General features: G+C 59.9%; 49 protein-coding genes and 7 pseudogenes (1 of these 56 running past the window's edge). 25 read left to right on the top strand and 31 right to left on the bottom strand.

Features of this window, described 5'->3' with window-relative positions:
- The 4 genes and pseudogenes from BN1800_RS16765 to BN1800_RS16780 all read left to right on the top strand — a co-directional run.
- Positions 1-219 (top strand): annotated as a pseudogene (locus BN1800_RS16765) (MBL fold metallo-hydrolase); the annotation flags it as partial.
- A gap of 148 nt (positions 220-367) precedes the next feature.
- Positions 368-1120 carry an SDR family oxidoreductase gene (locus BN1800_RS16770; protein WP_086999529.1) on the top strand — a complete coding sequence of 251 codons (753 nt, stop codon included), beginning with the start codon at positions 368-370 and terminating at the stop codon, positions 1118-1120.
- A gap of 62 nt (positions 1121-1182) precedes the next feature.
- Positions 1183-1608 carry a cupin domain-containing protein gene (locus BN1800_RS16775; protein ID WP_086999531.1) on the top strand — a complete coding sequence of 142 codons (426 nt, stop codon included), beginning with the start codon at positions 1183-1185 and terminating at the stop codon, positions 1606-1608.
- A 70-nt stretch (positions 1609-1678) separates the two neighbouring features.
- A pseudogene (locus BN1800_RS16780) lies at positions 1679-2708 on the top strand (mechanosensitive ion channel family protein).
- A gap of 602 nt (positions 2709-3310) precedes the next feature.
- Here BN1800_RS16780 and BN1800_RS16785 read toward each other — a convergent pair.
- The 3 genes from BN1800_RS16785 to BN1800_RS16800 form a co-directional block, all read right to left on the bottom strand.
- Positions 3311-4516, bottom strand: a complete 1206-nt coding sequence (locus BN1800_RS16785) for an NAD(P)/FAD-dependent oxidoreductase (protein WP_086999533.1) — start codon at positions 4514-4516, stop codon at positions 3311-3313.
- A 114-nt stretch (positions 4517-4630) separates the two neighbouring features.
- Complete coding sequence (locus tag BN1800_RS16790) at positions 4631-5461, bottom strand: alpha/beta fold hydrolase (protein WP_086999535.1); 831 nt, start codon at positions 5459-5461, stop codon at positions 4631-4633.
- Between the two features lie 433 nt (positions 5462-5894).
- Positions 5895-6845: a helix-turn-helix domain-containing protein gene (locus BN1800_RS16800; protein WP_086999537.1), complete on the bottom strand. Its 951-nt coding sequence runs from the start codon at positions 6843-6845 to the stop codon at positions 5895-5897.
- Between the two features lie 818 nt (positions 6846-7663).
- On the opposite strand from BN1800_RS16800, the gene BN1800_RS16805 reads away from it, so the two are divergent.
- The gene (locus tag BN1800_RS16805; protein WP_027513532.1) at positions 7664-7867 is read left to right on the top strand and encodes a response regulator transcription factor; all 204 of its coding nucleotides are present in this window, start codon (positions 7664-7666) and stop codon (positions 7865-7867) included.
- 85 nt (positions 7868-7952) lie between these two features.
- Positions 7953-9098 carry an ROK family transcriptional regulator gene (locus BN1800_RS16810; RefSeq protein ID WP_244564534.1) on the top strand — a complete coding sequence of 382 codons (1146 nt, stop codon included), beginning with the start codon at positions 7953-7955 and terminating at the stop codon, positions 9096-9098.
- Between the two features lie 57 nt (positions 9099-9155).
- Here the strand turns inward: BN1800_RS16810 and BN1800_RS16815 are convergent, their stop codons facing one another.
- The 8 genes and pseudogenes from BN1800_RS16815 to BN1800_RS16845 form a co-directional block, all read right to left on the bottom strand.
- Positions 9156-10325: an ROK family transcriptional regulator gene (locus BN1800_RS16815; RefSeq protein ID WP_086999541.1), complete on the bottom strand. Its 1170-nt coding sequence runs from the start codon at positions 10323-10325 to the stop codon at positions 9156-9158.
- Positions 10326-10476: 151 nt separating this feature from the next.
- A pseudogene (locus BN1800_RS16820) lies at positions 10477-13576 on the bottom strand (alpha-mannosidase).
- A gap of 28 nt (positions 13577-13604) precedes the next feature.
- Positions 13605-14390 (bottom strand): carbohydrate ABC transporter permease, encoded by a 786-nt coding sequence (locus BN1800_RS16825; RefSeq protein ID WP_051336833.1) that lies wholly within the window; start codon positions 14388-14390, stop codon positions 13605-13607.
- Positions 14391-14443: 53 nt separating this feature from the next.
- Positions 14444-15376, bottom strand: a complete 933-nt coding sequence (locus tag BN1800_RS16830; RefSeq protein ID WP_027513527.1) for a carbohydrate ABC transporter permease — start codon at positions 15374-15376, stop codon at positions 14444-14446.
- An 89-nt stretch (positions 15377-15465) separates the two neighbouring features.
- The gene (locus BN1800_RS16835) at positions 15466-16749 is read right to left on the bottom strand and encodes an extracellular solute-binding protein (RefSeq protein ID WP_425299034.1); all 1284 of its coding nucleotides are present in this window, start codon (positions 16747-16749) and stop codon (positions 15466-15468) included.
- 235 nt (positions 16750-16984) lie between these two features.
- Entirely contained in the window at positions 16985-17329 is a 345-nt protein-coding gene (locus BN1800_RS16840; RefSeq protein ID WP_086999545.1) for a hypothetical protein, read from the bottom strand.
- The gene (locus BN1800_RS41420) at positions 17326-17475 is read right to left on the bottom strand and encodes a hypothetical protein (protein WP_179213808.1); all 150 of its coding nucleotides are present in this window, start codon (positions 17473-17475) and stop codon (positions 17326-17328) included. The genes BN1800_RS16840 and BN1800_RS41420 overlap by 4 nt, the downstream gene beginning before the upstream one ends.
- A gap of 5 nt (positions 17476-17480) precedes the next feature.
- The gene (locus BN1800_RS16845) at positions 17481-18356 is read right to left on the bottom strand and encodes an AraC family transcriptional regulator (protein WP_179213809.1); all 876 of its coding nucleotides are present in this window, start codon (positions 18354-18356) and stop codon (positions 17481-17483) included.
- A gap of 212 nt (positions 18357-18568) precedes the next feature.
- Here BN1800_RS16845 and melA (BN1800_RS16850) point away from each other — a divergent pair, with 212 nt between their 5' ends.
- From melA (BN1800_RS16850) to BN1800_RS16880, 7 genes are all read left to right on the top strand, one after another.
- Complete coding sequence (melA, locus tag BN1800_RS16850; RefSeq protein WP_086999547.1) at positions 18569-20035, top strand: alpha-glucosidase/alpha-galactosidase; 1467 nt, start codon at positions 18569-18571, stop codon at positions 20033-20035.
- A gap of 118 nt (positions 20036-20153) precedes the next feature.
- Positions 20154-22241 (top strand): ABC transporter substrate-binding protein, encoded by a 2088-nt coding sequence (locus BN1800_RS16855; protein ID WP_086999549.1) that lies wholly within the window; start codon positions 20154-20156, stop codon positions 22239-22241.
- A 116-nt stretch (positions 22242-22357) separates the two neighbouring features.
- Positions 22358-23365 carry an ABC transporter permease gene (locus BN1800_RS16860; protein ID WP_086999551.1) on the top strand — a complete coding sequence of 336 codons (1008 nt, stop codon included), beginning with the start codon at positions 22358-22360 and terminating at the stop codon, positions 23363-23365.
- A 1-nt stretch (position 23366) separates the two neighbouring features.
- Positions 23367-24500: an ABC transporter permease gene (locus BN1800_RS16865; RefSeq protein WP_086999553.1), complete on the top strand. Its 1134-nt coding sequence runs from the start codon at positions 23367-23369 to the stop codon at positions 24498-24500.
- A gap of 10 nt (positions 24501-24510) precedes the next feature.
- Positions 24511-26178, top strand: coding sequence for an ABC transporter ATP-binding protein (locus BN1800_RS16870; RefSeq protein ID WP_086999823.1), 1668 nt, complete (start codon positions 24511-24513; stop codon positions 26176-26178).
- A 22-nt stretch (positions 26179-26200) separates the two neighbouring features.
- Positions 26201-27571, top strand: coding sequence for an alpha-glucosidase/alpha-galactosidase (gene melA / locus BN1800_RS16875; protein ID WP_086999555.1), 1371 nt, complete (start codon positions 26201-26203; stop codon positions 27569-27571).
- 204 nt (positions 27572-27775) lie between these two features.
- Complete coding sequence (locus tag BN1800_RS16880; protein ID WP_027511051.1) at positions 27776-27982, top strand: cold-shock protein; 207 nt, start codon at positions 27776-27778, stop codon at positions 27980-27982.
- 52 nt (positions 27983-28034) lie between these two features.
- Here BN1800_RS16880 and BN1800_RS16885 read toward each other — a convergent pair whose 3' ends face one another.
- The 10 genes and pseudogenes from BN1800_RS16885 to BN1800_RS16930 all read right to left on the bottom strand — a co-directional run bounded on the left by BN1800_RS16885 (position 28035) and on the right by BN1800_RS16930 (position 36217).
- Positions 28035-28376 carry a type II toxin-antitoxin system RelE/ParE family toxin gene (locus BN1800_RS16885; RefSeq protein WP_244564535.1) on the bottom strand — a complete coding sequence of 114 codons (342 nt, stop codon included), beginning with the start codon at positions 28374-28376 and terminating at the stop codon, positions 28035-28037.
- A 4-nt stretch (positions 28377-28380) separates the two neighbouring features.
- A complete protein-coding gene (locus BN1800_RS16890; RefSeq protein WP_086999557.1) occupies positions 28381-28848 on the bottom strand; it encodes a hypothetical protein in 468 nt (155 codons plus the stop codon).
- A 142-nt stretch (positions 28849-28990) separates the two neighbouring features.
- Positions 28991-29167 (bottom strand): annotated as a pseudogene (locus tag BN1800_RS16895) (ATP-binding protein); the annotation flags it as partial.
- Positions 29157-29558: pseudogene (locus BN1800_RS16900) on the bottom strand (IS21 family transposase); the annotation flags it as partial. The pseudogenes BN1800_RS16895 and BN1800_RS16900, both read right to left, overlap by 11 nt.
- Before the next feature lie 143 nt (positions 29559-29701).
- Positions 29702-30427, bottom strand: coding sequence for a ribonuclease activity regulator RraA (locus BN1800_RS16905; protein ID WP_086999559.1), 726 nt, complete (start codon positions 30425-30427; stop codon positions 29702-29704).
- 18 nt (positions 30428-30445) lie between these two features.
- Entirely contained in the window at positions 30446-32182 is a 1737-nt protein-coding gene (gene araD / locus BN1800_RS16910) for an L-arabinonate dehydratase (protein WP_086999561.1), read from the bottom strand.
- Between the two features lie 38 nt (positions 32183-32220).
- Positions 32221-33123 carry a dihydrodipicolinate synthase family protein gene (locus BN1800_RS16915; RefSeq protein WP_086999563.1) on the bottom strand — a complete coding sequence of 301 codons (903 nt, stop codon included), beginning with the start codon at positions 33121-33123 and terminating at the stop codon, positions 32221-32223.
- 37 nt (positions 33124-33160) lie between these two features.
- Positions 33161-34660, bottom strand: a complete 1500-nt coding sequence (locus BN1800_RS16920) for a tripartite tricarboxylate transporter permease (RefSeq protein ID WP_086999565.1) — start codon at positions 34658-34660, stop codon at positions 33161-33163.
- Between the two features lie 42 nt (positions 34661-34702).
- Entirely contained in the window at positions 34703-35173 is a 471-nt protein-coding gene (locus BN1800_RS16925) for a tripartite tricarboxylate transporter TctB family protein (RefSeq protein ID WP_086999567.1), read from the bottom strand.
- 63 nt (positions 35174-35236) lie between these two features.
- Entirely contained in the window at positions 35237-36217 is a 981-nt protein-coding gene (locus tag BN1800_RS16930) for a Bug family tripartite tricarboxylate transporter substrate binding protein (RefSeq protein WP_086999825.1), read from the bottom strand.
- A 230-nt stretch (positions 36218-36447) separates the two neighbouring features.
- On the opposite strand from BN1800_RS16930, the gene BN1800_RS16935 reads away from it, so the two are divergent.
- The 5 genes from BN1800_RS16935 to BN1800_RS16955 all read left to right on the top strand — a co-directional run bounded on the left by BN1800_RS16935 (position 36448) and on the right by BN1800_RS16955 (position 42234).
- Positions 36448-37473 carry a LacI family DNA-binding transcriptional regulator gene (locus BN1800_RS16935; protein WP_244564536.1) on the top strand — a complete coding sequence of 342 codons (1026 nt, stop codon included), beginning with the start codon at positions 36448-36450 and terminating at the stop codon, positions 37471-37473.
- A 557-nt stretch (positions 37474-38030) separates the two neighbouring features.
- The gene (locus tag BN1800_RS16940; RefSeq protein WP_086999570.1) at positions 38031-38984 is read left to right on the top strand and encodes a sugar ABC transporter substrate-binding protein; all 954 of its coding nucleotides are present in this window, start codon (positions 38031-38033) and stop codon (positions 38982-38984) included.
- Positions 38985-39057: 73 nt separating this feature from the next.
- Positions 39058-40170: an ABC transporter permease gene (locus tag BN1800_RS16945; RefSeq protein WP_086999572.1), complete on the top strand. Its 1113-nt coding sequence runs from the start codon at positions 39058-39060 to the stop codon at positions 40168-40170.
- Entirely contained in the window at positions 40170-40949 is a 780-nt protein-coding gene (locus BN1800_RS16950; protein WP_086999574.1) for an ATP-binding cassette domain-containing protein, read from the top strand. The genes BN1800_RS16945 and BN1800_RS16950 overlap by 1 nt, the downstream gene beginning before the upstream one ends.
- 193 nt (positions 40950-41142) lie before the next feature.
- On the top strand, positions 41143-42234 hold the full coding sequence (locus BN1800_RS16955; protein ID WP_086999576.1) for a Gfo/Idh/MocA family protein: 1092 nt from the start codon (positions 41143-41145) through the stop codon (positions 42232-42234).
- Positions 42235-42722: 488 nt separating this feature from the next.
- Here BN1800_RS16955 and BN1800_RS16960 read toward each other — a convergent pair whose 3' ends face one another.
- The 7 genes from BN1800_RS16960 to BN1800_RS16990 are packed head-to-tail and all read right to left on the bottom strand — an operon-like array spanning position 42723 to position 48330.
- On the bottom strand, positions 42723-43793 hold the full coding sequence (locus BN1800_RS16960) for an alcohol dehydrogenase catalytic domain-containing protein (protein WP_086999578.1): 1071 nt from the start codon (positions 43791-43793) through the stop codon (positions 42723-42725).
- On the bottom strand, positions 43790-45040 hold the full coding sequence (locus tag BN1800_RS16965) for an MFS transporter (RefSeq protein WP_086999580.1): 1251 nt from the start codon (positions 45038-45040) through the stop codon (positions 43790-43792). Before BN1800_RS16965 ends, BN1800_RS16960 begins: the two co-directional genes overlap by 4 nt.
- Positions 45012-45812 (bottom strand): SDR family NAD(P)-dependent oxidoreductase, encoded by an 801-nt coding sequence (locus tag BN1800_RS16970; RefSeq protein ID WP_086999582.1) that lies wholly within the window; start codon positions 45810-45812, stop codon positions 45012-45014. The genes BN1800_RS16965 and BN1800_RS16970 overlap by 29 nt, the downstream gene beginning before the upstream one ends.
- A 24-nt stretch (positions 45813-45836) precedes the next feature.
- Positions 45837-46622 (bottom strand): SDR family NAD(P)-dependent oxidoreductase, encoded by a 786-nt coding sequence (locus BN1800_RS16975; protein WP_086999584.1) that lies wholly within the window; start codon positions 46620-46622, stop codon positions 45837-45839.
- 4 nt (positions 46623-46626) lie between these two features.
- Complete coding sequence (locus BN1800_RS16980) at positions 46627-47703, bottom strand: maleylacetate reductase (protein WP_086999586.1); 1077 nt, start codon at positions 47701-47703, stop codon at positions 46627-46629.
- A 4-nt stretch (positions 47704-47707) separates the two neighbouring features.
- Positions 47708-47995 (bottom strand): YciI family protein, encoded by a 288-nt coding sequence (locus tag BN1800_RS16985; protein WP_086999828.1) that lies wholly within the window; start codon positions 47993-47995, stop codon positions 47708-47710.
- 2 nt (positions 47996-47997) lie between these two features.
- Positions 47998-48330 carry a Dabb family protein gene (locus tag BN1800_RS16990; RefSeq protein ID WP_244564537.1) on the bottom strand — a complete coding sequence of 111 codons (333 nt, stop codon included), beginning with the start codon at positions 48328-48330 and terminating at the stop codon, positions 47998-48000.
- A gap of 46 nt (positions 48331-48376) precedes the next feature.
- Between BN1800_RS16990 and BN1800_RS16995 the strand changes: the two genes are divergently transcribed.
- The 4 genes from BN1800_RS16995 to BN1800_RS17010 all read left to right on the top strand — a co-directional run bounded on the left by BN1800_RS16995 (position 48377) and on the right by BN1800_RS17010 (position 51722).
- Complete coding sequence (locus BN1800_RS16995; RefSeq protein WP_210191279.1) at positions 48377-49378, top strand: LysR family transcriptional regulator; 1002 nt, start codon at positions 48377-48379, stop codon at positions 49376-49378.
- A gap of 132 nt (positions 49379-49510) precedes the next feature.
- Positions 49511-50371, top strand: coding sequence for a sugar phosphate isomerase/epimerase family protein (locus tag BN1800_RS17000; protein WP_210191280.1), 861 nt, complete (start codon positions 49511-49513; stop codon positions 50369-50371).
- 173 nt (positions 50372-50544) lie between these two features.
- On the top strand, positions 50545-51384 hold the full coding sequence (locus BN1800_RS17005) for an intradiol ring-cleavage dioxygenase (protein ID WP_086999591.1): 840 nt from the start codon (positions 50545-50547) through the stop codon (positions 51382-51384).
- A gap of 53 nt (positions 51385-51437) precedes the next feature.
- Positions 51438-51722 (top strand): hypothetical protein, encoded by a 285-nt coding sequence (locus BN1800_RS17010; RefSeq protein WP_143533999.1) that lies wholly within the window; start codon positions 51438-51440, stop codon positions 51720-51722.
- A gap of 157 nt (positions 51723-51879) precedes the next feature.
- Here the strand turns inward: BN1800_RS17010 and BN1800_RS17015 are convergent, their stop codons facing one another.
- The gene (locus BN1800_RS17015; protein ID WP_342210308.1) at positions 51880-52968 is read right to left on the bottom strand and encodes an MBL fold metallo-hydrolase; all 1089 of its coding nucleotides are present in this window, start codon (positions 52966-52968) and stop codon (positions 51880-51882) included.
- 48 nt (positions 52969-53016) lie between these two features.
- A pseudogene (locus tag BN1800_RS17020) lies at positions 53017-53259 on the bottom strand (xanthine dehydrogenase family protein molybdopterin-binding subunit); the annotation flags it as partial.
- A 270-nt stretch (positions 53260-53529) separates the two neighbouring features.
- On the opposite strand from BN1800_RS17020, the gene BN1800_RS17025 reads away from it, so the two are divergent.
- The 3 genes from BN1800_RS17025 to BN1800_RS17035 all read left to right on the top strand — a co-directional run bounded on the left by BN1800_RS17025 (position 53530) and on the right by BN1800_RS17035 (position 57389).
- The gene (locus tag BN1800_RS17025) at positions 53530-54474 is read left to right on the top strand and encodes an AraC family transcriptional regulator (RefSeq protein ID WP_040116284.1); all 945 of its coding nucleotides are present in this window, start codon (positions 53530-53532) and stop codon (positions 54472-54474) included.
- A gap of 233 nt (positions 54475-54707) precedes the next feature.
- A complete protein-coding gene (locus tag BN1800_RS17030; protein ID WP_086999599.1) occupies positions 54708-55166 on the top strand; it encodes a (2Fe-2S)-binding protein in 459 nt (152 codons plus the stop codon).
- Between the two features lie 3 nt (positions 55167-55169).
- Positions 55170-57389, top strand: coding sequence for a xanthine dehydrogenase family protein molybdopterin-binding subunit (locus BN1800_RS17035; protein ID WP_086999602.1), 2220 nt, complete (start codon positions 55170-55172; stop codon positions 57387-57389).
- 249 nt (positions 57390-57638) lie between these two features.
- Here BN1800_RS17035 and BN1800_RS17040 read toward each other — a convergent pair.
- Positions 57639-57671: pseudogene (locus BN1800_RS17040) on the bottom strand (GNAT family N-acetyltransferase) (its annotated part continues 195 nt past the right edge of the window); the annotation flags it as partial.

The raw sequence follows: 57671 nt of genomic DNA on the forward strand, positions 1-57671 counted from the left end.
GGCGACGCCGTGTTCGCGGTCGGCTTCGATCACCCCGACTGGCACAACGGTTTCGAACATGACCCCGAGGAGGCTGCCCGCGTTCGGGTCCGGCTTTTGCAGGAGCTGGCAGCGAGCGGCGAACTGCTGGTGGCAACTCATATGCCGTTTCCCTCTGTTGGCCATGTCGCAGTCGACGGCAACGCCTTTCGTTGGGTACCGGTCTTCTGGGACTACTGATCGCATGTTGAATTAAGGCCGAACCAGAGCGTGCATCCTTGAAGGCCGTGTCCAGCTCGGCCTTCAAGTCCGAGCTTCAACCAGCCCTTCACCAATCCACCTATTGAACCACGCGCACCGCATGGGCGCGCAGCAAATGGAGCATCTTATGAAAATCGTAATTATCGGCGGAACCGGCCTGATCGGTTCCAAGACTGCAGAGCGCTTGCGCAAGAAGGGGCATGAGGTCATTGCTGCTGCCCCGAAAACCGGCGTCAATACCCTCACCGGAGAGGGCTTGGCGGAAGCGCTGAAGAATACTGAGGTGGTGATAGACCTCGCGAACTCGCCATCCTTCGAGGATAAGGCCGTGCTCGAATTCTTTCAGACCGCGGGCAGGAACCTGATGGCAGCGGAAATCGAGGCCGGCGTGAAACACCACGTCGCGCTTTCCATCGTCGGCACGGATCGGTTGCCGGATAGCGGCTATCTTCGAGCCAAGGTCGCCCAGGAAAAGATCATCCGGGCAGCCGGCGTTCCCTATACGATCGTGCGTTCCACACAGTTCATGGAATTTCTCGGCGGCATCGCCCAGGGGGGCACGGTTGGCGACACGGCCCGCTTGTCGACGGGTTCCCTGCAGCCGATCGCGTCCGACGACGTCGCCGATTTCGTAACGGACGCGGCCCTTGCCGCGCCGACGAACGGCATCGTCGAAATCTGCGGCCCCGAGCGCGCGCGACTCTGCGATTTCGCCGCGCGATACCTCAAGGCGATCGGAGATTCCCGCACCGTTATCGCGGATCCGGATGCCCGCTATTTCGGGACCAAACTGGAAGACGGTTCACTCGTTTCCGACAATCAACCACGCATCGGCCGCATCGGTTTCGATGATTGGTTTGCGACAGCACCCAGAAGATAACGACTTGCATATGGTCCGCCTCAGAGGCGGGCCGGTGCCTCAGTCACGAAAGGACGATAGACATGATCAAGTCATTGCATTTTGCCGTTGCGTTGACGGCTCTCCTATCAGGTTCGGCTCTTGCACATGATACGCCGGGTGGTGGCGAGGGCGCGAAGGTTGCGCTGGTCTATGAGCATGAACTGCCGAACGTTCCAGGAAAGAGCATGAAGGGCGTTCTCGTTGAATACGCTCCCGGCGGCTTCTCGGAGGGCCATACGCATCCAGCCTCCGCCTTCATTTACGCGACCGTCCTCGAAGGCGCGATCCGCAGTCAGGTCAATGATGGCCCCGTCACAGTGTATAAGGCCGGTGAAAGCTTTTCGGAATTGCCGGGCGATCGCCACGGTGTCAGCGAAAACGCCAGCAAGACCAAACCGGCAAGGCTGCTTGCAGTCTTCGTCGTCGATAGCGCCCAGCAAGAACTGACATTCCCGATCAAGAAATAGGCTATCAGGCCGGGCCTGCAGTGCCGGGCCCGGCCACCCCTTGACGCAACCATAATCGGTGATTCCTGCCATGTTTGGTGATGACAATTTCGTGCCGCTTATTCTGGTCAACCTTCTGGGAATTGCCGGCATCGTCGTGTGGCACATCCAGGGCGGCAACCGTCCGACGGGCCGCTTGATCGTCCAGATCCTGTTCTTTACGGGCATGAGCCTCGTGCTCTATATGGCGGGCATCGCTCCGCACCAACCCGACGGTATCTATACGCAAAGTTTTGGCGCGCTGCTTTCCAAATCGGCCAGAATCCTCTGGTGGACCCATCTCGCCTGGACGATCATCGGCTTCATCCAGATTTATGTCAGATTGAACCGCAAGCCACGGGAAGCACATCTCATCCAGGATATGGCCATTGCGGTCATCTATCTAGGCGTGGCGCTTTCCGTCATCGGTTTCGTCTTCGGCATGCCGGTCGGCACCTTGGTTGCGACCTCGGGCGTCATAGCCGTCATCTTCGGTCTTGCGTTACAGAACACGCTCGGCGATGTCTTTTCCGGCATCGCGCTGACACTCGGAAGGGCCCATGCATTAGGCGACTGGGTCCAGTTGACCGACGGCACTGAGGGCCGCGTCATCGAAACCAACTGGCGCTCCACCAACCTGCTGACCGTTACGCACAATGTCGTCGTGCTACCGAACAGCATCCTGGCAAAGCATGGGCGTGACAAATCTCAGCCGCCCTGACGAGACGCACCAGATCACGTTGCGTGTGCGCATCGCTGCAACGCAAAGACCACGCCTGGTCGAGGAAGTCATGCGGTCTGTGCTGCAAGCCAGCATCCTAATCATCAAGAACCCGCCGCCGGTCGTTGCCATCAAAGCCATCGACGCGATTGCGATCGAAGTCGAGCTGCAGTTTCGCGTCGACAGCGTCGCCATCCGAACGCCCGCCAAGAACGAGATCGTCGACTTGCTTCATGACCAATGCGGAGCAAGTGGGCTTTCGTTGGCCATGCCTGCCGAAGGCCTCGCGTTCGTACCGGCACTGATCGGCAACCAGTACCCTGCCGTGAGTAACGACACGCATTCATCCCGGCCGGTCTAGGATACCGTCTCATAAGATCGTAGCCAGAGCTGGACGGATGCGAGATAATCGCGCATTTGCCGTATCTAGTTGCGATGGCAATTAAGAATTTGAATATTTCGAAGATCATTCATCAGGTTGCGTTATTCATAAGACCGCGAGCTGAAGATCGCCCTGATGTCCGATGGCTGCCGCGGCAGAGCGAGGGCCGCGAACCGATAACGGACGCTTTATGGATGCGATGTTCTGGATGGGCCGTAAGGGTGCGCGCAGGCGCGACCTGCCAGAGCGATTGGCGATTGTCACACGGTCAAGCGGCACCACTATGGACTGGGTGGAGCGGGGCGTGCTGCAGGACCACTTTGACAGCCTCAGCCATGATGGTGATTTCGAATGGTTGTGCGTGAATGCCACAATCATTCGCGCTCATCAGCATGCCAGGCGCATGCAGGCAAAAGGGCCTGATGCCGAAGGTCTGGGACCGTTTCAAGGCAGGCTCAGGCGCCAAGCTCCATGTCGCGACCGACCGGAACCGATCGATGAATTGACGGCACGCGTCACGAGCACACCGGAATATGGCAAGCTGCGCTCTTGCAGAGAGCGCAGCTCGTGTCGTGATGCGATCAGAGGTCCGTCACACGCTCCGGATCGGCGGAAGCCAGCGCAGCGGCGCGCTCGGGCTGCGGCGGATAGATCCAGACGGTGTTGATTTCCTGCTTGGTCGCCTTTGCTTTCTCGCCGACCATCTCCACTTTGCGATCCCAGCCTCGGGTAAAGAGGGCTCCGGCATCGCCAAGGTCAAGGCAGGTGACATAGGCTTCCTGATGATATTGCCGTGCCTGCACGCCCAGCAGTTCAGCGGCGGCATTGTTGCCCGCGAAGGCGCCCATGCGAGTGGCGTGCTGGCACGACATCAGTGCATAATTGCCGAAGTCATCGCAAGCGGCGCGAGCCGCATCCCCGGTGGCGAAGACACCGGGCACGGACGGCACGCGCAGGCAGCCATCGACCAGCAGCCGGTCGAACTTGTCACGCTCGCCGGGAATTTTGGTGGTTAGCGGATTGGCCCGCATGCCTGCCGCCCAGATCACTGTCATGGTTTCGATGTGCTCGCCGGTGCTCAGCGTAACGCCGGATTTATCCAGCGACGAAACGCCGGCATTGAGCCGCGTTTCCACGCCGAGCTTGCGCAGTGCCTCCTCGATGATCGGGCGCGGACCTTCGCCCATGTCGGGGGCGACTGCGCTGCTGCGGTCGACGATGATTACGCGCGGATTGGCGGTTTTGTCGAACAGGGTTCTTAGCCGCGAAGGCATCTCGGTCGCCGCCTCGATACCTGTGAAACCGGCGCCCGCAACAACGATGGTGTCGCGCGCGGCCGAGGCCGGCATCTTCGCAAGCGCGTGGAGGTGGCGATCAAGGGCAATGGCGTCATCGATGTTGTCGATGCTGAAGGCGTATTCGGCAAGGCCCGGAATATTGGGGCGGAACAGCCGGCTGCCCGTGGCGAGCACAAGGCGATGATACTGAAGGCTCTTTCGTTCGCCCTTGGCATTAACGACATCTGCGGTGCGGGCCTTCGTGTCGATCGCTTCGACGCTGCCCTGCATGTAGGTGACATCGATGGCGTCAAATACATCCTGCAGAGGTGCCGTCAGGGTCTCGGGTTTCGGCTCATAAAGCCGGGGGCGGATGACGAGCGTCGGTTCCGGGGACACGAGCGCGATTTCGAGCTCTTCGGGCGAAATGCCTTCGATATCGCGCAGGCGGGCTGCGGAAAGTGCGGCGTACATGCCGGCGAAGCCGGCGCCCACGATCACAAGTCTCATGTTATTCACTCCGTTGTTTGTAGTTTCAAAGGGCCGCGCGTCACCGTCGCCGCTCCTGATGGGCGGCGAGGTGGTCGGCAATCGATGGCGCGCGGATCGGTGAAGCGACTTCGCTCAGGCCGTGATGAAGGCCAGCATGTCGGCATTGACGACATCTGCATGGGTCGTGCACAGCCCATGCGGCAGTTTCTCGTAGATTTTCAGCGTGCCGGCCTGCAGGAGCTTCGCCGACAACAGAGCGGCGGCACCGATGGGAACGATCTGGTCGTCATCGCCATGCAACACGAGCGTCGGCACGGTGATGCTCTTCAGGTCCTCGGTGAAATCCGTCTCCGAGAATGCCTTGATGCCGTCGTAATGTGCTTTCGCGCCGCCCATCATGCCCTGACGCCACCAATTTGAGATGACCGCCTGCGAAGGCTCGGCACCCGGGCGGTTGTAGCCGTAGAAGGGGCCGCTCGGAAAATCGCGATAGAACTGCGAACGGTTGGCAGCCAGCTGACTGCGCAATCCGTCGAATGCCTCGATCGGCAAACCGCCGGGATTGGCGGCGGTTTTCAGCATCAATGGCGGCACGGCAGCAATCAGGATCAGTTTGGCAACGCGACCCTTGCCATACCGCGCGACATACCGCGCGGCTTCACCGCCGCCGGTAGAGTGGCCGACATGGATCGCGTTGTGAAGATCGAGGTAGTCGATCATTGCGGCAGCATCGGAGGCGTAGTGATCCATGTCATGACCGTCGCTCACCTGGCTCGATCGGCCATGACCGCGGCGATCATGAGCGATCACGCGAAAGCCCTTGCCGAGGAAGAAGAGCATTTGATTATCCCAATCGTCGGAGCTGAGCGGCCAGCCGTGGTGAAAGACGATCGGCTGAGCGGACTGCGGTCCCCAGTCCTTGTAAAAAAGTTGAACACCGTCGCTGGTTGTAATGGAGGTCATTGTGCTGATCCTTTGTAGGGCCCGTCATCGAATCGGACGGACAGTTGCTAAAATCGGGTATGCAAGCCGCTACGGGTCGCTTCGTTGCGATTGATCCGTAATCGGTGCCCAGACCATCCTTTGTCTCCGCAGGATCCGTTGGTACGGGCGCAATGGTGTTTTAGCGAAACAGGTCTGCGGCTGCGCCAGAGGGATTGGCGCCATTGCAGAGCAATTGCGGTTAGCGGATGCGCGCCGCGCATCGCCCGGCGCTTTACCGGTCAGCTTTCGAAATGCGGCGGCCAAGGCTGTTTGCGAGGCGCAGTCAAGTGGGGCCGCGACCAACGCCATGCCAGTGGAATCGCGTGGCGTGTCGTCGCTTGTTCGAGCCGATGACGTCGCAGCGGAGAACGCGACAGTCCGGAATCTGAGGCGAGGCGAAAGAAGATTTCGGTCAGCCGTGGCGCCGCCGCCAATCGGTCGGTGTTTCACCGGTCAATTTTCGGAATGCAGCTGCAAATGCTGTTTGCGAGGCATAACCGAGGGAGGCCGCGACCAACGCGATCGAATTTTGAGGATCACGTAGCATGTTTATGGCCTGCTCGAGCCGATATTGACGGAGCCAGTTGTGAGGCGAAAGTCCTGTGCTTTCCTTGAAGGCGCGACAGAAATGAAAACGCGACAACCCGGAATCGGCAGCGAGGGCCCCGAGGGAGACGTCCGCGTCGGCGTCCGACCGCAATCGTTCGATGGCCCGGCGCAGCACGCTCGGCGCAAGGCCGCCCAGCGCCGGCTGATAGCTCGGTGCCTTGCCGGTGTGCGCAGCCAGCAGGCGCGTGGCCAGAAGGTCAGTCAACTGCTGCCTGAACAGTGTATCCAGTGCCGTATTGCCCTCCAGGACATCGGCTGCGCTCAGGAGCAATCGGGATGTAATGAGGTCCGGATGCGCCGTTCGCTCCAAGAGATCGGTCGGCGTGAAGGTATCGGTTTCGTCGGCAATGCGCGTCAGTGTCGTGCGGGGAAGATAGAGCTGAACGACATCAACCGGTTTTGGAATATCCCATCGGGAGCTTGATCCAGCCGGGATGATGATCACAACCCCGCGACGAAACGTTCCGCTCTCGATCGATCTTCCGGACCGCCGTTCCATGCGCTGTATCACGCCGTTGTAAGCCATGATGACGTGGTCGGTCATGGGCTCGACGACGTCATGCAATGGGTCGTGATTCCAGTGCGCGATTGCACCACCGGAGGGGTCCGCGGCAAGATGAATTGGCGCAGTCCTCAGAACGCGCGACATCTCGTTAGCAGGATTCTGATCGGCGGCCGGCATTTCCTCCCGGCGCGCGCCGATTGTCTCAGCCGGCAAGCTCTCGGGAGGATCCGAGGGGGAAGACAAGCTCATGGATGCGTGCTCGTCGATTGGCGCTGCTTGCGTGCGATTCTTGCAACAATTGCCAGCTCGTCGAGCACCCGACTATAGTGGCCAGCCCTGTTAGTCTTATTACGCATGACATCCCCATGTCCTGAGCAATTCCGCTGTGCTCTGGTTATTCGCGCGTTGCTAGATGCAGCGAGGATATCAAGATTTTTCGCGGGCGAAACCTATTCTCCAGGATAGGTTGCGTTCGCGATTTGGCCTCGTTCTGGGAGCTGCCGACGACAATCGTGTGCTCTATCACGATAGCGCAGTTTTGACGCGATGTGCCAACGTATTGCTGTAAGAGTGGAAACTGTCAGGCGTGTCACGAGAGACGATGGTGTATGGCCGTAGCCGATGTGCGAGCTCTTTGAGATCAGTGAAACCACCGGCAAGAGACCTATTGAATGAAGGAATTGCCAGCGCACGGACATTGAACCGGCAATTCGATGGCGTGTGTTCAGGCCCCAGTGCCATAATTCACTTTGATCGCATCTGGTCGAAATACCGCGTCGGCGATTCCAATCCGTTCAAGGCGAGGGAATGCAACGCTTTGTTTCCTTAGCCAGAGGCGACCTCGAGGGTGCTTTCGTCGGGCAGAGGCTCATTTCCGCAAGCCGGCCACTGAAAGTGTTGTCATCGAAATTGCCCGGCGGCGTGGGGAGTTTTCTGTCACGACTTGGCTAGATGGCAACTATTTGGATATGGCGCGCTCACAAAAACGAGCTTGCTCTTTTTCCGGCGACCGCACGATCACCCTATATCTATAGGGGCAAGCAAAGCGCTAAGCGAAGAGGAAAAACTTGAACGAGATCCACATCACCAAGCGAGAGAGGGAAATCTTGACGCTCATGTGCGACGGAAAGAGCGCGCAGGAGATTGCGATCATCCTCGGTTGCTCGGTGCATACCGTGCGAACGCATATCGAATCGCTGAAGGATACATTTGCAGTCTACAAGGACACGGCTCTGGTGGCGGCGGCGCTACGGACAGGCGTGATTGAGTGAAATGCATCACGCAGTCCAGGAAACGTGCTCCTAGAAATGACTGGCGTCGTCTCCTCCCGTGCCGCGCCAACCCTGCCGTATGCCCGTGAACGCATTTTTTCATTTTGATGCAGGCAAAGACCCAGTATTGCATAGGCAATCGTATCGGGAATGGCTTGATTTGAAAACAGGACGGCGGCTTTCGGTATCTGGCGCATCTAAAGGACGGGATCGCAATGATGATCGTCCAGGCATCAGCCCGGTTGACATTGCAGACCACAATTCGCGAACGGCCTTGGGGCTCCTGCGCCGCTTTGGGCCGCTTACCCGCCAGGAACTTTCCAGGCATCTTGGGCTCACGGAGCCAGCGATAACGGGGATCATGCGCCGGCTGGCCGATGCGGGCCTGGTCAGCGGGCAAAAACGGCCCACAACTGCGCATTACACAGCGGTTGAGTTCTCGTTGCGAGCCGACGCCGCATATTCCCTGGGAATTCGCCTCGGTGCGGATGGTGGCGAAACTGTCATGATGGATCTTGCAGGTAAGATTCTTCAGCAGCGCGCCTTCACAGGACCCGAAGGGATCAATGACGCTGTTTTGCACATCCGGGGTGCCGCTGGCACTTCGGGCAAACTGCTCGGATGCGGCATTGCCCTTGCAACCGGCTTCCCTCTTGATCGGAGAGCTATCGAGGATACCCTTGAACGGGAGGTCGGCCCGCTCTTTTTTCTTGATGACACCGAGGCGGCGATCAATGCCGAGCGTATGCTCGGCATTGGCGACCGCGAAGGTGGCCTGGTGATCATCATCGTCGACGAGACTGTTCGCGCCGGACTTTTGATCGGAGGGCGGCCGTTCCGCGGTTTCCACGGATTGGCCGGCCAGATCGGCGATATGTGCTCGGGTGTTGACGGCGCGAGCCTAAACGACGTCGCGACCTTGCCCTCGCTCAAAAAGCACCTTGCAGCCCACCCGGGTGAACCAGATGCTTGGGTTGCGATTGCAGCGCGGCATCTTCATGAGATGGTCCTGGCGATTTCAGGATTTATCGCTCCGGGCGCTATCCTGATCGGCGGTGCTCTGCCCGATGATGTTTTTGAGGCAATCATTGCGCGCTTGTCGCGTGAACGGGATGATAAAATTCGCGATCTCGTGATTGCGCCTTGGATACCATCCGTGCGGCGTGCTTCCTTTCCTCGGGCAGGGGTCGCCGTTGGCGCCGCATTGCGTCCGTTCTCCGAGACACTTTAACCCGATACCCGTCCGTGACCTCTCCGCCGCCCGACTGTTGAGCGGCACTGCCAACTGTCATGTGACCGTGATCGGGTCCTGGGCCTGCCGGCTGCTGATTGGATTTCGAAATCTTTGACCCGGTTCGGCAGACGGCAACCCAAGACGATGAGCCAGCGGGATCGCAGCAGCACCGAGAGCTGCGGCATCTTCAGAGCCTGCTGCCCGGTGAAGGGACGGCGCTCGTGCGCCAAGCCGGGTGATCTCCTCGTGGACGTAGACGAGCAGTTCATCAATGAGGCGAACAGGAAAGCGGCCGCCGATGAGAACGCCTTCCGGGTCGACGATCAAGCCGATATCGACAATTGCTTGGGCAAGCTTGATGCTGATCTTTCGCAGCCAGGCACTGACGAGGTTGCGTCCCCTCTCGTTAAGGTTGAGGAGATCTCCCGGTGTTGTCGCCTTGATGCCATTGCGCCCGAGATAGTCGAAGAGGATAAAGAGCGAGAACATTTCGCCAAGTGGTTGCGTGCTGCCCGCAAACGGGCCATCGTCAAAGACGACCGGCAGCCACCCGATTTCTCCACCGATTCCGCTGGCTCCCTTATGACGGACCCCATCTATGACGAGGCTGCCGCCAAGACAGGCATTGGCGAGGATGTAGAAGAAACTGCCGATTTCCGTGCCGAGACCATACTCGATTTCACCGAGCGCAGCTGCGTTGGCATCATTGTCGATGAACACTGGGTGATCGGACATTGCCTCCAGCGCGCCGCGCACGTCATAGCCATTCCATTGCCGGTATTCTGATGGAAAGCCGATGACTTTAACCTCTCCGAGCCAGTCAGGAATAGCAAGGCCAACTCCCGCCAGACGAGCTTCTTCGATGACCCTGCGGCGGCGGAAGGAGGATAGTGCATCTGCCATCAAGCCCACGAAGTCGTCTGGTAACAGAAAACGCCTTTCGTGATGGATGCGTCCGCGCACCGTCCCGGCCGCATCCACAGCGACGATCGTAAGGTGATCGCGATCGATATTCGCGCCAACCGAGAACACTCCTTCGGGATCGATCTCCAGCTCGATGGCAGGTTGTCCCCGAAGGCCGTGCCTGCGGCGTGCCTCCATAACGAGCCCTTCATCGAGCAAACGATCCACGATGCGGGTCACGGCCTGCTTCGTCAATCGCGATTGGTGGGCAAGCTCCGTGCGCGAGATCGGGGCGCCGCGATGAATCGCGGCGAGAATCATCGCACGATTAGCGGCTGCAGCCTGCTCCGTATTCGAGCCCGACAATATCAATCCCGGTGTCCCTTCCCACCTGATCCAATCCGGACGGAGACTAGGCGATGTCCTGCATGCGAAACGCGGTCGAGGACCTCTTGCATCGACCGGTATCGCATCAAGTCTTCGTTACGCGCCAGCTTTTGACCTCAAACGGCCGCAAACCGGTATTCGGGACCTTATCCATCGGGTCTTCCAGGATACTGACAACGCCGTGGTTCTGCCAACGGTCCGGAAGACATAACTCAAAATTACCGCGGCGTCCCGCCGGTTCGTACACGCGCACGATGAGGCCGTCACCGTCCTCCGAAGATTTGACGGCGGACAGCGCAGCATCAATGCCAGCCGTTGCGAGCGGCTGCCACCTGCCCGTTGCGCGATCGGCAACCGGGACCGTCAATAGAGGCTGGTTTAGGTCCTCGGCTTCCTCCCTGACGCCGCCCTCGTACCACGCGCCTTCGTGCGGCATCAGCGAATAGGTAAAGGTCTGGATGCCTTCGTCGGCGAGGGGATCTGGATAGATCGGCGCGCGCAGAAGGGAGAGGCCCAGGACGTTGCCGCGCACGCTGTGGCCGTACTTTGCGTCATTGAGGATGGCAACGCCGAAGCCGGGCTCCGAAAGATCGGCAAAGCGGTGGGCGGGCGCCTCGAACATCGCCGCATCCCAGGAAGTGTTCGAATGCGTCGGACGTTCCACGACGCCGTAGGCGCATTCGCAGGTTGCCTTCGCGTGACGCACGGCAACGCCCGTCAGGGTGCGAAGGAAGACACGCCGGTCATGCCAGTCAAGTTCTGTCTGTATGTCCAGCCGCAGCGCGTTGGCACCAAGCGACAGNAAGGAAGACACGCCGGTCATGCCAGTCAAGTTCTGTCTGTATGTCCAGCCGCAGCGCGTTGGCACCAAGCGACAGAAGCTGCGTAATGCGCGAGTGGCGCCAGGTTCGAACGATCTTGATCGCCGCGCGATGCGGGCCGTTCTCGATCAGTTCAAGGCTGTCGAGTGCAGTGATCTCTTCGCCGCGAGCGGCGTAATCTTCCTCGACATCCCAGGCGTCCCAATTGCGCGGCTTATCGGCTGGATAGACGAAAAGGCGGTTGCCGCACCCCTCAAGCGCCTCACGCCCTGTCGGCTTATGCAGAATGCTGGCGATCGAGCCATCGTTGGCAAGTGTCACTTTCAGCACAGCATTTTCCAGATGGTCGCGCCCGGCCGAAAGGCCGGTCTTCGGCTGGAGTGCTCCGGTATCCAGAACGGCAATGCCAAGGGGCGCAATCTGTCCCTCAGCTGAGACTGTGCTTCCATCCGATAGCGTCAAGCGGATTGGACGTTCAGACAGCGACGGATTGACGACCAGAACATTGTTGCCTTCTCCAATCGGCAACTGCGCAGCTATTGCTTTCATCGCCGCTACTTGGGCGAAGTGCGCCTCTGCCGCGACTGCCTCGAGTTCGTTGGTAGCATCGGTATAGACCTCGGCGATCGACGACCCGGGGAGGATGTCATGAAACTCGTTCTTTAAGACGACACGCCATGCCGGCTCCATTGATGCCGGCCGCTCGCCTCCCAGAAGATAGGCAAGGCTGGCCAGCGTCTCGGCGGTAATCAAACTGCGCTCTGCTCTGCGGTGAAGCCGCTTGACGGTGCTCTGACTTGTAAGGGTTGCGCGGTGCAGTTCGAGGTAGATCTCGCCTTGCCAGACGGTCAAGTCTTTCTTGGCTGCCGTGTCGTGCGCATCCTCGAAGAAGTCGTGCACCCTTGTCCACCGTGCATGCGGCAAAGCCGGGAAGAAGCGCAGTTGCTCTTCCCGCATAATCATTTCCGGCGTCACGCCGCCGCCGCCATCGCCGTAGCCCACGGCAAGCAGGGTGGCCTTGTGCTTGTCCTTCTGGCGGAAGTTCTTCCAGGTCGGCACGAAGCAGTCCGGGCGCACGAAGCCATTGTAACCCTGCATCGGATTGTCGAATGTGTGGGCGAGAACCCGGCTCCCATCAAGGCCTTCCCACCAGAAGAGATCGGCCGGGAACTGATTGGTTTCCGACCAGTTGACCTTGATCGTGAAGAAGCTGTTCATGCCGCCCTGACGAAGAAGCTGGGGCAGGGCGCCGGAAAAACCAAAGCAATCTGGCAGCCAGCAGACGGTATTGCGAGTCCCGAAGGTCCGTTCGAAATAACGCTGGCCGTAAAGGATTTGCCGGCTGAGGCTCTCGCCGGTCGGCATGTTGGTGTCGGGTTCGACCCACATGCCGCCAAGCGTTTCCCATTGGCCTGCCTTCGCACGCTCGATGATGCGCTCCAGCAAATCCGGATCGTCTTCGGCGATCTGCGCGTAGTAATGGGCCGTGGACTGGTTGAAGCGGAAATCGGAGGACTGCTCCATGAGCGACAACGCCGTATGGAAAGTACGGCGCATCTTCCGCCGGGTTTCGCTGTAAGGCCAAAGCCATGCAAGATCGATATGCGCATGGCCGGTCAGCGCGATCTCGCCTTGCGGCGGAAAACGCTGGCGCAGCTGCTTGAGCTGTCCAACAAGTGTGTCGTAGGCTTGGAGCACGCTGGCGCGCTGGCCTTGATTGAGACCCTCGGGCGTGGCCTCGAGTGGCGGCAGCTGCCAAATCTTCTGTTGCACCGGCGAAGGCGCCGTCCGTGCTACATAGGCGGCCGTGGCCGACGGCCAGTCAAGGCCGCGCATGGCGTGTTCGGCAATATCCAGGAGATGCGGAACGGCCTCGTGGCCGTCGAGGATATCGGCCGCCTCGGTGATCTGGCGCAAAAGCACCCAGAGCCGGTCGACGGCCGTGTCCAGCCAGATTACTGCCGCATGTTCTAGCCTCGGGTGCCGCACGGGCTCGCCGAAGGGCAGGCGGGCGACGGTTTCGGAAGAGATCCGGATGCTGCGCGAAGGGACAAGGAATTCCCGATGATAGGGATCAAGGCCAAGTCGCGTTTCATTCCCGGTCTCGTCGGTGACCGTGATCAGGCCCTCGCCGCCGAGGTCGAGCACGAGCCGAGCATCGTCAAGGGGCCAATGGCCGGGCAAGGTGGTTGCGCCGGAAAAATGCACGGGACCATCTTTGCGCGGCCACGCATCGCCGATTGCAATGGGCTCCCCTTCAAACGTCCAGGCATCTATCTGCATTGTTTGGCGCGAACGCCAGTATTCCAGCTCTGCGATGCGGACGCGAATGCGGTCGAGGCGTTGGATAAGAGTAAGCGTCATGATGATATCCTGAGATGTGAATGCAATATCAGCCCTTGACGGCGCCCTCCGTCATGGCGCCGAGGATGAGCCGCTGGAGGGTGAGAAAGGCAATAATGGCTGGGACGACCGATACAAGGCAGGCGGCCGCCAGCAACTGGAGGGAGGAGTCGTTTTGCGTTCCGGCGTATTGAAATATCCCAACGCCGATCGGCGTGAGGGATTCCTTGCTGATGAGGAGAAATGGGACGAGAAACTGCGACCAGCCGGCGATGACCGAGATGATGAAGGCTGAGGCGATGCCTGGCGCCGACAACGGAAGTATGATACGCCAAAAGACGGCGAAATGACTGCAGCCGTCAATAAGTGCGGCCTCGTCGAGGCTTTTCGGAATGCCGTCGATTGAGCCCTTCAATATCCACGTCACCATTGGTACCGCGAGTGCAATATAGACCATCGTTGCGCCGAAATGGCTGTCGGTCAGGTGAAGCGCTGCCATGTAGCGGTAAAGCGGCACCATGATAACAAGTGGTGAAATCATCTGAAAGGCAAGCAGGACCATCATCCAAGGTCCTTTGCCGCGAAATGGAAAACGGGAAAAGGCATAGGCGGCCGGCAGCGCCACGATCAGGCAGCCGATTGCGCTGCACGAGGATAGGACGAGCGCATTCCAGAGATACCCCGCGAACTTGTCGGAGGATAAGATGGCGGCGAAATTTTCCAAAGTCGGCGCCTTCGGGATAAAGCGGCTCACGCCCAAAAAGATTTCCCTGCGCGTTCTCAGCGCGAGCGACAGCAGCCAAAGCAAGGGCCAGGCGAAGAAAAGAAACGTCATGGCGAGAAACAGATAGCTCAGAGCATCGCCAACGCGATCTTGTCTGGAAGCCCTCACGACGGTTCTCCTTTTGGCAGAAAACGAGCATATACGAGCGCAAGGCCAAGGCTGATTGCGAGCATTAGGATCGACAGGACGGCGCCGGCCGCAAGGTCGTAATTACGGAACACGACGTTGAAGGTGTATAGCGAGAGAACCTCGGTCGCGCGGCCAGGGCCGCCGCCGGTCAGAGAAATGATGGCGTCAAACGTGTTCAACGTCTGGATTGTGATGAGGATCATGTTCACCAGGATCGCGGTCCGCAGCTGGGGTAGAGTGATATAGATCAGCCGCTGCCATGGATTTGCGCCGTCAACGTCCGCCGCCTCGTAAAGAACAGGATCGATGGCCTTGCTTGCCGCATACATCACGACCATCGAGAACGCCGTGCCGCGCCAGACATTGGAAATGACGACCGACCACATGACCATGTGCGGATCGGACAGCCATTGGACAGCCGGCACGCCGATCACGCGCAAAAGGCTGTTCAACCCGCCAAATGGCGCTTCGTTGAAGAGCATTTTCCAGATGATGCCGCCGGCAATACCTGGAACAACCCAGGCGACAAGGGCTGTGGTTCGCACGATCGTCGTGCCGAAGAGCCGGCGCTTCTCGCCGTGCAAAACAATCAAGGCAATGAAAAGCCCGAAAAATTGCTGCGCAACAACGCTCGACGCGGTGAATACGAATGTCACCCACAGGATTTGTAAAAGCTCGGGCTTCGACAATGTGCTGACGATCGTCTGCAGCGTATACTCCTCGTCCCTGCCAAGCAGCGAAACGTTGGTGAATGCGAAGCGAAAGACGTCCAGCAAGGGGTAAAGATAAAAGACGCCAAGGACAAGAATGAGCGGCATAAGCCAAGGCAGCGGGAAGGGACTATGCCGTCCGGCGGTTCTCCTGCCGAGTCTTCGGGGGCTCTTGGCGGCAATGCTTGCATCCATCATAGGTCCGGTCCGGCCATTTCATCGCTGGGCAGCGTTTGCACAGGTTGACTGGCGGTGAGGGTCTCGGTCCACGCCGCCAAGTCCTTATTTTAGCTGCGTTTGAAGGCGCTCAGCGAAGCGCTGAAGGCCTCGTCCACGGCGGCCTCGGTCGGCTGGGTACCCGTCAGCACCTTGCCCATCATGATCTGAATCTGATTGGAGATTTCAGGATAGACAGGCGCGCCGGGCCGGGCTTGTCCGTCCTTGAGTGCTGCCGCAAAGGTCTTGTTGGCCTCTGACGAGAACACCTCGTACTTGTCATAGAGATCGGCGCGGGTCGGAAGCTGTTCCTGCAACGCGTTGGCCGGCCCCATATAGATGTCGCGGGCAAGTTCAGCGCAGAGCTTCACCTTTTCAGTGTCCTTGCTGAAAGCCGCCACCGTCCAGCCGCCTGTACCTGTTGATCGCTGGTCCGCTGCCGGGCCAGGAAGCGGGGAGAAAACCCATTTGGCGAATTCATCTGGGTCAAGCGCTGTCCTGAGCTGTGCATATTGCCAGTTGCCACCGACGAAAAGCGCAGTCGTCCCGGCCGCAGCCGCTGCATTGAAATCGTCGTAATCGCCGATGGTCGCCACACGTTTGGGAGCGGCTCCGGACTCAACGAGATCGCGATAATAGTTGACGGCCTTGATGAATTTGTCGCGATTTTCACCCTCGCCGAAAACCGGCTTGCCATCGTCATCGACCAATTTGCCACCCTGTGCCCAGAAATTGGCGAGCCAGTCGAACGTTGTTCCTTCATAGCGGCCGCCGTTGAACAGAACGCCTTCCATTCCCTCCTCGACTGAGGAGAGCGCCGCCTTCTTCAAATCGTCCCAGGTCTGCGGCGCATCAGGAACAATCTCCTTGTTCCGGTAAAGAACACGAAGATCCGTCGACCACCACCATGCGTAGATGTTGCCGTCCGAGCCGGTTATGCCCTCGCGGATAAAGGGGAAGAGCTGGTCAATTTCCTCTTTGGTGAAATAAGGCGAGAAGGATTGCAGGACGCCGGCTTTCTTGAAGAGCGGGAGGACGAATGAGTCGACGGCCGCACAATCCGGGGCCGATCCCGATTTGGCCTGCTCGAGCATGCGCGCCTGTTCCTGACCGATATCCCCCGACATCATCTGCAACTCGATCTGCCAGTCGGAATGCTTGGCGATGAAGTCATTGAACAGCTTGCTGTAGCCTTGAGCGTAGGCCGGCTCGTTGTTGCGCGGGCCATCCGTGGTCATCCGGAAAACCAGCTTGTTGGGCGCGTCGGGCTTGCCGACGACGTCGCCCGTGATGGCCTCTTGTGCCGGGCTGCCATGCGGTGCGGCTAAAACGGTGGTTGCCGCCAGTGCAAGAATGAGTGCTGTATTCCTCACGAGTTCTCCTCCCAGGGTCAGGATCAAACTTGAGCCGCTGCCTCCAGCACAACGGGCTCGGGATCCGAAAAAATAGATTAAGTCACATTCGTTTGATGTCAAGGTTAGTCCCGGAGGACCGCGAGGTCCGCCAAGCCGTCCCCAGCTGCTATCATCGGTTTCGTCCGAAAGAGAACCGGCGGTAGGGAGAGGGCGTCACAGGACCGACCCGGACTTGTCAGGTCGGTCGACCTCCAAGGACAGAGCGCTCAGGACGAAAAAGATCGGCGCGATTTGACATCGCGCTGTCGAGCTTCAATGGGCGTTTCGCTGCACGGCGGATCGTTCGGGCCGGATTTACAGGACAACAGGCCGGTTTTTTCCACGAAAGAAGCTGGTTTGCCGCCACCGGCAACATCAAGGCAAGGCCAATCAGGGATGAGATCGGCTCTTGTACGACAAGCACGATGGCTGCGACCACCAACAAAGCCCTCTCCCAAGAGGTCGCACTGTCCAGAAGAAATCCTGAAAGAGCCGAGCCAAGGCAGGTCATGCCGAGCACGCAGCCGACGAAGGCGATCAAGAAATTGCTCCGACGATGATACCCACCGTCGCCGCCGCGGCGCCGACGGCGAGTGCGTATTTGGCGCCGTCGCGCAGGCTTTCGAAAACCTCCCCGACCAGTCGTTCCCGGTCGCGTTCGAGCGTCGGCGCCGGGTTCCTTTGCAAGGCTTCTAGCGTCCCTTGCCGATGCTTGCATACATGCCGGTGGTTCGGAACTCCGTGGGGGTGATGCCGTAAACGCGGCGGAAGACTTTGGAGAAATAGTTGGAATCTTCGAAGCCGCACATGATCGAGACCTCCTTGACCGGCAGGAAATCGGCCTTTGTCAAAAGCTTTGCCGCGCGCAGCAGCCTTTGCTGAAGCACATATTCGGCAGGCGGCATGCCTTCGCTTTCGGCGAAGCTGCGGGAAAAATGCGCGCGGCTGAGGCCGACGATGCCTGCAAGCTCGCTGACTGGCAACGGCTGGTCGAGATTGGCATGGATATGGTCAATCACCGACTGCATGACGCTGAGGTCTGCTGCAAAAGCCGGTGAGCCGAAGACATCGTCGTAAAGCGCCATGGCCGCTTCATAGGCGATTGCGGACGCCGCGCCGGGCGTCGTTGCGCCTTTCACAAGGCGAAGACTGCAGTCGGCGAGATGATCGATGGTCGATGGCTGGAGCCTTAAAACCGGACCGGCAAGCCCGAGGACCATCTTGTGGATTCTCAGCGTCTCCTCGCCATGCATCGATATCCAGAAATACTCCCAGCGGTCGCCCTTTTCGAGCCAGTAGCGATGATTGTGCGGAACGAGAACCAGCAGCGTATCGCCGCTTTGTAGCCTGTAGTTGCGGTTCTGATAGCGCAGATGGCCGGTGCCACTGATGGTATGCTGCAGAACGGTAAAGGGGGTCTGGCCGCGCCGCCTTCCATCCCAATCGTAGATCTCGTTTTCCCGCACCTCATAGCCAGCACTTGTCGGCATGGCGTGCAAGCGCTGGCGCCCGCGCGGCAGGGAAACCGTCCTCATGGACTGCCCGTTGGCGATCAAATCCTGCAGCACAAAATTACCCTCGAAAGCATAATCCTTCTCTGGCCACCTCCGCGAATATCCGCATAATCGCTTTTCATAAGAGGAAGAGATCGCGGTCGAGAGAACGGCCGGGAGGAAATATAGGCGCTATTTTGCTTTTTCGGGCTGCATGTGCCGGCATGTGGTCAATCCTCCCCTGTCCGTCCTTTTACCTAGCATCTGATCGGATTGAGGTGAAGATTATGAGTTTCAAAATCGCTATCATCGGTGCGGGCAGCGTCGGCTTCACCAAGAAGCTGTTCACGGACATTCTGTGCGTTCCGGAATTCAAGGATGTCGAATTCGCGCTGACGGACCTCAGCGAACATAATCTTCAGATGATCAAAGCGATCCTCGACAAGATCGTCGAATCCAATAAGCTGCCGACCAGGATCACGGCAACGACCGACCGCCGCAAAGCGCTCGAAGGCGCGCGCTATATCATCAGCTGCGTGCGTGTCGGTGGTCTCGAAGCCTATGCCGACGATATCCGCATTCCGCTGAAATACGGCATCGACCAATGCGTCGGCGATACGATCTGCGCCGGCGGCATTCTCTACGGTCAGCGCAACATTCCGGTCATCTTGGATTTCTGCAAGGACATCCGTGAAGTCGCAGAACCGGGCGCGAAATTCTTGAACTACGCAAACCCGATGGCGATGAATACATGGGCTGCGATCGAATATGGCAAGGTCGATACGGTCGGCCTGTGCCACGGTGTGCAGCACGGGGCCGAACAGATCGCCGAGGTGCTCGGCGCCAAATCGCCGGCGGAACTCGACTATATCTGCTCGGGCATCAACCATCAGACATGGTTCATCGATCTGCGCCTCAACGGCTGCAAGATCGGCAAGGACGAACTCGTCGCGGCCTTCGAAGCCCATCCGGTCTATTCGCAGCAGGAGAAGCTGCGCATCGATGTGCTGAAGCGCTTCGGCATCTATTCGACGGAAAGCAACGGGCACCTTTCCGAATACCTGCCGTGGTACCGCAAGCGTCCGGACGAAATCACCAAGTGGATCGACATGTCCGACTGGATCCATGGCGAGACCGGCGGCTATCTCCGTCACTCGACGGAAACGCGCAACTGGTTCGAGACGGAATTCCCGCAGTTTCTTGAATCGGCCTCGAAGCCGATTGATCCGGACAAACGCTCCAACGAACATGCTAGCCATATCCTTGAGGCGCTGGAGACCAACCGCGTCTACCGCGGCCACTTCAATGTCAAGAACAATGGCGTCATCACCAATTTGCCGGCTGATGCGATCATCGAGTCGCCTGGCTTCGTCGATCGCTTCGGCATCAACATGGTCTCCGGTGTCACCCTTCCGGAAGCCTGCGCCGCAACGTGCATCTCATCGATCAATGTCCAGCGCATGTCCGTCCATGCGGCGATCAGCGGCGATATCGAGCTTCTGAAACTTGCGGTGCTGCACGACCCGCTGGTCGGTGCCGTCTCGACACCCGAAGAGGTTTGGCAGATGGTCGATGAAATGGTCGTGGCTCAAGCTCGCTGGCTGCCCCAATATGCCGACGCCGTTCCGGCTGCGCAGGAGCGTCTGTCGAAGTCCAGCGTAAAGACCCGTGATTGGGCGGGCGCTGCACGGCGCAACGTGCGCTCGATCGAGGAGCTGCGCGCCGAAAAGGCGGCCTTGAAACAGGCCGTTTGAATTTCGTGGAAGTCGGGTGGGCGGATTTCCGGGAGGGAAAGCCGCCGCGTCAGACCCGGTTTCATGCCGTTAGAGGAGAACCGGAGCGCCCAAGCGCTCCGAACAAGAGGGAGAGACGATGAGAAATTTTCGCAAAATTGGCATTCTTGCCGGGCTGGCGCTGAGCGTCTCGGCCGCAGCCTTGAATGCATACGCATCCGAACCGACCATTCCGCCGGAGCCGGCGCCGTTTCCAGCTGAAGGCAAGATCAAGTACGTGGCCCGCGACTCCATTTTGGAGTTCAAGGCGCTGCCGGAATATAATGAGCCGGACTGGGTCAAGGCGAATTTCGTCGATACCGGCAAGCTGCCGTCGATCAAGGACCGGCTTCCGAAGGAGCCGCTGGTTTTCAAGACCGAGAACATGCCGGACGGCATCGGCGCGTACGGCGATACAATGCGCCATGTCATCGGCGGGCGCCCTGAAGGCTGGAATTATGGCGCCGGGCAGACGCAGGGCTGGGGCGGCATTGATATCGGCCTTTCGGAATGCCTGACGCGCACTGCACCGCTCTTCCAGGTGGAGGCCAAGGATACCGAACCGCTTCCGAACCTTGCCAAGAGCTGGGAATGGTCCGAGGACGGCCATAAGCTCACCATGCACCTGATCGAAGGCGCGAAATGGTCGGACGGCGCCCCCTTCGGTGCCGACGACATCATGTTCTACTGGGAAGACGAGGTCATCGACCCGAACGTCTCGCCGCTTGGCGGGGGCGCATCACCGGAAGCCTTTGGTACGGGCACGACACTGAAGAAGATCGATGACCATACTGTCGAATGGACGTTCAAGGAGGCCTTCCCAAAACAATATCTCTACACGATGGCCTATCCCAATTTCTGCCCGGGTCCATCGCATATCCTCAAGCCCCAGCATCCGAAATATTCAAAGAATACTTACGACCAGTTCAAGAATGCCTTCCCGCCGGAATATATGAACATGCCGGTGATGGGGGCTTGGGTGCCGGTCGAATACCGGCCGGACGACATCATCGTCATGCGCCGGAATCCATACTATTGGAAGGTCGATGAGAAGGGCAATCAGCTGCCCTACCTCAACGAACTGCACTACAAGCTTTCGACTTGGGCAGACCGTGACGTTCAGGCGGTTGCCGGATCGGGCGACTTCTCGAACCTCGAGCAGCCGGAAAATTTCGTCGCTTCGCTGAAGCGCGCTGCCGAAAAGACGGCACCTGCCCGTCTCGCCTTCGGTCCCCGCCTGATCGGGTATAACCTGCGCATGAATTTTTCGGCCAACGGCTGGGGCGATCCGGACGGGCGCGGCCAGGCGATCCGCGAGCTGAACCGCAACGAGGATTTCCGCAAGGCTGTCACCATGGCCTTCGATCGCAAAGCCATCGGCGACTCGCTCGTTAAGGGGCCGTTCACGGCCATTTACCCCGGCGGCTTGTCGTCCGGTACGAGTTTCTATGACCGGCAATCGACCGTCGCTTATCCATACGACCTTGAAGGCGCGAAGGCCGGGCTTGCAAAGGCGGGCCTGAAAGACACCGATGGCGACGGCTTCGTGAATTTCCCGGCCGGACAGGCGGGCGGAAAGAACGTCGAGATCGTGCTGCTCGTCAACAACGGCTATGCCACCGACAAGAGTCTTGCCGAAGGCGTCGTCGGCCAGATGGAGAAGCTTGGCCTCAAGATCATCATCAACGCACTCGACGGACCGAAGCGCGATGATGCACACTATGCCGGCCGCTTCGACTGGCTGATCCAGCGCAACACCACGGAACTGGCTTCGGTCGTGCAAAACACCGAGCAGCTCGCGCCTGTCGGCCCGCGTACCAGTTGGCACCACCGTGCCGGCAAGGACGACCAGCTTGATCTGATGCCCTTTGAAAAGGAGCTTGTCGATATCGTCAACAAATTCAGGACAAGCCAGAACAATGACGAGCGTGTCAGCCTGATGAAAGAGTATCAGAAGATCTCGACGGAGCACGTAAATACTGTCGGCCTCACGGAGTATCCAGGGGCACTCATCATCAACAAGCGCTTCTCGAACATCCCGCAGGGCACGCCGATCTTCATGTTCAACTGGGCTGAAGATTCTGTCATCCGCGAGCGCCTGTGGGTGGCTGCCGACAAGCAGCAGAAATATGAACTTTTCCCCGAGCAACTTCCCGGCAAGCCGGGAGAGAAGGGTCCGTTGAACTAGAGCTCCCTCCCAAATGAAGTGAGCATCCGGCCGCGCGTGGTGCGCGGCCGGACATAACCAACAAGCCGGCCGCGCTGACGAAGAGCGACTGGCGGCAAGGAGAAGCGAACCGTCCGATGTTACGATTCCTGCTCATGCGCACAGCCTCTGCGGTTCCCGTGCTTTTCATCCTGAGCGTGGTGACCTTTGCCATCATCCAGGCGCCGCCCGGCGATTACGCCGATTACATTCGATCCCAGCTGATCAACCAGAGCGGCGCGTCCTTCGCGCAAGCGGAAGCGCAGGCGCAGGCCTACCGCGTCGAGCATGGCCTCGATCAACCGATGGTCATCCAGTACTTCAACTGGATCGGTGGCATCGTCACCCGCGGCGATTTCGGCTACAGCATGTACTACAACAAGCCAGTTTCCGACGTCGTCGGCGAGCGCCTGCCACGCACGCTGCTCCTGGCCCTCGTCTGCCATCTCTTCGCTTCCGTGCTCGGCATCGGCTTCGGCATCTGGGCGGCAACACGCCAGTATACCTGGATCGACAGCCTTCTTTCCGGCATTTCCTTTCTCGGCATGACGGTGCCGCGCTTTCTGATGGCACTGATCATCGTCTACCTGCTGGTGTTCCAATTCAACATTTCTGAGATCGGCAGCTTCTTCTCGCCGCAGTATGGCGGCGCGCCATGGTCGTGGGCGAAGTTCGTCGACCTCGTCAGCCATGTCTGGCCGGTCGTGGCGATCGCGACGTTCGGGGGTCTTGCCTACAATATGCGCGTCATGCGCGGCAATCTCCTCGACACGCTGAACGCGCAGTATGTCGAGACCGCCAAGGCGAAAGGCTTGACCGGGAGCGCGGTCGTCATGCGCCATGCCGTGCCCAACGCGCTGCATCCGCTGGTCATGTATCAGGGCGTCGTGCTTCCCTACATGCTAACCGGAGAAATCGAGACGGCGATCATTTTCGCCCTGCCGACCGTAGGCCCCGCCATTGTCGGCTCGATGGCCATCGGTGACGTCTACGTCACCGCGACCTTCATGTTGGTGCTGTCGGCGACGCTGATCGTCGGCAACATAATTGCCGATATGTTGCTTGCCATGCTGGACCCGCGCGTCCGCCAGTATGGAGGAGCCTGACATGTTCGCCTTCGACTCCTCCCTTCCTCCGCCACATGAAGAATCCGTCAAGAAGCCGCCGCATGGCAACGAAAGCTATATCGCGCTCGTCTGGCGCCGCCTGAAGCGCTCCTGGACGGGCATGATGGGCCTCATCCTCGTCGGTCTGCTGATCATCATGGCTGTCTTTGCGGATTTCTTCGCGCCGATGGACCCAAAGGCAACCGATGTCGGTTTTGCGCCACCGCAGGTCATGAGCTTCCACGACAAGGACGGCAATTTCGTCTTCCGGCCGCGCGTCTATGCGCTCGCCGATTCAGACGAGCTCGACCCCGTCACGTTCCAGCCAATCGTTGGTCCGGATTATGACAATCCGCGCTACCTCGGCTTCTTCGTGAAGGGGGCGGGCTACAAGCTTTTCGGCCTCATTCCGGCCAACCGGCATTTCTTCGGTTCGACAGATGGTCAGTCGGTGCATTTTCTGGGTACCGACAAATTTGGACGCGACGTGCTTTCGCGCGCAATCATCGGCTCGCGCATTTCGCTGGTGATCGCACTGACCGTCGTCTTCATCGTCACGATTGTGGGTACCACGGTCGGCATGGTCTCCGGCTACTTCGGCGGTACCTTCGATGTCTGGGTCCAGCGGTTCGTTGAGCTGGTGCTCGCCTTCCCGCAATTGCCGCTCTATCTGGCGCTGACGTCGCTGATCCCTGTCACGGCTCCGACGAACGTCTTCCTTGCCTTCGTCATCATCGTCATGTCGGCACTCGGCTGGGCGCAGATGTCGCGCGAAGTTCGCGGCAAGACGCTGGCTCTGGCGCGCATCGATTATGTGCGGGCGGCGATGGCTGTCGGCGCGACCGACCGGCGTATCATCTTCCAGCACATTTTCCCGAATGTCATGAGCCACGTGATCGTATCGGTGACCCTGCACATTCCGAGCGTCGTGCTGCTTGAATCCTTCCTCGGGTTCTTAGGCTTTGCCGTAAAGCCGCCACTGATCTCCTGGGGCCTGATGCTGCAGGATACGGCGAACTATTCCGTTATCGGCACCTATCCCTGGATCCTCGCTCCCGTCGGCTTCGTGCTTGTGACCGTCTTTGCCTTCAATGCGCTGGGCGACGGTCTGCGCGACGCAGTCGATCCTTACTGAGGTGATGAAGATGGCCCTTTCTCTTGTCAGTTCTTTCGCGCCGGCCATCCGTCACGACCACGATGGCCGCAAGGAAAGCCCGATCATCGACGCGCGCAATATCGCTGTGAACTTCAAGGTCGAAGATGGGCTGGTCGAGGCGGTTAAGGATATCTCGTTTCAGCTCTATCGCGGCGAGACGATCGCGATCGTCGGCGAATCCGGATCCGGCAAATCGGTAACCGCGCGCACCGTGATGGGGCTTCTTTCGAAACGCGCTGCCGTCTCGCCGAAATCGACCATCGACTATGACGGTGCCAATATCCTGAAATTCTCCGAACGCGCACGGCGCAAGCTGCGCGGCAACCGCATCTCGATGATTTTCCAGGAGCCGATGAGCTCGCTAAACCCGATCTACACGATCGGCAGCCAGATCGTCGAAGCGATCCGGGTGCATAAGAAGATCGGCCGCAGGCAGGCCGAGGCACGGGCGCTGGAGCTTCTGAAGCACGTGCAGATTCCGGATCCCGAAGCGCGGCTGAAACAATATCCGCATCAGCTCTCGGGCGGCCAGCGCCAGCGCGTGATGATTGCCATGGCGCTCGCCAACGATCCGGACGTCCTGATCGCCGACGAGCCGACGACGGCGCTTGACGTCACCGTGCAGGCACAGATCCTGAACCTTATCCGCAACCTGCAGAAGGAACTGCGGATGGCGGTGATCCTGATTACCCACGATCTGACGGTCGTTCGGCAGTTCTCGGACTATGTCTATGTGATGCAGCATGGCGAGATGCGCGAGCACAACACGACCGAGCGGCTTTTTGCCAATCCTCAGCATCCTTACACGAAACATCTGCTCGGCTCCGAGCCGCGCGGCCAGGCAAACCCTTTACCGGAAAATTCCGAGATCATTCTTGATGCCAAGAACGTGCGCGTTTCCTTCATGCTGCGCCACGGCACCTTCTTCAGGCCGGAAATGCGGGAGCTCGTTGCTGTCGACAGTCTGAGTCTCACGCTTCGTCGTCATGAGACGCTTGGTCTCGTCGGCGAATCCGGTTCCGGCAAAACCACCTTCGGTCAGGCGCTGGTCCGGCTGAACGACCCGGACGGCGGCGAAATTTACTTCGATCACCAGCCCATCCACGGCCGCTCGCGCGCCGAAATGCGGCCGCTGCGCTCGCGCATGCAGATCGTCTTCCAGGATCCGTTTTCGTCGCTCAATCCGCGCATGACGATCGGCCAGATCATCGAGGAGGGACTGGTCGTCAACAAGCTCGGCGCGACCAAGTCCGAGCGCATGGACCGGGTGCGCGAGGCGCTGATTGCGGCCGGCATGCCGGGTCACATTCTCTCGCGCTTCCCGCATGAATTCTCCGGCGGCCAGCGCCAGCGCATCGCCATTGCCCGCGCGATCGCGCTTGAACCCGAATTCATCCTGCTCGACGAACCGACCTCGGCGCTCGATCTTTCCGTCCAGGCGCAGATCATTGAGCTCCTTCGCAGATTGCAGGACGAGCGGGGCTTGAGCTACCTCTTCATCTCGCACGATCTCAAGGTCGTGCGGGCGCTGTGCCACCGTGTGATCGTCATGCAGCACGGCCGCATTATGGAAGAGGGGCCTGTCAACGACGTTTTATCCAACCCCAAGACCGCCTACACGGAACGGCTGGTGAAAGCCGCTTTCGAGGTAGCATGATTGCTGAATGCCGGAGGTTATAATGGCACGAAATCCCAAGATCACGTTTATTGGAGCAGGCTCCACCGTCTTCATGAAAAACATCGTCGGCGACGTTTTGCAGCGCCCGGCGCTGTCGGGTGCTACGATCGCGCTGATGGACATCAATCCGCAGCGGCTTGAAGAAAGCGCCATCGTCGTCAACAAGCTGATTTCGACGCTCGGTGTCAAAGCCAAGGCCGAGACCTATTCCGACCAGCGCAAGGCGCTTTCGGGCGCCGACTTCGTCGTCGTCGCCTTCCAGATTGGCGGCTATGAGCCCTGCACGGTCACCGATTTCGAAGTGCCTAAGAAATACGGTCTGCGCCAGACCATTGCCGACACGCTCGGCGTCGGCGGCATCATGCGGGGCCTCAGAACAGTCCCGCATCTCTGGAAGATTTGCGAGGACATGCTCGCCGTCTGCCCGGATGCGATCATGCTGCAATATGTAAATCCCATGGCCATCAACACCTGGGCAATTGCGGAAAAGTATCCGGCGATCAAGCAGGTCGGCCTCTGCCACTCGGTGCAGGGCACGGCGATGGAACTGGCACACGACCTCGACATTCCCTACGAGGAAATCCGCTACCGCTCGGCCGGCATCAACCACATGGCCTTTTATCTGACGTTCGAGCACCGCCAGCCGGACGGATCCTACAAGAACCTCTATCCCGATCTTGTTCGCGCCTATCGTGAAGGCCGGGCCCCGAAGCCTGGCTGGAACCCGCGCTGCCCGAACAAGGTGCGCTACGAGATGCTGACGCGCCTCGGCTATTTCGTCACGGAAAGTTCGGAGCACTTTGCCGAATACACGCCCTACTTCATCAAGGAGGGCCGTGAGGACCTGATCGAGAAGTTCGGCATTCCGCTCGACGAATATCCGAAGCGCTGCATCGAGCAGATCGAACGCTGGAAAGGCCAAGCGGAAGCCTACCGATCGGCTGAGAAAATCGAGGTCGCGCAATCGAAGGAATATGCCTCGTCCATCATGAACTCGGTCTGGACCGGCGAGCCGTCCGTCATCTACGGCAACGTCCGCAACAACGGCTGCATCACCTCGCTGCCTGCAAGTTGTGCCGCCGAAGTGCCCTGCCTGATCGACGCCTCAGGCATCCAGCCGACCTTCATCGGCGACCTGCCGCCGCAGCTGACGGCGCTGATCCGCACCAACGTCAATGTTCAAGAACTGACCGTCCAGGCGCTGATGACGGAGAACCGCGAGCACATCTATCACGCCGCGATGATGGACCCGCACACGGCGGCCGAGCTCGACCTCGACCAGATCTGGTCGCTCGTTGACGACCTTTTGGCGGCCCATGGCGACTGGCTGCCGGCTTGGGCGCGCACGGGCAGGAAGGTACAGGCAGCTTAACGCTGCAAAAGCAGCGGTGGCGCAGGGCTCACCGCTGCGGATGGCGTTCACAGGCCCTTCACGCCCTGACTGGGCAATGAAAGTACGACGCCGCCAGCCGGATTTTGCCTTTGCCTTATATTCAGAAACGTCTATTTATGTCGGCGCAAAATGCGATTTGCCGGACGAAAGTGCGGCAGGGTTAAATGATCAAAGGAAGACGCTATGGCGACCGGTACGGTAAAATGGTTCAATGCAACGAAGGGCTTTGGTTTCATCCAGCCGGACGACGGAAGCGCTGACGTCTTCGTCCACATTTCCGCGGTCGAGCGGGCTGGTATGCGTGGCCTCAACGACGGCCAGAAGATCACCTACGAGCTGGTCAAGGACCGCAAGTCCGGCAAGATGTCGGCGGACAATCTGCAGGCCTGAGCCTGATTTCGATGCGACAGTCGGAAGGCCGGGTTCGCCCGGCCTTTCGATTTCAAATGTCTCGGGCATCCACGCCTTGTTGACTTCGCCGTCTGATGCGCAAAGCCGAAATGTAGTTGTCGGGCGGCCATTGCTCCGCGCCATGCAAGACACGAATTAACTCGACATCGTCGGAAACCAGATAGACGACGATATACGGCGTTCCGGACACCACCAGTTCCCTTGTTTCCGGCATTCGTCCGGCGCGGCCGGAGCGAGGAAAATCAGGTAACCGTTCGACCTGGCGCTCAATTTCATCCCACATATCGAGAGCTGCCGAAGGATTGTCCAAAGCAATGCGATCAACGATCCTGTCGAGATCAATGGCATAGGAATCACGCCTGATGATCCGCATCTATTCAACGATCCTGCGCACCGATACGGCGCTGTAGGTCCGCTCGCCTCAGCCGCGACTTTTCCGCCCATTCGTCCTCGGAAATTGCACGGTTCGAACCATCCTCAATACCATCCATCGCCTTTTGCACCTGGCTTCGGAACCATGCGTCGTGTTCGCCGGCCTCATGTAACTGGCGCTGACGTTCCGCTGTGTCGGGCCGCTTCCGCTCTACGGCGGCCGGATCATGTTCGGTCATGTCGATTTCGAACCGCGCAAGCCCGAGCTCGTCGCGAACATAAGCGGCAGCCGTGTTCAGATTCCGCCAGATGCGCATGCGGCGGGACCTTTGAGCGGCGACCGCTCTTTCATTTGCCCCATATTTTACAAGAACGGCAAACCCGCCGGGCTGGCCAAAAACGACGGCGCCGTTGAGTGCGTGAGCGATTGCGAGGTTTTTGACGGCCTTGCCATCGATAGTATCCGGCTGCATGGCAATCCCATCTGATAAAAGCGATGCGTTTATCCAATAGTCGCATAATCTCACCATTCTAGCAACGACTTCGCCCCATTGCGGGGGACGATGCGGCATCGCGCCGCGTAATAGCATGGATCCCGCATCTGTATGTCTGCCCTGACCGTACCTCTCGTTCGGCCGTCTCCGCTTTCAAAAGCTGCGACAGGATCGGAATAGCGGCTTCAAACACCGGCGATCCTTGCTCTGTCAACTCGCCGACGGCCTGGGCCATGCCGTGCATCTTCAACTGCCGCAGCATGATGACGATCGCGCCGATTGCCGGGTTATGACGCATGGCGAACCTCCGTCTTTCTCAAGGTATCGTATCGGTCGACATTGGCCTTGGGTTCATTGGTGAGCGTCAGCGCCTGAGGTGCGTCGAGGGTTGGCGGCGTGAAGGATTTGCCGTCGACGAGGCGATGCAGCAGGTTCAGCACATGCGTCTTCGTCGAGACGCCGAACTTCAACGCCATGTCGACGACCGACAGGACGGCCTGCTCGTCGTGTTGAAGAACGAGTGCCAAGATATCGACCAACTCGCGGTCGCCGCCTGGCTTCTTGAGCAGGTATCGCTGCAGGTACGGAATGCGTCTGGAAGCTCGGCGAATGGAGCGCCATTACGAAGAGCGCCGGGCTTGCGCTGCACCACCGCCAGATAATGCCGACGAGTCGTAGATGGTCTGCCCATCCTACTTGCGAACAGGGCGGGCCATACGTTTGGAATGGCCCACCCTTCCGGGGACGGCGAGTATGATGTCCCTTCCATAATCAACAGCACTGGCCTTTTTGAAGAGACGTGAGAGCGCTGGCAGCCAGATAACCAGACCAATTATCGCCCCGTGCTTTTTCGCCACTCCGCATAGTCGGCCTGAGCCTTGTCGGTAGTCGGCGGATAGAGGCCAATGACGGGAGCGCCGCCGAGGACCCGTTCCAATACAAAATCCTCGAAGCTTTCCATTCCGGTGCATTCCTCGGCAATTTCATCCGCCAGATGCGCGGGAATGACCATAACCCCGTCCCCATCGCCCAACACCACGTCGCCAGGAAAGACCGGGGCGTCACCGCATGAGATGGGTACGTTGATATCAAGCGCCTCGTGCAGCGTCAGGTTCGTCGGCGCCGAGGGCCGCTGGTGATACGCTGGCATGTCCAGCCTGCCAATACCCTCGGCATCGCGAAAGCCCCCATCCGAGACGACGCCGGCGCAGCCACGCATCGCAAGTCGTGTTACAAGAATGGAGCCGGCTGATGCGGCCCGTGGGTCCTTGCGGCTGTCCATCACCAGCACATGCCCCGCCGGGCAGGTTTCCACCGCCACCCGCTGCGGATGGTCAGCGTTGCGGAATACTGTGATCTCGTTGCGGTCCTCCCGCGCCGGAATGTAGCGCAAGGTAAAAGCCTGGCCGACCATGTTGATGCCCTTCCACGAGACTGGATGGACGTTCTGGATGAACTGGTTACGCAGTCCCCGCTTGTATAGGGCCGTCGCCACCGAGGCTGTCGAGATTTTCATTAGCTTGGCGCGGGTTGCGTCGGAAAGGATGTAGTCAGACATGGAAGCCTCCGGATTTTGTCAGTTGATTGCCGGCTCGTCGACCCGGGGGCCGAAGTCCGTCGTGAGGAAGTCGAAGTCGCAACCCTTGTCGGCTTGCTCGATATGTTTGGAAAACATCAGGCCGTAGCCTCGGCCATAGCGCGGCGGCGGCGGTGTCCAGGCGGCGCGCCGGGCCTCCAGTTCGGCATCTGTGACAAGCATGTTGAGGCTCCGCGCCGGTATGTCCATCTCGACCATGTCCCCGGTCCGGAGCAAGGCGAGAGGGCCGCCGACATAGGCTTCCGGTGCCGCATGCAGCACGCAGGCGCCGAAGGACGTGCCCGACATGCGAGCATCGGAGATCCGCATCATGTCGCGCAGACCGAGCTTCAACAATGCCTTCGGCATGGGGATCATTCCCCATTCCGGCATACCCGGCCCGCCTTGAGGGCCAGCGTTGCGCAGCACCAGAACCGTGTCTGGCGTTAGTGAATAGTCGGGATCGTCGATGATTTTCTTGAGCTCGGCATAGCTGTCGGCCACCAGCGCCGGTCCCGTGTGCCGATGGAATTTGGGATCGCAGGCGGCGGGCTTGATCACGGCGCCATCCGGGCAGAGATTGCCCTTCAGGACGGCCAGCGAGCCTTCGTAATAGACGGGGTTCGTCAGAGGCCGGATCACGTCCTCGTTCCAGATCTTCACCTCTTCAAGCCCGTCGGTCAGCGGCTTGCCGGTGACTGTGATCGCTGAGCTGTCGAGCTTGTCGCCGAGCTGCTTCATTAGGGCACGCAGGCCGCCGGCATAGTAGAAATCCTCCATCAGGTAGGACGTGCCGGATGGCCTGATATTGGCGATGACAGGCGTGGTCCGGCCGATGCGGTCGAGGTCGTCGAGTTCCAGCGGAATGCCGGCGCGCCGCGCCATGGCGATCACATGAATGATCGCATTGGTGGAACAGCCCGTTGCCATGGCGACGGTCACGGCATTCTCCACCGCGACGGGCGTAACGATCCTGTCCGGCGTCAGGTCCTCCCAGATCATCTCGACGATACGGCGGCCGCATTGCGTCGACATGCGCTGATGGCCGGCATCGGCGGCGGGTATGGACGAGGCGCCCGGCAGAGTCAGGCCCATGGCCTCGGCGATCGCCGTCATCGTCGAGGCGGTTCCCATGGTCATGCAGTGGCCGTAGGAGCGGGCGATTCCGGCCTCGATGCCCTCCCATTCCTCCTTCGAGATGGTGCCGGCACGGCGCTCGTCCCAGTATTTGAAGCCGTCCGTACCAGAGCCCAGATACTTGCCGGCGTAATTACCGCGCAGCATCGGTCCGGCCGGAAGAAAGATGAAGGGCACGCCCATGCTGAGCGCGCCCATGATCAGGGCGGGTGTGGTCTTGTCGCAGCCGCCCATCAGCACGGCGCCATCGACCGGGTGTGAGCGCAGCAGTTCTTCCGCCTCCATCGCCAGCATGTTGCGATAGAGCATGGTGGTGGGCTTGACGAAGTTCTCCGACAGCGACAGCGCCGGAAGTTCCATCGGAAAACCGCCGGCTTGCAGCACGCCGCGCTTCACCCACTCCACCCGATCCTTGAAATGCATGTGGCAGGGCTGCGCATCCGACCAGGTGTTGAGGATCGCGACGATCGGCCGCCCCTCCCAGTCTGCCGCGTCGTAGCCCATCTGCATGGTCCGCGAGCGGTGGCCGAAGGAACGCTGGTCGTCGGGAACCATCCAGCGCGCCGATCGCAATTGTTCGTAGGTTTTTCTCGGTGTCATCTGCGCCTCCGGTTTCGCTTGGACCGCCTTGCTATCGCTCAGAAGCGGATTTCATTTGAATTGATGAATGCGTGCAGCGCTGCTTGTTGGGTATCAGTCAGCGGCCAGGCCGACGGCGCACGTGTCGCCCCGCAATCATGGCCGATGGCGGCCAGCGCGGCCTTCACGCCAGTGACATTGGTGCCATTCAACTCCTCGGCGCGGATATCCTCGAAGGCCTTCATCCCGGCAATCAGCCTGTTGGCCTCGCGGTAGTCCCCGGCTTCAAGGGCTGTATGAATGGCAACCGAGCGCTGCGGCCAGACATTGATGAGACCTGATGTAAAGCCGCGTGCACCGACCGCGTAGAAGGCTGGCGCCCAAACTTCGGCAAGCCCACCGACCCAGACGATGCCGGGATCGGTGGCGCCGATCGCCTCGGCCAGCTTCAGCGGATTGGGCGTGGCCCATTTGACGCCGATGACGGAGGGCAGTTCGCAAAGCTCCCGGATCGCCTTGATGCCGATGGCATCGTTTCGAAGGTAAAGCACGATCGGCAATCCTTCGGCGGCGTCGGCGACCGCGCGCAGGTAGTCAACCAGGCCGCGCGGTGCGGAAAAGGGATCTGGCGGTTGGTGGATCATCAACGCTGCGGCGCCTGCTTCCCGCGAGGTTCGCGCCAACCGGCAGGCGTCGCGGACGCCGCGCCCCACTCCTGCCAATAGGGGCACACGCCCGCCCACATATTCCGCCGACGCTCTTACCATGATCTCGGCCTCATCGATCGTCAGCGCATAGAACTCACCCGTATTCCCATTGGCAACAAGGATGTGAATGCCCGCAGCAATTGCCTTGTCGACGATCGGCTTCTGGCGTACCGGATCGATCTCGCCCGTCTTGCCGTAAGGGGTGACCAGAATACCCGAGATGCCTCTCAGGGCGGAGCGAAGATCTGAAGTCATATACCGTCTATCCTTCTGTCTGGCGTCGTCGCGCACGTCATTCCGTAAATGCTTCGTCACGTTTGCGGCTGATGCTCGGCGCGAGAACAAGTGCGAGAACGATCATGGCCGCTACGAGCAGCGCGAGGCTCAGCGGGCTTTGGACGAAGACGGTCGGATCGCCTTGGCTGATGAGCATCGCGCGCCGCAGATTTTCCTCGAGCATCGGCCCTAGAATGAAACCGAGCAGCAATGGCGCGGGTTCGAACCGCAGCTTGCTGAGTGCAAACCCGATCACGCTGAAACTGGCCATGATGAACACGTCGAAAACACTGTTGTTGATGCTGTAGGCACCGATGCAGCAGAAGCCGATGATCGCCGGAAACAGCAGATGATAGGGGATGGTCAGCATACGGACCCAAAGGCCGATCAGCGGCAAGTTGAGGATAACCAGCATCAGGTTCCCCGACCACATCGAAACGATCATGCCCCAAAACAGCGCCGGTTCGTCCGAGATCACATTCGGCCCTGGCGTGATACCCTGCAGGATCATTGCACCGACCATCAGGGCCATCACGGGATTGCCCGGAATGCCAAGGGTTAGCATAGGGATGAACGACGTCTGCGCGCCGGCGTTGTTCGCCGCCTCCGGCGCCGCCACGCCCTCGATCGCGCCCTTTCCGAATTCGGCCCGGTTCGGCGAAACGCGTTTCTCCATCGCATAAGCCGCAAACGAGGCGAGCATGGCGCCCCCGCCGGGTAACACACCAAGCAGCGAGCCCAGCACTGTGCCGCGTAGCACCGGACCGCGAATGCGTCTGAAATCGTCGCGGTTCAACATCAGGCCGGTGACTTTCTTGACACCGACCGACCGCTCCTGCTCGTGCTCGAGATTACGCAAAATCTCGCAGATGCCGAATATTCCCATGCTGACGGCGACAAAATTGAGACCGTCATAGAGCTGCGGCACGTCGAAGACGTAGCGTGGGGTGCCGCTCTCGACATCGGTCCCGATCGATCCCAGCAAAAGGCCGAAGACGATCATAGCGAAGGCTTTCGACAGCGAACCGCTTGCTAGCGCCACGGACGCCACCAATCCGAGGATCATCAGCGAAAAATACTCAGCCGGTCCGAATTCCAGCGCGACAGCGGCAAGTGGCGGAGCCGCAACCGCAAGAAGTACCGTCGCCACAGTGCCGGCAAAGAAGGAGCCGAGCGCCGCTGTTGCCAGCGCAGGACCTGCCCGACCCTTGCGCGCCATCTGGTAGCCGTCAATCGCGGTGACGACGGACGAGCTTTCGCCGGGCAGGTTGATAAGGATCGCAGTTGTAGAACCACCATACTGCGCGCCATAGAAGATGCCGGCGAGCATGATGAGCGCCGATTCCGGCTGCAGTCCAAAGGTGATCGGCAGCAGCATGGCGATGGTCGCCGTCGGTCCGAGACCCGGCAGAACGCCGATAGCCGTGCCCAGAAGGCAGCCGATGAAGCCATAGGCCAGGTTCACCGGCTGAAAGGCAGTCGTGGCACCCAGCCACAGGTCGGAAAAAATATCCATTACAAACTCCCGGCGGATGGTGTCGATAGGCGTTTCCCGATTTCAGCCAAGGAACGGGATCCATGGCCCAAAGGCGCTGACGGGAAGCGACAGGAGCCGCGTGAACAGGACGACGGAGCACACCGCCAGGAACAGGGCGAGTGCCACCGAACCACGCCAGCCGGCATATCTGCTGGCGAAGCTGACCGCGATGATCATCAGGAACATCGTCGGTGCCAGCCCCAGACGAGACAGCGCCAGCCCGAAGAAAACCGGTGCGAGGATGACAAGCGCGCAGGCCTTCCAGTTTGGGGCTTCCGCTGGCTCTTCCCCGGCGGCAATGACGAGAGACTGCAGGATGATCAAAGCCCCGATGGCGATCAGCAGCAGGCTCAGCATCCACGGGAAATAGCCGGGTCCCATCTGGAACGAGTTTCCGACATCGAGTTCCCGGCCGAACCAGATGAACAGCAGGCTGACGACGATCATCGCCACGCCGCCGCCGAAGTCGCGGCCGTTTCTAATCTTCAACATGGCTTCAAGATCCAAAGGTCAGGATGCACCGACCGGCGCGGTACGCCGGCCGGTAGGCGAGTGTCATTGCAGCGGGACGTTCGCCGCCTTGATGACTTCGGCCCATTTGTCCGTTTCGCCCTTGATGAAGGTGGCGAATTCCGCTGACGTATTGCCGACCGGCGTTGCGCCCATGCCTTCGATCCTTTCCTTCATGGCAGGTTCGTGAAGGATGGCCTGAACCTCATGGCTCAGCTTCTCGACGATTTCCGGCGGTGTGCCGGGCGGCGCGAAGATACCGTGCCACGACGTGGCCTCGAAGCCGGGAATGACGCTGTCCATGGTCGGCACGTCGGGCAGCAGCGATGCCTTGTCGAGGCTGGTGACGGCCAGCGCGCGCAGCTTGCCGGCCTTCACCTGCTGAGCAGCCGTCGGGATATTGTCGAACATGAAATCGATGTGGCCGGCGACAACATCCATGATCGCCTGGCTGCTTCCCTTATAGGGCACATGCGTGATCTTGAGCCCTGCCTTGGTGGCGAGCAACTCGCCCGCGAGATGGATGGATGTTCCGACGCCCGACGAGGCGTAGGTATGCTTGCCCGGCTCCTTCTTGAGCAGTTCGATCAGTTCCTCAACCGAATTGACCGGCAGCTTTTCCGGATTGACCACCAGAACATTGGGCATCCGGGCGATCAGCGACAACGGCGCAAAGCCTTTTTCCTTGTCGTAGGGAAGGGACTTGAACAGGGTCTGGTTGATGGCGTTCGAGCTGACCGTGCCCATGCCGATCGTGTATCCGTCCGGCGCGGCGCGTGCGAGTTCGCCCAGTCCGACATTGCCGCCGGCGCCCGGCTTGTTTTCCACGATGAAACGTTGGCCGAGCCGTTTATCCAGTTGCTCGGCGACCAAACGGCCGAAGGCATCGGTGTTGCCCCCTGCGGCAAACGGCACGATGACGGTAACCGTCTTGTTGGGATAATCATCGGCACGGCTCGTCGGGGCCGATGCGGCATATACGGACGCGGCAACGGCCGCGGCCTTGAACAGTCGTTTCAGCATCATGAATTCCTCCTCAATCGGCGCCATTTGCGCCAGCGTCAAAATACGCGATCTCCGGCTCCTCCCGGATATGAAAGCGCTTTCATTTTAAAGCGATGTGTCGTATTGGCAAGTGCAGGCTTCAATAAAATAATCACTGAAAATCAGTATATTAGCGCTACAAAGACAAAAACTTCCCGAATTCCCTTGCATAATGACAAAATGAAAGCGTAGATCATTTTGTTCGGGAGTTCATGATGAGAAGACGCGACAAAACGAGCCAGTCTGATCTGGTAGGTCCCGTTACCCTGGCGGACGTCGCAAAACTTGCCGGGGTTTCACCCGTCACTGTTTCTCGCGCCATCAATACACCCGCGCTGGTAAAGCCGCGCACACGGGAAGCCGTCGAGAGGGTAATCGCCAAGACCGGTTACGTTCCTAATCTTCTGGCGGGTGGATTAGCGTCACGCCGGACCCGGCTGGTCGCGGCAATCGTGCCTTCGGTTTCGAGCACGATCTTCGCAGAGGCGATCGAGGGCTTGAACGCCGAGCTAGTGGCGGAAGGCTATCAGTTATTGCTGGGTCTTTCAGGATATGATCTGCAAAGGGAGCTTGAGCTTACACGGGCCATCCTTGCCCGACGGCCCGACGGCATCATCCTCACTGGCATCACGCATTTGAAAGAGACGCGGGCGATGCTGACTGGCGCAGGGTTGCCGATCGTCGAGATCTGGGACTCCACACCTTCGCCGCTCGACACGGCCGTGGGCTTCTCCCATTACGATGTCGGCGCACTGGTCGCGGAGTTCCTTCTGGCCAAGGGCTACGATCGCTATGCCCAGATCGGCGCCAACGATCCGCGCGCCGTACAGCGCAGGGACGGCTTCATCAACCGGCTTTTGGGCATCGCCGCCGTTGAACTGCCGGCTATCGAGATGCACTCTCCCTCGACCTTCCGCGATGGTCGCGAGGCGCTGGCGCAACTGCTCGACCGTGGAACTGGTTCGCTTGCGGTATTTGGAAGTTCCGACGTGGTTGCTCACGGAGCATTGACGGAAGCGATTTCCAGGGGATGCCGGATACCCGATGACGTCGCGATCATCGGCTTTGGCGATTTGGACTTTGCGCCGCATACCTATCCATCGTTGACAACCGTTCGCATTGACCGCCGCATGATCGGCACCCAGGCGGCGCGCTCGATCTTGGCCAAGATTGCAGGTAAACCCGTTGCGCCACTTATCGAGATCGACTTTGAGATCGTCAAGCGACTGTCAGCGTAGGCAGAATGCTCATCTCAAGCGAGAGTCCTCGCATTCTGGTCTTCCCACCTTCCCCAATACACAGCCGCGCCCGACAGGATCCCATAGGTGATGGCTGACAGCGCCACGATGACGTAAAGCGTTAAAAGGTCCAAGCGGTGGCGTCGCTTTGACGGATTGTGCTGAGCGAAAAGCTCCGCACACGAGCCTCACCGCGGCTGCGATTAGTTAAGGTGACGCCACCAATGGGTGGTCTGCACGAGCAATTGTAAACGGCTGTGGAGAGCAGGCGGAGGAACTTTAAGGAGTTATGGCGAACCACTCTCGGCGTCGAGCTGGTAGAGATGTCTGCCGAACGCTTAGGGAGCGATCCCGTCGCCTCAGATGACCCGGCCGCCCGTTCAATCAGCGTAAGATTTTTGCAGCCAGTGCAATAGTGTTTTGTTCCGTCCCTGGTTCATCCCGAATGGATAGAAATGCATAACATTGTCTCGGAGCTGGAGAAAAGAAGACGGTGATGCAGCCGCGCCCGGCCAGCTGCCAAGCAGACCGCTCTTGGTCACCATGAGGAGGAACATATGAAAAATCGAGTATTGAAGGCGGCGTTGCTTACTGGTTTGGCTGTCTCGGCCACTCTGGGCTTCGCCGGAGCTGCTCTGGCGGATGGCGAGAAATACGTTCTCATCCATCATTCGCCTGACAGCGAGACGTTCTGGAACACCGTGAAGAACGGTGCCAGCCTGGCCGCCGAAAATGTCGGAGCGACCGTGAGCTTCCGCAACCCCCCGACCGGCGACCTGGCTGACATGGTGCGCATCATCCAGCAGACCGCCGCCGAAAAGCCGGACGGGATCATCGTCACTATTCCTGATGTCGAGACGGTCGGCGGCGCCATCGAAGACGCGGTTGCCAAGGGCATCCCCGTAGTCACGATGAACACCGGCACGGCAGAAGAATCGAAGACGCTCGGCGCCCTGCTTCATGTCGGACAGCCCGAATTCGACGCAGGCAAGGGTGCCGGGGAGCGCGCGAAGGCGGCCGGCATCACTTCGTTCCTCTGCGTCAACAGCCTCTTCCCCAACATCGCGGGGCAGCAGCGTTGCGAGGGCTTTGCGGCAGGCCTGGGCGTGCCGCTCGGCGATCAGATGATCGACTCGGGTACCGACGCGACCGAAATCGCAAACCGTGTGAAGGCGTACCTTTCCAACCACCCGGATACGGGCGCCGTTCTGACTCTGGGGCCGATGACCGCCCTGCCGACGATCAAGGCGCTCAAGGATACCGGTTTGGCCGGCACGGTCTTTTTTGCGACCTTCGACCTCACTCCGGAGATCTCGCAGGCGATCAAGGATGGCGTCATCAACTTCGCCATCGACCAGCAGCCGTTCCTTCAGGGCTATCTGCCGGTGATCACCCTCACCAACGACCTTCGCTACGGCGTCCTGCAGGCGAACTCGGTGTTGTCCGGTCCCGGCTTCGTGACCAAGGACAACCTGGCTCTCGTCGAGTCGCTCGCCGGCAAATACCGGTAAGCGAACGACCTCCCGGACGGAAGCGGCGATCGCCGCTTCCGTTTGGACCTTACGACAGCTTCAGGGTATCGCAATGACCACGACAATCGGCGCTGACGAGCGCGTTAAACACACGTCAACTCTCCGCCGGGCGCTCGTCCGTCCCGAGCTTGGAGCCATGGGCGGCACCATCGCGGTGTTCGCATTCTTCATCATCCTTGCCGGCAACACGCAGATGTTCGCCTTGGACGGGATCATGAACTGGAGCACCGTTTCGGCGCAATTCGTCGTCCTCGCTGTCGGCGTCTCGCTGCTGATGATCACCGGCGAGTTCGATCTCTCGCTAGGTTCGATGGTCGGCTTCTCCGGCATGATGTTCGGTCTGCTAGCTGTCTATGTTGGCTTGCCTGCGTGGGCGGCCATCGGCGTCACCGTACTAGCTTGCGGTCTGATCGGGGCGATCAATGGCCTGCTGGTCATTCGGACCGGACTGCCTTCGTTTATCGTCACGCTGGCCTTCATGTTCATTTTGCGCGGCTTGACGATCTGGAGCGCGATCACCTTCAATAAGCAGCCGGTCGTGTCGGGGATTGCCGATATCTCCGCAGGTGATCCCGTAGCCTGGCTTTTTGGCGGCAAGGCACTCGGAGCGCTGTTCGCATGGCTCGGAGAGCAGGGGCTGATCGCGACCTATACCCGCGGCACCCGCCTCGGGCAGCCGATCGTTGACGGCATTCCGATGTTGATGATTTGGGCTATCGTCATGGTGATCGTCGGTCAGTGGGTGCTAACAAGGACCAGGTTCGGCAACTGGATCTACGCGTCCGGCGGCGACCCGCAGGCTGCGCGTTATATCGGCGTACCTGTCGCCCGCGTGAAGGTGGCGATGTTCATCGTTGCGGCGTTGTGCGCCATGCTCTTGGGAATTTCCCAGGCGGTGGAGTTCGGCTCGGCCGCATCCGATCGGGGCATGATGAAGGAATTCGAGGCGATCATTTGCGTGGTCATTGGGGGCGCCTTGCTGACGGGCGGATATGGCTCCGTCGTTGGCGCCGCGCTGGGGGCCGTTATCTTCGGCGTCGTGCAGCAGGGTCTGTTCTTCACGAATGTCGAGAGTTCCCTGTTCCGGGTATTCCTCGGATCGATCCTCCTCGCCGCCGTTATCGCCAACACTTACATCCGCCGCGCGATCACCGGAGAGCGATGATGTCCGCACCAATTCTTGAAATGACCGATATCCAGAAGCACTTCGGTCACATTATTGCCCTCTCGGGCGTGTCCTTCGATGTCAAGGCAGGCGAGTGTCACTGCCTGCTCGGCGACAATGGCGCGGGCAAGTCGACGTTCATCAAGACGATGTCCGGTGTACATGCTCCCACGCACGGCGAGATGAAAATCCAAGGCGAGCCGGTCCACTTCACCAGCCCCCGGGCGGCGCTGGCGGCGGGAATCGCAACGGTCTACCAGGACCTGGCAATGATCCCGCTGATGAGCGTGAGCCGCAACTTCTGGCTTGGCCGTGAACCCGAAACCGGCTTTCGCCCTTTCAAACGGATCGACTTCAAGAAGGCCGATACAATCACGTTCGAACAGATGCGCGAAATGGGCATCAACCTGCGTGAGCCCGGACAAGCCGTCGGGACGCTCTCGGGCGGCGAGCGCCAGACGGTGGCAATCGCTCGCGCGGTCTATTTCGGCGCCAAGGTTCTCATTTTGGATGAGCCGACATCCGCCCTGGGCGTGCGTCAGACGGCCAATGTCCTGTCGACCATCGACCGTGTGCGGAAGAAGGGGGTAGGGGTGGTGTTCATCACCCACAACGTCCGACATGCCCTTGCTGTCGGCGATCGCTTTACCGTCCTCAATCGTGGCAAGACCCTCGGCACGGCCGATCGCGGCCATATTTCCTCCGAGGAGCTTCAAAGCCTGATGGCAGGCGGGCAGGAGCTCGCCGAACTCGAAGCCTCGCTCGGAAAGACGGTGTAGCGTTTCCGATCGAAATGCCCGACCGAGGGAAAAACACCATACGGTTGAGGCATAGCTGGCGAGGTGGATGACATCGCTCGTCACCTCGTCGAGGGTGCAGTTCAACAAGGTTTGACCGCCCCCCCGAACATTTGCGGGTTTTTGGAAGGGATAACCGTCAGTGGCGCCGCTTCCGTCATTCAGGGAGAAGGAAATGACCTACGCGATCGGCGAAAGTGCTGAATTTGGTATCGCCTGCCTGGGCATCACGCACCCGCACACCTCGGGACGCGTGAAGGCATTTCAGCGCATGCCCGGAGCTCGGCTGATGGGAGCGTACGACGAAAGTCCGCTGCTCACCCCCTTCGTCGACGCTCTCGGGCTGGAAGCCAGAACAAAGGAAGCGATCCTCGCCGATCCCGGCGTCCACGCGGTCCTCGTGCATCCCAAGAGCCACAGCATGGCCAACCTGACCATCGAGGCGCTTGAGGCCGGCAAGGCCGTGTTGTGCGAGAAGCCAGCGGGACGGGGGTCTGCCGATACCGCCCGGATCGTCGAGGCCGTTGAGCGGACGGGCGGACTGTTCCAGGTTGGTTACTGCTGGCGTTTTGCTCCTTCGGTGGACAAGATGCAGGAGGTTCTTTCGAGCGGCCGGCTCGGCAAGGTGCTGCAGGTGAGGGCGCATGCGGGCTGCTCGCACAATGAAGCCGCCACGCCGCACATTAACCAGCCCGGGGATATTGGTGGCGCGATGTTCGTTATTGCCTGCCACCTCATCGATCGGATTCTGCTCCACTTCGGCGTGCCCCAAAGCGTGAACGCGCGGATTACGAAATTCGCATCGGCTTTCGGGAGCAACTCCCGCGAGGACGCCGGCGGTGCGATCCTCAATTACGCCGACAAGCTCGTCACCGTCGACTTCATGTCGTGGGATCCTCTGTCCTGGACCGAAAGTTGGGATCTGTCGGCATATGGAACGGAGGGCATCATGCACTCTTGTCCCTTGCCCTCGTCCTACAAGATCTATGACAGCGGCAGGAACGGGTTCCAGCAGGGTTGGACGGAGTGGCGTGAGACGAGCTTTCCGGAAATCTGGGCCACCAAGAAGACCGTGTACTCGCCGGAGATCGCAGAGATCGGCAACCCGATCTACTTCGACCGGGAGGCAGCAGCTTTCGTCGGGTCGCTGAGGTCTGGGTCGGCCTCGGCCGTTTCGGCGACACAGGCGCACAACGTGAACCACTTGCTCGAGGCCCTGTTCAAGTCGTCCGCTCTGTCCGGCGCCGAAGTGGAGGTCGCCGTCTGAGTCCAACAATTGTCAAGCCCGGGGTCTTCGGCATCGGGCTTGTGTGGTGCACCAGGCGTGGCGCGGAGCGCCGTGATCGGCGCTGCCTTCTCATCATCGATTTCGTGCCATTCGCGAGCGCAAAGTCGAAAGGGGAAGCCACATTCGACTTCGTTTTGAAACCTTTCCAGCTCGCGTCCTCCCAGGCGCCTCAGCGAGGCAGCACCCTTCGACGGGCGTGCAGCCTCGCTCTTTTTTCCGGGGGCTTGAGCATCGTTCGACAGGCTCTCCGCTGCTCCAAACTCGCAAGCAAGACTGACCGCACAGTCTCACCGGTCCGAAATTTGCACCTTTGATTTCTGGGCGGACAACTCTACCGAAAGCTGCTCGGCTCAATGTCTGGAAAGGCGAAAGAACTCGCGGAACAGCACCCGTACTTCGACCGTGTCAAAGGTACGAACCATGCGGGTATGCTGCAGAAGCAGCGGCACATCCCGGCGCCATTTCACTTAGGCGTTCAGTTGCACCAGGATCTTCATCTTGTTGCCGGCCGGATCGAGGAGGGGTCTGAATCCCTTCTCGACGATATCGTCGACGGAGATCGTTTCGTCGATCAGGCGCTCTACAGGCAGGCGTCCGCTCTCGATCATCGAGTAGATCCTCGGCCAAAGCGTCGTCGGATAACACAGTGACCCCTGCAGGCGGATGTCGCGGGTGATGACGTCGAATGGGGAGAACTCCACCTTGGCATTTGTGAGTCCAATAAGGACCACTGTCGCCTGCGGACGGACCGCCTTGATGCAATCGGTTATGGCGCGAGGGTTGCCTGCACACTCGATAGCGGCATCGAAGCCGAGGCCTTCGAACGTATTGTCGCGAGCAAACTGCGAAAGCGAAACTGCGAGTGGGTCCACTGTGACGACCGGGATACCGAGGTTCTCGATACGCTCTCGCCGGGTAGCGTTGGGTTCGCTGACGACGATCTTGCCGGCGCCAGCGACGTGCGCCGCCATGACGGCGAGGGCGCCAATCGGGCCGCCGCCGGTGATCAGGATCGCGCCCCCAGGTTCCAGGCCGCTTCTGTCGATGGCCGTCACCGCAACCGCAGCAGGCTCGACCATTGCACCCTGTTCGTAGCTCAGCTCGTCCGGCATTTTCACCGTGGCGTAGGCCTTCATGACCGCATAGTCGGCAAAGCCACCCCAGTTCCAGGTCAGGCCGGTGGCAGCGCCCCGCGTCCCCAGGAAATGCAGGCCGCGTACCCCGAAGTATCCGTCGGCTGGTCCCATGTGGGGCTGGATCGCAACGCGGTCGCCAGGATGCAAGTGTTTGACGTCTGCGCCGACAGCTTCGATCTCGCCGCTGAATTCATGCCCCAGGATCGCCGGAATGGAGGCCCCGGAAAAGGCGTTCGGCACGTCCGAGATGAAATGTGGGCCATCGGCGAACTCATGCAGGTCGGTACCGCAGATGCCGCAGAACTTGTTCCGAACGAGCACCTCGTCCGCTTGGAGCGCCATTGGCTTGTCGATATCTTCGACACGTACATCGCCTTTGGCATAGAAACGAGCTGCTTTCATTTCGAGGTTCCTCCTACAATAGTGGTCGACCGCCTGGCCGTGGAAATCAAATGAAGCGTCAGCGCCGCGGCTGGGCCAGCAGCGCCGGCGACCGTCACGCCAAGCCAGCCCTGGGTCTCGAAGGCCCAGACGCCTATGCTCGCACCAAATGCGCCCCCGACAAAGAACACTGCCATAAACAGCCCGTTGAGACGGGCACGCTGTTCGGGGTGTGCAGCAAAGAGTTCGCGCTGGCTCATCACCAGGGAGACCGGCACGGCGCCGTCGAGCACGATTGCCCCAAGCGTCAGGACGATGACACCGATTGCACCGCCGGATGCGCCGAATGCCACGATGACCCAGGCCAGAATCCCGACCGCGAGGGCGATCGTCGTACCGGGAATGATGAGTCCGCGATCGGCAATCTTGCCGGCAACGGGAGACATGGCGGCGCCGCTCGCTCCCGCGAGCGCGACGAGACTGACCTGCAAATGGTTCATCCCATAAGCCGCCCCGAACAACAGCAAGGGTAGCGCGGTCCAGAAGAGCGTATAGGAGTAGAACATGAGGAACTGGTAGGCCGCGCGACGCTGCAATAGCCGGTTGTTCGTGGCCGCAGAGAACAGGGATCGGATGATGCCGGCATAGCTTGTCGTACTGTCCGGCTTCCGAGGCGGCATGCGGCGCCAGATCGAAACGGCCGCGAGGACGCAGACAACCGCCGCCAGCCCAAAAACCGATCGCCATCCGAGCGCGCCGGCGATGAGCGCGGAGACGGGCCGGGACAACATTATGCCGGTCAGGATCCCTGCCATAACCCGCCCGACAACCACGCCTTGTCGCTGCGGGTCCGCCAGAGCCGCAGCGTAGGGCAGGAGAATTTGCACCGACACCGAACCAACGCCGAGCCCGATGGATGCCAGCAGAAAAACGAGGTGCGATTTCGTGACGGCCATTGTCACGGCCGCGATGAAGCCGACCGCCAGCACCGAAAGCGCCAGTCGGCGGTTTTCGAGGATGTCTCCGAGAGGGACGAGCAGCAGCAAGCCGCAGCAGTACCCCAGCTGGGTAAGGGTGACAATCAGGCCTGCCCGCTCGGGTGACACGCCCAGCGCAACGCCGATTTCGCCGACCACAGGCTGCGCGAAATAGAGGTCGGCGACGATCGCGTCGCAGACGACCGCAACGATGAATTCGAGGCCGCCCGCAATTCGGGCGGCCGAACCAGAGGCGGTCATGTCAGACGATGGAGCGGACAGAACCGCCATCGACGCCCCAGACGGAGGACGTCACATAGGATGCCAGATCGGAGGCCAGGAACACGATGACGTTGGCGACTTCTTCCGGAGTGCCAAGCCGCTGCAACGGCAGCTGGCGAAGCTTCATCTCATGTTCGACGGCGGCATGCGGTTCCATCTTGTGATACTTGCCCATGGTCTCGGCGAACCCGCCGGGCTTGTCCCAGAAGGGCGACCAGATGGGACCGGGCGCCACTGCGTTGACGCGGATCTTGGGTGCTTCTGCGCGAGCCAACGCCTTGGTCAGGGCGAGAATCGCAGCCTTGGAAACAGAGTAGTCAACGGGAACCGGTTCGGGCTGGCGGGCGAGATCCGAAGCGTTGTTGATGATCACGCCACCATTTTCGCGGAGGATCGGCAGCGCCTTCCGGATTGCCCGAACGTAGCTCATGAAGTTGAGCGACAGGGTCGACTGCCAGGCATCATCGTCGACGTCGTCGAAGCTACGAACCGCGCCGGCGCCGACATTGTTGACGAGTATGTCAACATGGCCGTCGAGCGCCTCCAAAAGCTCGCTCATGCCGCCATCGACGCCATTCGCGGTCGAGAGATCCGCCTCCGCGGTTATCGCCGCGCCATCATGCTGCCGTACCAGTCCGGCCACTTCGTCGAGGCCTTTGGCGTCGATATCGAGAAGGCCAACAATCGCGCCCTCCTTGGCGAAGGCAAGAGCTGTAGCGCGCCCGATACCGTTGGCCGCCCCGGTGATTATGACCTTCTTGCCGCTGAGCCCAGATTCCATTTTTTCCTCCTATAAAAATAGCTCTCAGACCGAGGCGCCTTCGGCGCCGGTCCGGAAGTCGAAGCCGGTGGTCAGCCCGCCGTCAGCAATGATGTCCGCGCCCAGCAACGCGGACGCCCCGTCGGACAGAAGGAAGAGAGCTGCACAGGCAACTTCCTCCGCCTCCAGGATCCGCCCTTGGGGCTGTCGGTTGGCCCGCGTCGCGACAAACTTCTCGGTGTCGGTCGCGCTTTCCGCGTGGCGCTTGAAAAGTCCTGCCATCATGGGACCGGGGCTCAACACATTGATGCGAACGCCCTTTCGGGCATGATCGAGAGCCGCCGTTCTTGCCAGTTGGCGAACAGCCGCCTTGGAGGCGTTGTAGATCGCGAGCTGCTGCTCGGCGAGGCTGGCATTGATCGACGCGACTGCGACGATGGATCCGCCGCCTGCCGCCTCCATGCGCGGGATGAGCGCCGCCATTCCGAGCGCCGTGCCGGTTACGTTGACGGCCATCACCTTGTCGATGGTCGCCCGGCTGAAGCTGGGAACGGTGCCCACGTCGAGGATCGCCGCGCAGGACACAAGGCCCAGTGAGCCAGGGCCGGCGCTATCGATGGCCGAGGTCACGCGATCCCAGGTTTCGCTTTCGGCAATGGACGCGGTCACCTGCTGGTAGCCAGCCCGTCCTTCGAGCTCCGATGTCGCGGTGTCGACCCCGACAACGCGGCAGCCCTGAGCCAGCAAGAGCCGTCCCACATCCAGTCCGAGGCCGGACGCCGTGCCGGTGACAACAACAGTATCGGGAAGCGAGAATTGAATGGATGGCATAACCTTACTCCATAACCGGGGGGGAGCCGGCCCAAGCCCGCTGAAGCAAGCGTTCCAACGGCTCACGTTCGAGCGGACGCGGGTTCCAGTAGGGATTGGAAAGGGCGATCGAGCAGGCTTCCGAAATGCCATCCTCCGGCATTCCGATATCCTTCAACGCTCTGCGCGCACCAACGGCGCCGGCGAGGTCGTAGAGCGCGAGGGCAGGGTTCTCGAAACCCAGGACGCCCCGAAGGCGCTCGATGACGTCGGGGATGGCCGATGCATTGTAGGCGAGGGCATGCGGTAAGACGATCGTGTGCGTCTCGGCATGGGGAAGATCGAAAGTACCGCCGAGTGTGTGACATAGCTTGTGGTGCAGCGACATGCCGACCGCGCCGAGGCAAACGCCGGCAAGCCATGCGCCATACAGAGCCTTGCGTCGAGCGTCCGTGTTGCCTGGATCGAGGCTAATCGCCGGAAGCGCTCCAGCGAGAGCGGCGATCGACTCGCTCGCCATGAGGTCGATGATTGGGTTCTTATCCCTTGCGTAGAGAGCCTCAACGGCATGCGCGATTGCGTTGATGCCGCTCGTCCCTGAGAGCGATGCCGGCAGAGACATGGTCAGGTCAACGTCATAGATCACGACGTTCGGAAGGACCTTCGGCGTCGTGACGGTCTTCTTCACGCCATCCGCTGTTTCGCCGAGGATCGGGGTCATTTCGGAACCGGCATATGTCGTCGGAATGACGATCTGCGGAAGACCGGTGCGCAACGCCAGCGCCTTGCCCAGACCCGTGGTTGATCCACCGCCGGCGGCAAGGATCCCGTCAGCGCCAGTCTCCGCGGCGACCTTCATCGCTTCCTCTGTCACCGCGACAGGTGTGTGCATCGTCGCGCCGCTGAAGATACCGGCCGCCTTGTCTCCCAACCGGGAGGAGAGCGCCTCGGCCAGTTCCACCTGCTGGGGTGTGGACAGGACCAGCACTCGCTTGAGGTCAAGTCGTTCGACCTCGGACGGCAGGCTTTCGATCGTGCCTGTCCCGAAGACAACACGCGACGGGTTCGCGTTGTAGACAAAACGGTTCGGTAGGCTCTGCATCTTCTTACTCCCGGTTGTCGACACGCAGGCTGAATGGATGGATGGAAATTTCCTTCCAGACATTGGCCTGATTGAATGGGTCGGCCCTGTTGAAGGCTTCGACTTCTGCAACGCTCGAAGCATCAAAGACGAACAAGGAGCCAATCATTGTGGTCCTGTCGGGAGCGAGAAGAGGACCGGAGATCACGGTCTTAACGCTTCCCGCCGCAAGGTATGCCCGGTGCGCGGCATAGTTTTCGAGGCGCCGCTCGAGGGCGTCCGGAAAATCGACACAGTGAACGGCAACGTGCATCGTCATTCCCCCGCATTAAGTGTGTAATCAACCTGATAGCGCTGAACCCGCACCCCCTGGAGTTCATCACGGATTTTTAGATGCGCAGGGTGTTCCGCGTAGGCGGCTAGCGCCTCGGCGTTCTCGAATTCCGTGTACAGCACCACGTCGCAGGCATAGTCCACGCGGCTGAAATCGACGCCCACTTCGACCTGAAGAAGGCCCGGTACGACACCCCGCAGCGCTTCGAACTTCGTTTTCACGGCTTCGATGGAAGCGGTCTTTTTCCCATCCGTATCGGCGAGAAGGTTCCACATTACGATGTGCTTCACCCGAGCATCGTTTCGCATATCCATAGTTCGGTCCATCTCTTCCAGCATTCGAAAACGGTTGGTTCGATGCATGTTCGCATTTGCTCTCGGCGCGATGAACTGTAGATTTGCCAAAAGTCTTTTTCGCTGGAGGCAAAAAGTGAGTGTCAGGAGTAAAGTCGACCGCTGGGCCGAGATCGAGGTTTTTGTGACGGTGGCGAGCGAGCTCAGCATGACGCGCGCCGCCGATGTTCTCGGTGTTTCGGTGTCGAGCGTGAGCCGAAACCTCATGGCTCTCGAACAAAGGCTTGGAATCCGCTTGGTGCAACGTTCGACCCGGAAACTGAGCCTGACGAGCGAAGGCGAACAGTTCTTCGTCAATGCCAAGGAACTGATGGCCAGTTGGGATGAAGCCGAAGCAGGCGTGGCGTCCAGAGCGCATGCTCCCACCGGCCGACTGAGGATCGGAGCATCGTTGTCGTTTTCATTGCTTCAGCTTATGCCCGTCGTGGAGCTGTTCCGGAACCGATACCCAAGCGTTCTGGTCGAAATAGTCGCATCAAACCGCTACTATGACATTATCGAAAACGGACTGGATCTGGCCATCCGGTTGAGACGGGTAGAGGCTGACAGCTCGATCACCATCCGCAGGCTTGCAAGGTGTCGCCGATTGCTGGCGGCCTCTCCTGAATATCTGGAGCGGAAGGGCATCCCGCAACATCCAAACGACCTGCATCAACACGATCTTATTCTGTACACACTCGCCGACAACTGGAATGAACTGCGCTTCAAAAAAGACGATCAGTCCGTGAAGGTCGAAGTCGACGGCATCATTAACGCAAACGACGGACAATTAATCCGCGAAGCAGCCCTGAAGGGCCTCGGGATATTGGCGCAGCCAACCTACATCATTCAAAATGACCTTGAGGCCGGGCGTCTGGTTCGCGTTCTGGATGACTGGCACCTGCCCGTATTGACCATGAATGCGGCCTTTCCGACGAAGGCGTTTCTCCCCGCCCGCACGAGGCTGTTCCTTGATTTTCTGGTCGAGCATTTCCGCACCCATGACTTCGAGGCGGTGTGGATGAGTTGAGTCAGGTGCTTTTTGCGCGGGGTGCAACACAGTTTCCAAAGATCGGCGCTTTTTCCCAATGATGCCAAGGATGTATGACGGATCGATCACGCTGGCGATGGCCAGCCTCGCCTATGTAAGAAAGGGACAATCATGGCCGCGGGTGTTGAGCTCCTAATTTCGTATTTCGCCATATCTGGCGACGTTCACCCCTTTGGACCCACCGAAATCAGCCCGTTCCCGTTCAAGGATCGCGTGGAAGCTGCCGCGCGTGCCGGTTTCGTCGGCTTTGGCCTTCATCCTGACGACGTGGCGGCGACGAGGGACCAGATCGGCTATGCCGAGATGCGCCGCATTATCGAGGCCAACGGGATCAAGTATCTCGAGATTGAGGCCGTCGTCGACTGGTACAAGACGGGCGAGGAGCGTGCCAAAGCCGACCTGCTGCGGACCCAGATTTTCGAAGCGGTGAACGAGCTCGGCATGCGCGACATCAAGGCGCTTCCCGACTTTGAGGGGGGCGAACCCAAAATCGAATTGATGGGCGAAGAGTTCGGCAAGCTTTGCGATCAGGCGGCGGCCACCGGAACTGAAGTCGTCCTGGAAATCATGCCCTGGTCCAACGTCCGCACGATCGAAGCCGGCGTCGGCATCATGGAGGTCGCGAACCGGAACAACGGCGGCCTGCTGCTCGACATCTGGCACATGGCGCGCGGGAACATCCCTTACGCCGACATCAGCAAGATTCCGGCGCACTTCATCAAGGCCATCGAGATCGATGATGCTTTGCGGGAGCCGCCTGTTGAGAACATCTGGGATGACACTATCCATCACCGGATGCTTCCGGGCGAAGGGGAGCTGGACGTGCCGGCCTTCCTGCGGGCAGTAAAGGCCGCGGGCTATGATGACGTCTATGGCACCGAAGTCCTGTCGGCGGACCACAGGAAGCGTGGTCTCGATGAAATGGCTCGCCGCGTCTTCGAGTCGTCCATGGCTCAATTCGCCAAGGTCTGAGGGCGCTCTGGTGCCCACAGCACGATCCACCGTGATCGTGCCGGCCGCCTTGGCGTCGCTTGCAGACACTTTGCCCGCTGCGGGCTCCGGAGGACGGCTACACACCGCATTGGCCGGACTAGCAACCCTTGCTTCCGCAGCATTTACTGACGAACGTTAGGGAGGACCGAACCATGATCCACTATTTCTCAGAAGAAAGCTCGGTCGAAACGGTCAACGCCCGCATGGGTGGCGACGTCTCGCCGCGCATGGCGGAGGTAATGGCTTGTCTGGTCAAGCACCTGCACGCCTTTGCGAAGGAAATCCACCTGACCCAGGCGGAATGGGAGATCGGCATCGACTTCCTGACCGAGACCGGAAAAATCTGCTCGGGCGAGCGCCAGGAATTCATCCTGCTTTCTGACGTGCTGGGCTTTTCTATGCTGGTCGACGCCATCAACAATCGCCGTCCCGCAGGGGCGACGGAGAACACTGTCTTCGGACCGTTTCACGTCGAGAATGCCCCCGTCCGCGAGATGGGCGAGAACATTTCTCTGGATGGGAAGGGCGAGCCCTGTTTATTCGAAGGTAAGGTGATCGACCTTCACGGTAACCCGATCGAAAGGGCATGCGTCGATGTTTGGTCAGACAATGCCGATGGCTTCTATGACGTGCAGCAGCCAGGCATCCAGCCCAAATGGAACAACCGTGGCCGCTTCCTCACCGGCGGAGACGGTGCCTATGCCTTCCGCGGAATCAAGCCGACCTCCTACCCGATCCCGAACGACGGGCCGGTTGGAAAAATGCTCGGCCACATGGGTCGCCATCCCTATCGCCCCGCACACATGCATTTCCTTGTCACCGCGCCGGGCTTTCAGAAGCTGGTGACTCACACATTCGTCGGGGACGACAGCTATCTCGAAAGCGATGCGGTCTTCGGCGTGAAACAGACACTGATCGCGCCGTTCGAGCGGCTTGACGGGGCCGACACGCTGTGGCGGTCGCCATTCGATTTCGTGTTGACCCCGGTGTGAAGGACGCACCATCCCGAACTGACGAAACACTCTACCCCAGCGTACGCGAGCAGTTGGCGAAAACCTTGGGGCCGGTACGCGACATGCTGTGCCATGACCTTTCGGTCGATGTGCCCGCCTGCCGGTTCGCCATGCTGCCCGTGTACGCCATGCTGGATCTGCCGCGCGTCAACGTCGAGCTCTCGATCATGCCCCGGGCGGAGCGCACGCGTGACCTACTCATGTCTGTGTGCGCCAAGCTGCGCGTGATGGTTTGCGATGCCAGGGACACCAATGAAAGCGACCGAAACCCTGACGTTGATTCCTGTACGGAAACCATGTCTGCTAATCTAGCTTAGGGGGCGCGTAGAGGCAGTCACGTAATCTTACCTCCTGTGAGCCCGGAGGGGGTGACCCTGTTGAAGGAAGTGCGGCGACGAACATCAAAAAACTGGTGCGATATGGCTCGAATATCGGCGCAAAGGCTTTTCAAATTTCGCCCTCAGCCGACGCGACTTACAATGAAATGGTCCAAGCTTCGCCCGGTTTGAGCGTTCGAAACCGCGCACGATCGATGTCGAGCCGGTCAAGTTCGTGTCCAAGTCGTTGCAAAGGTTCCTCCACCGGCTCGTCTGTCAAATTAAAGGTACCGAAATGGCAGCCGAGCGCGTGGCGCGCATTGAGAAGGTCAAACGACGCGACTGCTTCTTCCGGCATCATGTGTGCATCTTCCATGAACCATCTAGGCTCATAAGCACCGACCGGCAATATGGCCAGGTCGTAGGGACGATCTTTCCGCCTCGCTCGCTGGGCCCACCAGCCTGCCCCAAAGCCAGTATCGCCGGCAATGAAGATCGCATGCTCTCTCCAATTTAAGACAAAGCCGGCCCAAAGTGCGGCGTTGCGATCACGAAAACCGCGCGCTGACCAATGCTGCACAGGCACGGCCGTAACCGAAAGGTGTTGCCAATCCGAGCGTTCGTCCCAGTCGAGGGCGACGGTTCGTGCCCTCGGGATCGCTGTGCGGATAATCACGTCGTTGCCTAGCGGTGTGACGATGACGGGGTCATGTTTGTCGATGAGCATCCTCAGCGTTTTCAGGTCGAGGTGGTCGTAATGATTGTGGCTCACCAGCACCAGATCGATCGGCGGCAGATCGTCAATCGCCAGACCGGATTTGCGCACCCGTCGCGGACCGGCGAAACTCGCTGGACTGGCTCGCTCGGACCAGACCGGGTCAACGAGAAGATTGACACCCTCGAGCTGGATGAGACAAGAGGCATGCCCGATCATCGTCACCCGCACCGTGCCCGGCTCCGCTTGGGGCAGTACCGGATCGGGATCCGGGTTATCAAAACTTCTCGGCCAGACCGCACGCTTGCCGCCAAGACGCCAGCGCAGGATGTGCGATAGCGACTTCCGGCCCGAGTGGACGGGGCCAAAGAAGCGCTTGCCATCGAAATGGTCGCTTACGGGTCCTGTGTAATAAGTCGGCATTTGCGTCACTTTCGTGTGGAATCGTGGTTGTGGGAGGTGAGAAACGGCACGATGGAAACATGCGACAAAGGCATCCGACTGGCCGGTCGGCCTATTACGCAAGGTCACCAACGACAATCATTCGTCGTCAATTGCGCCGAGTGTCCTACGTGAACGCTATAGCAGCTTGTCCAATGTTATCGGCAGGTCGCGAATACGACGGCCTGTCGCATTGAAGATGGCGTTTGCTACCGCCGCGCCGACACCTGTAATGCCAATCTCGCCGATGCCGCGTGCGCCCATCGGTGCGTGCGGATCGGGTATATCCGTCCAGATCACCTCGATCTCGGGTACGTCCATGTGCACAGGCACGTGGTACTCGGCGAGGCTTGGGTTCATGATGCGCCCGAGCCGTTCGTCGAACTGAAGACTGCTGCAGTTTTCATTACTTTCATGGCGGGATTGAACCTTTCGTTTGGATTCCGGATCGAGCGACACGTACAGCCAGGCCCTCGGTCATTGCTGCTGTGTCCAAGCGCCGAAACTGCATAGCGCTCGGTCTCTGCGAGGCGTTAGCTCGTTCCTGTTGAATTCTTGCCTGATACTCTGGAAATCAAATTAATGTGATAATGCTGGTGTACTCCCTTCGTATAGAAGATAGTCGGGAAACCAGTTCGATGGAGAGCATTTTTGGCCCACGCGGAGAGTTTTCAGGATCAAACGGCTGGCATTCGTTCGCGGATTCTCGACGTGCTGGCGCAATTGCCGTGGGATGGCATCAATTTCAAGCACGAGATACCGGGCCTGTCGCTCTATCGCGTCGTCGAGCCTGCCGGACCCTTCTTCACATTGTATCAACCCAGTCTCTCGGTGATCATCAGCGGGAGCAAGCGCGTCCGTGTCGGGGACGAAACACTTGTCTATGATGCGTCACACTTCTTCCTCACGACCATCGGCCTGCCGATGACCGGCCAAATCTGTGAGGCGAGCAAGGTGGAGCCTTATGTGGCTGGCCAGTTGCGCCTGGATCTCGAGGCGCTTCGGCGTCTGATTGCCAATCACGATCTGCATCCGACAGATACATCCGACCGCGACCGCGGCGTCGTCGTGGGTACGGTTACGCCGGAACTTTACGACGCCTTCGGGCGATTGATTTCGCTGGCAAATTCGACTGACGATATTCCGTTCATGGCGAACCATATTCAGAACGAAATCTACTACCGACTCCTCACAGGTGAACATGGTGCGCGCCTGCGCCGCTTTGCGCTCGCCGGAACGAATAGCAACCGCGTGGCAAAAGCGGTTGCCTGGCTGAAGGAGAACTATGCCATGCCTCTTCGCGTCGAGGCGTTGGCGGACATGGCAAACATGGGCGTTTCGACGCTGCATCATCATTTCCGGGCCATGACCGCCATGAGCCCGCTGCAATTCCAGAAGCATCTGCGGCTTCACCATGCGCGGGAACTGATGCTGTCTGGCTCGCTGGATGCGGCGACCGCGGCGCTCAAGGTTGGCTATGAGAGCCCGACGCAGTTCAGCCGGGAGTATCGCCGCATGTTCGGTCATCCTCCTCTGCGCGACGTCAGGGCCATCCTCAATGCCGGCGATTCAGCCAGCCGCAGCTCCGTCGGCTAGCGCCATCACCAGCCTTTATGGCCGGTCTCGGTCCGTCCGAAAGTTCAATCCTGCAAATGGCAGAAAATAATCTATGCGACAGGATCGGGCAATAATCCGACAGGATCGGCTCTATCAGGCTTCAATATCGTCTTATAAGCTTGCCCGGCAGATGACGATCGTCAGGGAAGCGCGGACCGGTATGGCCGGGGGCGGCGCTCCGTGATGGCGCGTCATAACGCGAGGAGAACATCATGGTGACTTTGACGATCAACGGCAACGAACATCAGGTCGAGGCCGAGGCGGATATGCCGCTTCTCTGGGCAATCCGCGATCTCGTCGGGCTGACAGGGACGAAATTCGGTTGCGGCATGGCGCAATGCGGCGCCTGCACCGTCCTGCTGGACGGCGCGGCAGTGCGTTCCTGTCAAACATTCGTCGGCGACATTGGCGACGCGAAAGTGACGACCATCGAGGGGCTTTCGGGCAAGGTGGCACAAACCGTGCAGACGGTCTGGGCCGATCTCGATGTGCCGCAATGCGGCTACTGTCAGTCCGGGCAGATCATATCGGCGACCGATCTGCTGACGAACAATCCAAAGCCCACCGACGATGATATCGACGCCGCGATGACGGGAAATCTCTGTCGTTGCGCCACCTATCACCGAATCCGTGCCGGGATTCATGAAGCTGCCAAGCGTCTGGAGGCTTGAGCGATGATCCCGAAACTGATGCAATCCCTGGTGCTGCCCGTGACAAAGACGCAGGCATCCCGCCGGCAGTTCATGCTCGGCGCGCTCGCGGCCGGTGGCGGTGTTGCCGTCGGCTACCATATTCTGGCTTCGTCGCCTGCCACCGCGAGCGAAACTGCGGCGGATGCGAACAAGGCGGCTGCCTTCACCCCTTATCTGACGATCGACGGCGACGGCAGGGTCATGGTTCTGTCGTCCCAGTTCGAAATGGGACAGGGTTCCTATAACGGTCTTGCAACGCTCGTTGCGGAAGAACTCGACGCCGATTGGTCGTCCATCGATGTCCAGGGCGTCGCCGGCAACGTGAAGGCCTATGGCAACGTCGCCTTTGGCGGCGCCATTCAGGGAACGGGCGGGTCCACCTCGATGGTCACCTCCTGGGAACGCTATCGAAAAGCAGGCGCGGCGGCGCGCGCCATGCTGGTGGCCGCTGCGGCATCCGAATGGGGTGTGCAGCCGGCGGAGATCACCGTCGAAAACGGCGTGCTGGCACATCCGTCCGGCAAGACCGCCGGCTTCGGTGCGTTTGCCGCCAAGGCGGCGGCCATGCCCGTGCCGGCCGATGTGAAACTCAAGCAGCCGGCCGACTGGAAGCTGATCGGCAATGCCAAGCTGAAGCGGTTCGACAGTGCCCGCAAGACCAACGGAACCGAGCAGTACACGATCGACGTCAAGCTTCCCGGCATGCTGACGGCGGTGATGATCCATCCACCCATGTTCGGTGCCAAGGTCAAGTCCTTCGATGCCGCCGCGGCGCGTGCCGTCAAGGGGGTCGTCGATGTGGTCGAGACGCCGCGCGGTATCGCCGTCGTCGCTGAGCATATGTGGGCGGCGATCAAGGGCCGCGAAGCCGTCAAGGTCGTATGGGACGAGACGGCGGCGGAAAAACGCGGCACGCCCGAACTCATGGCAATGTACAGGGATCTCGCGGGCAAGGCTCCCAAAGCGGTCGCCCGCAAGGACGGCGACGCCGACGCGGGCTTTGCGGCGGCGGCCAAGGTCATCGAGGCGACCTTCGAGTTCCCCTATCTGGCGCATTCGGCGATGGAACCGCTCAATGCAGTCGCCCGCAGGAATGACGACGGCACGCTGGAAATCTGGGGCGGGCATCAGTTCCCCGACGTCTATCAGATGCTGGCCGGCCAGATCGTCGGCATCACGCCAGACAAGGTGCAACTGCATGTCATGAAGACGGGCGGCAGCTTCGGCCGACGCGCCGTGTTCGATGGCGATGTGGTCGTCGAGTCCGTCTATGTCGCCAAGGCTATCGGGTTCCGGGCGCCGGTGAAGGTGCAATGGACCCGCGAGGACGACATGCGCGCCGGCCGATATCGCCCATCCTATGTCCATACGCTCAAGGCCGGGATCGATGGTGACGGAAAGCTCGTGGCCTGGAGCAACCACATTGTCGGTCAGTCCATCATGGCAAAGACAATGTTCGAAGGCGCGATCCAGAACGGCGTCGACCCGACTTCGGTCGAAGGGGCGAACAATCTGCCCTATGCCATTCCCAACCAGACGGTCGGCCTAACGACCACTGAAGTCGGAGTACCTGTTCTCTGGTGGCGCTCGGTGGGTTCGACGCATACGGCGTTTGCCGCGGAGACTTTCATCGACGAAGTTGCCGAAGCGGCAGGGCGCGATCCGATCGAATATCGCCTGTCGATGCTCGAACCGCAATCGCGCCATGCGGTCGTCCTTAAGCTGGCGGCGGAAAAGGCGGAATGGACGAAACCCTTGCCGAAGGGCCGCTTCCGAGGTGTCGCCGTGGCCGAGAGTTTCGGGTCGGTGGTGGCTCAGATTGCGGAGGTTTCGACCGACGAAGGTGGAGGCATCAAGGTTGAACGCGTCGTCGCCGCCGTCGATTGCGGTCTGGCGGTCAATCCCGACCAGGTGCGCGCCCAGGTTGAGGGCGGCATAGGCTTCGGCTTGGGCGCCATCATGGGCGAGGAGATCACCCTGACGGAGGGCAAGGTCGACCAGGGGAACTTCGATATGTATGCGCCGCTGCGGATCGACGCGATGCCGGCGGTGGAGGTCCACATCCTCGCCTCTGCCAATCCGCCCTCGGGCATCGGCGAACCGGGTGTTCCGCCGATCGGGCCAGCGGTTGCCAATGCGGTCTACAAGGCTCTTGGCAAGCGGATCCGGGCCATGCCCCTCAGCAAGACACTCAATGTGTAATCTCACATCCCCGACCGGTGCGTTGGTCGGGGATGTCATCGAGAGCATTGATCCTTGGACGTCCCCGCAGAACTGGGATCCTCGGTCCTGATCCCATCAAGCGCTGTGACTGCGGGAGGAGCGGCCTTTCAGCTCATAATTCTGCGGCGCGAGAAGACGCTGTGGCGCGAAGCCGACTCTATATTTCGCTGAATGATGGGCCCCTTTGGGTCGAAACCGGTACTTCGGTTCCGGTACCAAGTTTGGTGATTACTTCAAGCGCAGGACCATGATCAACTCCTC

It is taken from the genome of Rhizobium sullae, from assembly GCF_900169785.1.
In the GTDB taxonomy this organism is placed as follows: domain Bacteria; phylum Pseudomonadota; class Alphaproteobacteria; order Rhizobiales; family Rhizobiaceae; genus Rhizobium; species Rhizobium sullae.

What these genes read in the sequence shown, in the direction of transcription:
- BN1800_RS16770 (WP_086999529.1), top strand. Translation starts at nt 368, where the DNA reads ATGAAAATCGTAATTATCGGCGGAACCGGCCTGATCGGTTCCAAGACT.
- BN1800_RS16775 (WP_086999531.1), top strand. Translation starts at nt 1,183, where the DNA reads ATGATCAAGTCATTGCATTTTGCCGTTGCGTTGACGGCTCTCCTATCA.
- BN1800_RS16785 (WP_086999533.1), bottom strand. Translation starts at nt 4,516, where the DNA reads ATGAGACTTGTGATCGTGGGCGCCGGCTTCGCCGGCATGTACGCCGCA.
- BN1800_RS16790 (WP_086999535.1), bottom strand. Translation starts at nt 5,461, where the DNA reads ATGACCTCCATTACAACCAGCGACGGTGTTCAACTTTTTTACAAGGAC.
- BN1800_RS16800 (WP_086999537.1), bottom strand. Translation starts at nt 6,845, where the DNA reads ATGAGCTTGTCTTCCCCCTCGGATCCTCCCGAGAGCTTGCCGGCTGAG.
- BN1800_RS16815 (WP_086999541.1), bottom strand. Translation starts at nt 10,325, where the DNA reads ATGATTCTCGCCGCGATTCATCGCGGCGCCCCGATCTCGCGCACGGAG.
- BN1800_RS16825 (WP_051336833.1), bottom strand. Translation starts at nt 14,390, where the DNA reads ATGACGTTTCTTTTCTTCGCCTGGCCCTTGCTTTGGCTGCTGTCGCTC.
- BN1800_RS16830 (WP_027513527.1), bottom strand. Translation starts at nt 15,376, where the DNA reads ATGATGGATGCAAGCATTGCCGCCAAGAGCCCCCGAAGACTCGGCAGG.
- melA (WP_086999547.1), top strand. Translation starts at nt 18,569, where the DNA reads ATGAGTTTCAAAATCGCTATCATCGGTGCGGGCAGCGTCGGCTTCACC.
- BN1800_RS16855 (WP_086999549.1), top strand. Translation starts at nt 20,154, where the DNA reads ATGAGAAATTTTCGCAAAATTGGCATTCTTGCCGGGCTGGCGCTGAGC.
- BN1800_RS16860 (WP_086999551.1), top strand. Translation starts at nt 22,358, where the DNA reads ATGTTACGATTCCTGCTCATGCGCACAGCCTCTGCGGTTCCCGTGCTT.
- BN1800_RS16865 (WP_086999553.1), top strand. Translation starts at nt 23,367, where the DNA reads ATGTTCGCCTTCGACTCCTCCCTTCCTCCGCCACATGAAGAATCCGTC.
- BN1800_RS16870 (WP_086999823.1), top strand. Translation starts at nt 24,511, where the DNA reads ATGGCCCTTTCTCTTGTCAGTTCTTTCGCGCCGGCCATCCGTCACGAC.
- melA (WP_086999555.1), top strand. Translation starts at nt 26,201, where the DNA reads ATGGCACGAAATCCCAAGATCACGTTTATTGGAGCAGGCTCCACCGTC.
- BN1800_RS16880 (WP_027511051.1), top strand. Translation starts at nt 27,776, where the DNA reads ATGGCGACCGGTACGGTAAAATGGTTCAATGCAACGAAGGGCTTTGGT.
- BN1800_RS16885 (WP_244564535.1), bottom strand. Translation starts at nt 28,376, where the DNA reads ATGCGGATCATCAGGCGTGATTCCTATGCCATTGATCTCGACAGGATC.
- BN1800_RS16890 (WP_086999557.1), bottom strand. Translation starts at nt 28,848, where the DNA reads ATGCAGCCGGATACTATCGATGGCAAGGCCGTCAAAAACCTCGCAATC.
- BN1800_RS16905 (WP_086999559.1), bottom strand. Translation starts at nt 30,427, where the DNA reads ATGTCTGACTACATCCTTTCCGACGCAACCCGCGCCAAGCTAATGAAA.
- araD (WP_086999561.1), bottom strand. Translation starts at nt 32,182, where the DNA reads ATGACACCGAGAAAAACCTACGAACAATTGCGATCGGCGCGCTGGATG.
- BN1800_RS16915 (WP_086999563.1), bottom strand. Translation starts at nt 33,123, where the DNA reads ATGACTTCAGATCTTCGCTCCGCCCTGAGAGGCATCTCGGGTATTCTG.
- BN1800_RS16920 (WP_086999565.1), bottom strand. Translation starts at nt 34,660, where the DNA reads ATGGATATTTTTTCCGACCTGTGGCTGGGTGCCACGACTGCCTTTCAG.
- BN1800_RS16925 (WP_086999567.1), bottom strand. Translation starts at nt 35,173, where the DNA reads ATGTTGAAGATTAGAAACGGCCGCGACTTCGGCGGCGGCGTGGCGATG.
- BN1800_RS16930 (WP_086999825.1), bottom strand. Translation starts at nt 36,217, where the DNA reads ATGATGCTGAAACGACTGTTCAAGGCCGCGGCCGTTGCCGCGTCCGTA.
- BN1800_RS16935 (WP_244564536.1), top strand. Translation starts at nt 36,448, where the DNA reads ATGATGAGAAGACGCGACAAAACGAGCCAGTCTGATCTGGTAGGTCCC.
- BN1800_RS16940 (WP_086999570.1), top strand. Translation starts at nt 38,031, where the DNA reads ATGAAAAATCGAGTATTGAAGGCGGCGTTGCTTACTGGTTTGGCTGTC.
- BN1800_RS16945 (WP_086999572.1), top strand. Translation starts at nt 39,058, where the DNA reads ATGACCACGACAATCGGCGCTGACGAGCGCGTTAAACACACGTCAACT.
- BN1800_RS16950 (WP_086999574.1), top strand. Translation starts at nt 40,170, where the DNA reads ATGTCCGCACCAATTCTTGAAATGACCGATATCCAGAAGCACTTCGGT.
- BN1800_RS16955 (WP_086999576.1), top strand. Translation starts at nt 41,143, where the DNA reads ATGACCTACGCGATCGGCGAAAGTGCTGAATTTGGTATCGCCTGCCTG.
- BN1800_RS16960 (WP_086999578.1), bottom strand. Translation starts at nt 43,793, where the DNA reads ATGAAAGCAGCTCGTTTCTATGCCAAAGGCGATGTACGTGTCGAAGAT.
- BN1800_RS16965 (WP_086999580.1), bottom strand. Translation starts at nt 45,040, where the DNA reads ATGGCGGTTCTGTCCGCTCCATCGTCTGACATGACCGCCTCTGGTTCG.
- BN1800_RS16970 (WP_086999582.1), bottom strand. Translation starts at nt 45,812, where the DNA reads ATGGAATCTGGGCTCAGCGGCAAGAAGGTCATAATCACCGGGGCGGCC.
- BN1800_RS16975 (WP_086999584.1), bottom strand. Translation starts at nt 46,622, where the DNA reads ATGCCATCCATTCAATTCTCGCTTCCCGATACTGTTGTTGTCACCGGC.
- BN1800_RS16980 (WP_086999586.1), bottom strand. Translation starts at nt 47,703, where the DNA reads ATGCAGAGCCTACCGAACCGTTTTGTCTACAACGCGAACCCGTCGCGT.
- BN1800_RS16985 (WP_086999828.1), bottom strand. Translation starts at nt 47,995, where the DNA reads ATGCACGTTGCCGTTCACTGTGTCGATTTTCCGGACGCCCTCGAGCGG.
- BN1800_RS16990 (WP_244564537.1), bottom strand. Translation starts at nt 48,330, where the DNA reads ATGGATATGCGAAACGATGCTCGGGTGAAGCACATCGTAATGTGGAAC.
- BN1800_RS16995 (WP_210191279.1), top strand. Translation starts at nt 48,377, where the DNA reads ATGTTCGCATTTGCTCTCGGCGCGATGAACTGTAGATTTGCCAAAAGT.
- BN1800_RS17000 (WP_210191280.1), top strand. Translation starts at nt 49,511, where the DNA reads ATGGCCGCGGGTGTTGAGCTCCTAATTTCGTATTTCGCCATATCTGGC.
- BN1800_RS17005 (WP_086999591.1), top strand. Translation starts at nt 50,545, where the DNA reads ATGATCCACTATTTCTCAGAAGAAAGCTCGGTCGAAACGGTCAACGCC.
- BN1800_RS17030 (WP_086999599.1), top strand. Translation starts at nt 54,708, where the DNA reads ATGGTGACTTTGACGATCAACGGCAACGAACATCAGGTCGAGGCCGAG.
- BN1800_RS17035 (WP_086999602.1), top strand. Translation starts at nt 55,170, where the DNA reads ATGATCCCGAAACTGATGCAATCCCTGGTGCTGCCCGTGACAAAGACG.